Raw genomic sequence first — 57,671 nt, 5'->3', positions numbered from 1 at the left:
TTAACATCTTGCAGATTACCAGTAGTTATTGCTTTAGCTATTTCTACAAAATCACCCTCTAGCAGGGTCAGCAAATTCATAGCTTCTGGATCACCAAAACGAGCATTATACTCTATGACTTTAGTGTCATTAATTGTTGCCATAAAGCCACCATAAATAATCCCTTGATAAAGAGATCCAAACTTATCAGCTAATGCGTGAATAACTTTTTCGTTGATTTCCTTAGCTCTTTGTATATCAATATCAGACAAAAATGGTAAACTATGATTTACGTCTGAATACGTACCCATGCCGCCTGTATTCGGCCCTCTATCGCCTTCATAGGCGCGTTTATGATCTTGGACAACTGGCATGTGTATAAAGTTTTTACCATCAGTAAAAGATATTAAAGAAAATTCCTCACCATGAAGCTTTTCTTCAATAACAAACTCTTTACCTGCATCTACTAATAATTGACAATGCTTAATAGCTCCTTTCATTGTATGAAGGTGATCTCCCCATACAAGTACACCTTTACCACCACATAAACCATCTGCTTTTATTACAAATTGCTTTTGATATTTTTTAAGTGTTTCTTCAACGCCATCCATAGAGTTAAACTTTTTAAAAAATGGATTAGCTCCAATTTTATACTCCTCTATAAGCTCACGAGTAAAGCCTTTAGATGTTTCTAACTGGGCATGCTCCTTAGTAGGTCCAACAACGTTGATCCCATTTGCTTTGAGCTGATCTGCCAGCCCAACCTCTAAGGGAGCCTCAGGACCAATAATTGCAAGATTTATATTTTGTGATTTTGCATAGTCTACAACAGCTTTACAATCACATATATCTGCTAATTTATAACCAACAGATAGCTTAGCAATACCTGGATTGGTAGTATTACTTATACAAAATAGTTCATTTTCTACCGAACTTCTTTTAACAGCTTTTGCAATAGCATGTTCTCTACTACCAGAGCCTATTAGAAGAATATTCATATTTTTCTCCATATTTAGATAATTTTTAATGTTTTTTTCTATACGGTTATTGATATCCTCTTTATGTGACGATGGAACAAATGTTTGTCCTGTAATCATCTCAAAAAGGGTAATATACTTTTGCGATAGCTCTACAACTAGCTCTTGTGGAGCTTGTGGTAAAACTTTATCATTATATGGATCACAATTTTTTGCAAACCATAATCTAAAAAATTCTTTATCGATATTTTCAGGTTCTAAGCCTTTTTCAAATTTCTCTTGGTAACTTTCTTTTAACCAAAATCTAGAGCTATCTGGAGTATGAATTTCATCAATTAGAATAATCTCACCTGTAAGCTGGTCTATACCAAACTCATACTTAGTATCTGCAAGTATCAAACCATGTTCTTGAGCTATTTTTTGACCAAACTCAAAAAGTTCTAAAGCCTTTTGTGATGCAAAATCCCATTGTTGTTGTGTAAGCCAACCTTCTTTAACAATATCTTGAACTGATATGGGTCTATCATGATCTTGCTCTTTAGTTGTAGGAGTTAGGATATTATGAGGAAGCTTTTGGTTTTTACTTAAGCCTTCAGGGAGAATATTCCCACAATAGTCTCTACTACCGTTTTTATAATGTGTCCACAATGATGTTGATGTTGAGCCCGTGATATAGCCTCTTACCACAAATTCAATAGGTAAAACTTTAGCTTTTCTTGCTATAATCACATTTGGATCAGGAGATGTGATAAAATGATTTTTTACTATATGAGCAGTTTTTTTAAACCACCATACTGAAGATTGTGCTAGGATTTGCCCTTTAAAAGGAATAAAACCTAACGATCTGTCAAAAGCAGACTGTCTATCAGTTGATATCAGAATACTTTTATCATCAATAAAATACATATCTCTGACTTTACCAGTGTATTTATCCTTGATATCCAGATTAGTTAATTTAAGTACATTTTTAATATTATTTATAATGATTTGTTTATCAATCATTAGACTAATTCCACCTTAGCTGAGTTTGTAATAGTACCAATTTGATACAGTTTAGTATTAGTATGCTTAGAAGCTAGCTTACACATTTTTTGATACTGATCTTGGCTTGTGATTATAGTCATACCAATACCCATATTAAATGAACGATACATTTCAAAATCACTGATATTACCAATTTTTTGCATAACTTTGAAAACTGCTGGAACTTCAAAACTATCTTTACTAATTTTAGCACCCAAACCTTTTGGCAACACACGCGGAATATTTTCAATAAATCCCCCACCAGTAATATGAGCCATACCTTTAATATCCACACCATTATCTAAGAAGTCACGGATAATATTTGTATAATTAATATGTGGCTCTAGCAAGATATCACCTATAGTTTTACCAGCAAACTCAGGATAAGTATCTGTATGCTTGTTATTAGCAACATCAAAGAAAAGCTTACGTGCAAATGAGTAGCCGTTTGTATGCAATCCAGAGGAGCTAAGACCAAATATAACATCACCTTGTTGGATATTTTCACCATTGATAATTTTGTCTTTTTCAACAATGCCAGTAATTACTCCAACCATATCTATTTCACCAGCTTGGTAAACCCCTGGCATCTCAGCCGTTTCACCCCCTACTAAAGATACACCAGATTCAGCACATGCTTTTGACATCCCTTTAACAAGCTCTTCCATAATAGCTGGATCTAACTTATCATGAGCGACATAATCTAAAAACGTAATAGGTTTAGCGCCCATTACTACAATATCATTGGTTGCAGCTGAAAAAAGATCGTAACCAAGATTTTCAAATTTATTACACATTACAGCAACTTTTGTTTTAGTGCCAACACCGTCTATAGACTGTACTAATACTGGGTCTTTGTAATTATTGACAATATCTTTCAGTGAAAACAAAGAACCAAAACTACCTAAATCTGTGAGCACATTTTTTGTAAAAGTTTTTTTGACATGCTTTTTCATTCTATCTACAGCTTGGTTGCCTGCCTCAATACTTACACCAGCGTCTTTATATTTTAAGCCAGCCATTAGTTTATTTCCTTATTATTGTTTTATAAAAGTAGCCATCATTACCGCTTATACCGTCATTCCCACGCAGGTGGGAATCTCTCAAATAGTCGTCATTCCCTTGCAGACGGGAATCTTTCGGCTTTTATCCGATATTTAAGAGATCTCCGTGTCAAGCACGAAGATGACGGTTTTTATTGACCATAGATACCCGCCTTCGCGGGTATGACCAATATTATTTTTATGTTAAAAGACCTTCATATAGATCTGTCCAGCTAGGATTTTCACTATTAATAATCCTTTCTTTCCAAATTCTATTCCATTTCTTTAATTGCTTTTCTCTAACTATAGCATCCTCTATATCTTCATAAGTTTCAAAGTAAACAAGCTTATCAAGGTTATATTTCTTACTAAAGCCGTCTACAAACTTTTGTTTATGTTCATAAACTCTTTTTATAAGATCTGAAGTTACTCCTATATACAAAACTGCGTTGTTCTTATTTGTAAGTATATACGTATAACCTTTTTTCATTTCTTACTATTCAGTTTAACTTTTACTGTTTCTGTTGCTATTCCATTTTATGCCGTCATTCCCGTGTAGACGGGAATCTCCTACATATTACCCATATTTCAAAGATACCCACCTCCGTGGGTATGACCATTTATTTAGCTTCTTACTTCACACTGTCATTCCCACGCAGGTGGGTAATCTCCTAAGAAGCCGTATATCCCACTCTGCTCTTTACAACATTGGAACGTATTAAATAAAAGCTCTGTAATTGTCATGGGACCAACACCTCCTGGTACTGGAGTTATAGCAGAAACTTTATCTTTCACACCTTCAAAATCAACATCCCCATATAGTTTACCATCTACACGATTGATACCAACATCAATCACAACTGCACCTGGTTTGAGCATATCTGCAGTTATAAACCTATCTTTCCCAATCGCTACCACTAAAATATCAGCTTTTTGAGTATGCGATCTAAGATCTTTTGTTTTACTATTACATATTGTCACTGTTGCTTTAGCATTTAGTAGCATTTGTGCTATAGGTTTACCAACGATATTGCTAGCACCAACTACTACAGCATTAGCTCCAATAAGATCAACATTATACTGTTTAAGCATTGTCATAATACCCTTTGGGGTACATGGTTGTAAGCAAGTTTTATCACCTATTTGTAGTTTGCCTATATTTGTTGGGTGAAAACCATCAACATCTTTTTCTACTGCTATAGAATTAATAACTTTTTGGCTATCAATATGCTTTGGTAATGGTAACTGTACCAGTATAGCATGTACTTGTTTATCATTATTAAGCTGTTTAACCAATTGCAAAAGCTCCTCTTCTGAGGTTTTTTCTGGTAGTTTTATAACATCTGAATCCATACCCACTTGAGCACATGTTTTAGATTTAGAGCTAACATAAACTTGGCTAGCCGGATCATCTCCCACTATTACAGCTACAAGTTTTGGCGTGATATTGGTTTTGTTTTTGTATTCTTGAATTTGCTCTTTAAGTTGCATCTTTAGATTTTGCGATAGAGCTTTACCGTCGATTAAAGTCATGACTGATCAACTATACTTTCAATAAAGTAAAAGATAGACATATGATAACAAATTTAAGATAAGAATGGTTGAATTTATTAGATAAGATTACTTATTTCATTCAATAGACTCCTACAAAGTTTAGATCCTATAATAAGTCTATTGCAGAATTGGGTTATTTAATAAACAAGGCAAACTCTCATATATCCCTATTTAAGTTAACATAATACTACCCAACATGAACAATAGAATTATTAATTAAGATCTACAAAGCCCTAAACCTTTATTTCTCAAAATTTCCTGCTTTCTCAATCATTTTTTAATCAGTTCAAATAATAATTGGCATTTATTCGGAGAAAAATTATGACTATCCACACGCTTTGTGTATATTTTGATAAAAAAGTCCCATAAACCGCTTGAAGTACAAAAAATTCTCCTTATAATTGCTAGTACTTGATAGTTTTAACCTTGACTTATACTCTCAAGAAAAATTAACAACATATAGCTAACAAAAAACTAAGGAAACAAATTATGAAAAAGACAACCCAAAAAGGTTTCTCACTTGTTGAGTTAATGGTGGTGATTGCTATTATCGCTATTCTAGCAGCAGTAGCTGTTCCTATGTATTCAAACTATACTACTCGTGCTAAGATAGGTTCTGAGCTCTCAAAACTAGGTGGCGCAAAAGCTCAAGTTGCTGAAGGTATCGCTAATAACAATGGATCTGTAACTGGTGTAACAGCATCAGACTTGCCAAGTGGAGCTTCTGTAACTGATGGTGTAATCTCATTAACATCAACAGAAGTATCTGGTGCTACAATAACACTTACACCTACTGCAGCATCTGGCGCAATTACTTGGGCTTGTAACGTAAATGGTGTGACTTCATCTCAAGTTCCTTCTAACTGTACAAATAACTAATCTCCTATATCAAAAGCTACACAAGTGGCTTTTCTCATACGAAAACTAAATGCTATATTTTAAGTCTGATGACTAAATTGCGTCACAACTTTCGTCTTCTTACTATAAATGAAATTATATTTTATCCTATAATATATAATTACAAGATTTTTGTGCCTTGTATTTTTGGCTTTAACTAAATTATGGATACAATATGAAAAAAACAACACAAAAAGGCTTTTCCCTCATTGAACTAATGATGGTGATTGCTATTATTGCCATCCTAGCATCAATAGCTATTCCAATATATGCCAACTATAAAGAACGAGCACAAATTACTAGTGCTATAAATAGCATAGGTGGAATAAAAGCAAAAATAGAGGATGATATAAATAACAATATAGATATCTCTACTCAAACTTATGAAACTCCCCAGGGTGTCTCAGTAATTAATGGTAGCTCATCTGGCGGCACAATTGAGGTTAACTTAAGCAGAACAAACCCCGACACATTTACAAATCCTAATGACACTATCAAACTTGCTGGGATTGTTAGCGGTAGCATGTTTAATTGGACGTGCTCACATAACTCTAATGCTTCAAGTCTAACGACTAGTAACGTACCGCCAGCTTGCTCTAGCACTTTTTAAACGTTAAATATTAATAGTCAACCTTCGATTTTAGTCACGCTTATAAATATCTTCTAAGCGGACTATATCATCTTCTCCTAAATAATCACCAACTTGAACCTCAATTATTTGAATATCACTATCTGTAAAATTTTCAAGCCTATGAATAGACTCTTTAGGTATAAAAATATGGTCACCAACTTTATATTCACATACACTTTCATCAACTGTAATAGTTGGATTACCAGTAACTACAACCCAGTGTTCTGCTCTCTTAAAATGCTTTTGCAAAGACAGTTGTCCTTTGGGTTTAACTGTTATTATTTTAGTTTGGCTTTTTTCTGTAAAATTAAGGGTTTGATACGTACCCCAAGGACGCTGATAAATTTTTCCAATCTGATTAATATTAGAAGCCATAAAATCCCAATTTCATAAACTTTTGTAGAATAAACATTAATTATTGACCAAAAACGTTATCTATTCAAGTTTAATCTGTAATAACGCCGCACCACATTCTAGCTTCGCCACCGCCTAAAGGCTTAGGATCATCAGAATAGTTATCTGAACCTTCGTGAATCATTAAACTATGTCCTTCTAACTCTTCTAGAGATTTCAACTTTGGTGCGATTATTGGTTTAGTTGCTGTACCATCAGCTTTGACAATTAATTTTGGTAAATCGCCTTTATGTCCTTTATCATTATACGGACCTAAGTGTTTACCTGTATTATCAGGGTCCCAATGCCCACCTGCTGCCATACCTTTGTTACTGCAGCTTGGATTGACATGTATATGAAACCCATGTGTACTTGAAGGTGGCAAATTATATAAATGTGGCGTAAAAATCATACCTTGGATTTCTTTATCGGCAATATATGGAGAAATAGTTACTGTACCAACATCTTTACCAGTTTGGGTATTTTTTAGATGAACAATTAGCTCACCGTCATGCTCCAAATCATAAGATTTATCATTGTTAAAAAAGCTACAACTTGACAACAATACTACAAAACTAACACCAAATAATTTATATCTTTTCTTCATATAGTTCCCTCATTTCCTAATTTTGCATATTAATAATACTTATTTAAATAGCTCTTTACTAGCTTAAGCAAGCTACTCCAAGAAAAAATGTATATGTAACACTTAAATACTAAACTTAGACTAACCTTACTCAACCCATTCATTTACAAAAAATAATTAAATCAACGAGATTACATTTATTATTTTATGTTATTATAACTAAATAATTCCTATACTTTTTTGATAATTTATAGCTATGTCAGGTAATACGTTCGGTAAAATTTTCACAGTAACAACTTGTGGTGAAAGCCATGGCGATTCTCTTTTAGCAATCATTGATGGTTGTCCTGCTAATATAGAACTCTCTGAAGCTGATATTCAACTAGACTTAGACAGACGCAAACCAGGCCAATCTAAATTTACTACACAACGTAAAGAGCCTGATGAAGTAAAAATAATCTCTGGTATTTTTGAAGGTAAAACAACAGGTACCCCTATTGGCTTGGTTATTAACAATCAAGATCAAAAATCAAAAGATTATGGAGAAATAAAAGATAAATTTCGACCTGGCCATGCTGATTATACTTATTTTAAAAAATATGGTATCCGTGACTATAGAGGTGGCGGTCGTTCTTCTGCACGAGAAACTGCTATGCGTGTCGCTGCTGGTGCAATAGCAAAGAAGATACTTAAACAGCATGGTATTGAAATTTATGGTTTTTGTTCACAAATAGGTGACTTAAAAATAAGCTTCAAAGATAAGAGTTTTATTAACCAGAATCCTTTTTTTATAGCAGACATAGATGCTCAAACAAAATGTGAAGAGCTAATACATCAAATACGCAAAGAAGGTGATTCAGTGGGTGCAGAGGTAACTGTTATAGCAACAGGCATGCAAGCTGGATTTGGTAGACCAGTATTTGATAGACTTGATGCTAATATTGCCCACGCTCTGATGAGTATAAATGCTGTAAAAGCTGTAAGTATTGGAGATGGTTTTGAATGCGTAACTCAAAAAGGAAGTCAACATCGTGACGAAATTTCCCAAGAGCAAGGCTTTTTATCTAATCATGCCGGCGGAATATTAGGAGGCATATCTACTGGGCAAGAGGTAATAGCTAAACTAGCTTTTAAACCAACCTCAAGTATATTAAAACCTGGCAAAAGTATTGACACACATGGACAAGATACTATAGTAATTACTAAAGGTAGACATGATCCATGTGTTGGTATCCGTGGTGTACCTATAGCTGAGGCAATGTTAGCTTTAGTTTTAGTTGATGAGTTACTATTTACAAATGCCTATAGAGAATAATCCTAATGAGTGAACACGATTTTTGGCAACTGTTAATTGATTGGGGCTATTTTGCTGTAGCTATAGCTGTTTTAATAGAGGGTGAAATATTTCTAGTCATGGTTGGTATTGCCACAGCAGCTTCTTTATTTAACTACCCTTTAGTAATAGTTGCAGCAACTGTGGGAGCTATAGTACATGACAATGGTATTTTTATTTTTTCAAAACTTACAGGCAAAAAATTTATTGAAAGAAAGCAATCATGGCAAGCACGAGCTAACCAATCTTTAAAACTTTTAGATAAATATGACCATTGGGCAATTCTTAGCATTAGATTTTTGTATGGATTAAGAACCATAACTATATTTATAGTTGGTCTTAGCAAAGTTAGTAAGTTAAAATTTGTAACCTTAGATGCTATAAGTAGCTTTGTTTGGTCATTTATATACATTACTTTAGGTTTTTTTTTCGGTCACGCAATCCTAAACTTTGTTGACCATGTACATATTGTAGAATGGGTATCAAGTAATAAATACTTATCGATATTTATACTTATTTTAGTTTCAAGTGTCATATATTTTACTTATAAAATAGTATGTTCCAGAGCAAAGAGGCGAATCAAATGAGTCGATTAGATCTTTTAAAAAAAGCTAGTACAGTACAAAAAGATAACTCTACTAAATCTGCTAGACGAGGTGGGATGCTAGATGACAAGGCTCGACAACAGCAGCAGAGAGAAAAAAATATCACCACTGATGAATTTTTAAGTGCTGATGATTTTAGAAATGAGCTTACTCCATCTGTACTAGAAGATAGCAATTCAAATTCTGATGATATTGATAAAGAAAGTGTTAATGTCATAGAAATAGATATCAATGACAACGAAGGTATCAAACTTGAAGGTTCTTTCATCGAAGATATTGATGATGATACAGACAAAGAGTTAGATTCAGATGATAAAAAAACTCCTGATGATATTGATGATGAAACCGTCGATATAGTAGAGGGCAAGCTCGGTATTGACTATAGCGATGACGATATTAAACAAGAGTTGGAGTATGTTTTCGATCACCGTGAAGATATATACTACTTATATATAAAAGTAATTAAAGGTGGGGGAATGGAAATCAACACATCAAAAATTTTACACCTTGATGACATTGTTAGGATTTCTGTAACGTTAACCGAGCTTAAAGAGCAAGTAGGATGTGAGGCTAGAATTATATCAGCATTTCCTCATAACATTCGTACTGCAGAAAAAAATGACAGTAATAAATATCGTTATATTGTACAATTTATAGGTCCTAACGCACCAGAAACAGATAGAGTAATTTCAAAATACTTATTAGGTTACAAAATAAAATAATCACATGGCAAAACATAAAACAGCTTTTATTTGTCAAGAATGCGGAGCAACCTCGCCACGCTGGCAAGGTCAATGTCATAGCTGCAATCAATGGAATACTTTTGTCGAAGAGATACAAACAGACACTAGAAAGCCAGCTAAATCGCGCATAGGGTTTGCTGGCAGTGTTTCTAGAGCAATCTCTTTAGCTGAGATAAAAGGCAAAGAGCATACCCGCACTTCCACGTATATCCAAGAGTTTGACCGAGTGCTTGGAGGAGGTATTGTAAAAGGATCTGTAACCCTAGTAGGTGGTGATCCTGGTATAGGTAAGTCATCGATATTACTACAAATAATGGCTTTTTTGTCTTTAAAAAAGAAAGTCTTGTATGTAAGTGGTGAGGAATCTCTAGAGCAAATAGCACTACGTGCTGAAAGGCTTGATTTGCCTAAAGATAATCTTTTAGTAATGTGTGAAACAAACATTGAAACAATCGCGGATTATATTATTAAAAATAAGCCTGAAGTTGTAGTTATAGACTCTATCCAGACAATCTATAATCCAGAGTTACAATCTATGGTTGGGGGAGTATCGCAAGTCCGTGAATCTACAGCATATATAACTCAAGTTGCTAAACAATATGATATTTCCGTATTTTTAGTCGGTCACGTTACCAAATCAGGAGATGTTGCTGGACCTAGAGTTTTAGAACATATAGTGGATGCTGTAGTATTTATTGAATCCCAAGACAATGGTAGATACCGCCTAATGCGTACTCTCAAAAACAGGTTTGGTGCTGTTAATGAGATTGGCGTATTTGCAATGACTGATAAAGGTATGAAAGAAGTTAAAAATCCATCAGCTATCTTTCTTAATAACGGTCGCACGAACTTGATTGGAAGTGTTATAGTTTCTGTGTGGGAAGGCACAAGACCACTACTAGTAGAACTACAATCACTCGTTGTCGATAAAAATATAAACCAACCGCCCAAAAGACTTTGTGTAGGAATTGACAATAATAGATTAGCTATGATTTTAGCTATTGTACAAAGATATATGCACCTTGATTTATATGATAAAGATGTATTTTTAAATGTAGTTGGTGGTATAAAAATTACAGAAACAAGTATAGACTTAGCTCTTATCTCAATAATCTACTCTAGCATAAAAGAACTAGAGATACCTCATGATATGTTAATCATGGGTGAAGTAGGTTTATCTGGTGAAATACGCCCCATACCATACGGCATTGAAAGGATAAATGAAGCTAAAAAACATGGTTTTAAAAAAATAATTGTTCCTAAAGCTAATATTTCCAAACTAGTAAAAAACGATAATGTAGAAATAACAGGTATAACTAACCTTAACCAGCTTAAAGATATAATTACGGGATAAATTACTATGAATCTTTTAGAGAGTCTTAACTTTTTAGATATTTTGATTATCATTTTGAGCTTGATATTAAGCTTATTTGCAGCTGTAAAGGGTCTATTTAAAAATATAGTACTACTTATTCTTATGATTTTTGCTGTAATACTAGCAGGTATTTTAGCTCAAAAAATACAGCAAAGTTATATCAATTCTATAGTAAGTGATCCTGGCACTGCTTATGTAGTATCTTTTATTTTAGTCCTTATTGGTGCGTATCTTATAATATTTGGTGTCATGAAAGTTTTCATGAAAAATAATAAGGAAAAAGAAACTTTATCAAACACGTTATTTGCTTTTTTTATTGCTGTTATTCGCTATAGTTTTATATTTGCCATAATTTGCTCTACCCTTAACTCTTTTGATGCAATAAAAGATAGTTCTCTTTGGGAAGATTCAGTTTTTGTACCAAAATTAGTAAAAGTTGGCGACTACGCTTTTAACACTAAAGTGAAAATGCAAGAAACGAATCTCAAAGACTATGTTCCTAAAGAAGTTGCTGGTGGTTGATTCTCATCTTTAAGCTCACGTTGCATAAGCTGTTTAACTATATTTTTTGGCTCAGCTGATTCATACAATACCCGATATGTAGCAAACACTAATGGCATGTCAACATTATGTTTTTTAGCTAAATTATAAACTGCTTGAGCGGTAAAATAGCCCTCTACGACGTTATTAACCATCTTTAAAGACTCATCAATAGAGTGTCCTTGACCAATATATAAACCAAATCTACGATTTCGTGACTGATTGTCTGAACAGGTTAATAACAAATCGCCTAAGCAACTAAGACCTATAAAGGTTTCTGAATCAGCCCCTAACTTAAGTCCAAGTTTTTTAATCTCAGCTAGTCCCCTTGTTATAAGTGCAGCATGGGCATTTACTCCAAAATTCATTCCCGCAGCTATCCCTGCAGCGATTGCTAAAACATTCTTAACTGCTCCACCAATTTGAGCACCTATAATGTCTGTTGTGGTATAGCATCTAAAATTTTCGTTACTAAAAAGCTTTTGAACTTCTTTGGCATATTCAATATCTTTTGATGCTACAACCACAGCTGTAGGAAGCTTTTGAGCAACTTCTTTGGCAAAACTTGGTCCTGTAATCAAGGCAAATTTTGTACCTGGTAGTATTTCATTAGCTATTTCATCAAGTAATGCATAACTGTTATGACAAAACCCCTTTGTAGCACTTATTATTCCTTGCTTAGGTAATATATATTCTTTTAATTCAACAAGTATGTTTTTAAATCCAGAACTAGGCGTAGCTATTAATATTTGATCAAAATCAACTATACTCTCCTGCCAATTAAAAATAGCTGTTAGATTGTTTGGGAATTTTTCAATATTCGGTAAATACTTAATGTTATTATGATTTTTTAGCATTTGTTGGTTATGCGACTCTCGCCATGAGTTAATCCTAACATTATGTCCTTTATACGCCAGTTGCAAAGCCAACGCTGTGCCCCATGCTCCTGCACCTAAGACAAGTATGCTCTTTTGCATAAAAATAAAAACCATATAATCACTTTATTCCTACTATATGCTATAGTTGATAAAGAGTAAACAACTTATAAGCAATAACTTTTAAGCAAAGCGCAGTTTACATGTAGTAAATGAGCATTTTGAGAATGTTTTTAACACAGTTAGAAACATATAATTTTAGTTTGCAACACTCCCTGAAATACATACAAAGGAGAACTTACTATGACGGATAGTAATCGATATTTAAAGTTCAAAGTATATGGCTTAGACTGTATTGAAGAAGTAAATATCATCAAAAAAACTCTAAATAAAAAAATATTAGAGGAAAATATGGAGTTTGATTTACTTAATGGTAAACTTTTAATAAACCAACAAGATATTTCTTCAAAAGAAATTATTTCTTTGATTAAAAAAGCTGGTTTAAACGCTATAGCTTGGGATAAATATATATCAAATGGTCAAAATCCTAATTTCTTAAGTAAGTATCTACGTTTGATCACAACATTAATTTGTGGAGCTTTGATTGCTTTTGCATATTTTTTTCATGCTATTGACCATGGATTTATACATGCATTTATAGGTAGTGAAAATGATTCTCCCGAGATATTTCTTTTTATACCACAGTTTAGCTACTTACTAGCTATAGTATTTGGTAGTTGGTTTGTTTTTCCAAAAGCAATATCTTCTATAAAACGTCTTGATGCTGATATGAATCTACTTATGATAATAGCTATAGTCTGTGCTATTATTATTGGTCAACTTTTTGAAGCTGCGGTTGTAAGTTTTTTATTTGCACTTTCACTTCTACTAGAATCATGGAGCGTTGGTAATGCTCGTTCAGCGATAACTAAGCTTATGAATTTAACACCTGATACTGCACTAGTTTATTGCTGTAATGACAAGCAATTTGAAGAAAAACCTATAGCAGAAATCAATATAGGCAAAAGAATACTTATAAAACCAGGTCAAAAAGTTGCGCTTGATGGAATTATTATTAAAGGTAGTAGCTTTATAAATCAAGCTCCAATAACTGGTGAATCGATCCCGGTAGAAAAACAAATTAAAGATGAAGTTTTTGCTGGGAGTATAAATGGAAATTCTGCTATTGAAATAAAAACAACAAGAACTGCTGATAATTCTTCCATAGCAAAAATTATTCAAGCAGTAGAACACGCGCAATCAAAACGTTCAAAAACAGAAAAATGGGTCGATAAATTTGCAAGAGTCTATACTCCCAGCATGATACTACTTGCCTTGATAATTGCTGTATTTCCGCCGTTAATTTTGAATCAGCCTTGGGTCAACTGGATATACCAGGCTTTAGTTATTCTTGTAATAGCTTGCCCTTGCGCACTAGTAATATCAACCCCAATATCTATAGTCTCTAGTCTAGCAAAAGCAGCACAAAATGGGGTTTTAATTAAAGGAGGTAATTTTATTGAGATCCCTGCAAAACTTAAAGCTATTGCTTTTGATAAGACAGGTACTCTAACTCAAGGGAAGCCTAGCGTAAAAGAAATTATAACTAATAATAACTTTTCAAAAAAGCAATTAATAACTATTGCTGCTAGTTTAGAAAAAACAGTGGATCACCCCATTTCTAAAGCAATCATTGATTATGCTAACCAAAACAATATAAAAACTGAAGAAGCCGTAAACACTAAAGTTATAGGAGGTAAGGGGATTACTGGAGAAATTGCAGATTCTTACTTCTGGCTTGGTAGCCATGCTTTTGCTCATGAAAAACAACTCTGTGAGGATACTTCACTCCATAATCAGGCAACAAAACTTGGAAATGATGGCTTTTCATTAATATTTGTAGGTAATAATCAAGAAGTAATTGGTACTATAGCCATACAAGATGGTATAAAGAATAATATCCAAAGTTCCTTAAAACAACTAAAAGCATTAGGGGTTGAGCAAACTGTAATGCTTACAGGTGATAATAAAGGTACAGCAAGAGCTATTGCAGAGCAGGCAGGGATTGATGATTTTTATGCTGAACTTTTACCTGAAGATAAAGTAACCAAAATTGAAGAACTTGTTAATAAATATAAAAATGTAGCAATGATTGGGGATGGTATAAATGATGCTCCAGCTCTTGCTAGATCTAATCTAGGTATTGCTATGGGAGCTATTGGTAATGATGTAGCGATAGAAACTGCTGATATTGCTCTAATGTCTGATGATATCAGTAAGCTACCGTGGTTAATTAAGCACTCACGGAAAACTCTAAATATAATAAAACAAAACATAACCTTTTCTATAGTTATAAAAGCCATTTTTATATCGTTAGCTATTGCCGATTTAGCCACCTTATGGATGGCGATTGCAGCAGACATGGGAGCAACTTTTATTGTTATAATAAATGCTTTAAGATTACTAAAATCTTAGTTTTCAACAGCTCCATTTTGTCATTTTCTTGAGGAAGAAAACATATAAAACTTGAATTTTGGTTAAAAATCACCATTATATTTATTGAGTAATTAATAATTAGGAGAATGCTAATATGTCATTAGGTGTAATACTACTTATAATCGTAGCAGCAGTTGCTATATATGTTGTTATAACTTACAACAAACTAATAGCTGAAATAGAAACTGTTAAAAATTCAGAAAAACAAATAGATGTACAACTTGACCGTAGAGCAAAAGTTTTTGATTCTTTAGTAAATGTTGTCAAGAAATATATGGACTATGAGCAAACTACTCTAAAAGATATAGTAGCTCTACGAAGCCAAGCCAACTCTGCAAAACAACATGGTGATGTTAAAACCAGAATAGCAGCTGAAAACCAAATATCTGAACTTGCAAAAGGTATAAATGTACAGTTTGAAAATTACCCGGAGTTAAAATCAAACCAGAATGTAATCCAACTTCAAGAAGAAATAACATCTACCGAAAATAAGCTAGCTTTTGCAAAGCAGGCTTTAAATGATTCTATAGAGAGGTATAATGCCCATAAAAAATCTTTCTTTGCTGGTATAGTTGTAAGTTTATTTAAAAAGCTAAATGAGAACTTCATCTATTGGAATATTTCTGAAGAGAAAAAACAACAACTAGAAGATTCTAGAGTGGAACTATAAATGTCATCTACAGATAATCTACATTATGGCTCTGTAAACTGGCGTGAAATTGTTTATAAAAATACTAGAAAAACATACCTAGTTATAGCTACCTTTTTACTTGTATTTTTTTTGCTTGGCATATTTGTAGACACAGTATACAGATACAATGAAATTGCAAATGCCTATTATAGAGCTTATGGCATCGAACTACCTATATCAAAAGTGTTTTGGGCTCTAGCAACTTTTCAGTTAGTTCCTTATGCTACTATCATTATTTCTGGTATAGCAGTTATTTGGATATTTATAACTTTTAGCATGTATGACAAGATCATGCTTTCAGGAACACAATACCAAGAAATCACAGCTGATGATCAAAGTCCTTTAGCACGTCGTGTTTATAATGTTGTCGAAGAAATGAAAGTCGCTGCTGGTATGAGGTACATGCCAAAAGTATTTCTTATAAATGCTGACTATATGAATGCTTTTGCCTCTGGATACTCTGAAAAATCAGCTATGGTTGCTATTACAACAAAACTTGCCAATGCACTAAACCGTGATGAGCTACAAGCTGTCATGGCGCATGAGCTAACCCATATCCGTAATCAAGATATAAAACTGAACCTATTTACTATGGTTTTAGCAAATATGATGCTGATAATTATGGATTTCTTATTCTATTCAGCACTATTTTCAGGAAATAATAACAACAGTAATAGTAATAACCGTAACAACAATGCTGCTGCATTTTTCATCATAATAATGATACTAAGATATGTCTTGCAAATATTCACCATATTTATGATGTTATTTTTAAGTCGTACAAGAGAGTATATGGCAGATGCTGGTGCGGTAGAGCTTATGAGAACTAACATGCCAATGGCTAATGCTTTGATTAAAATAGCTAATGATAATAAAAACCCAGAAACTCAATATAGTTACAAGCACACTAAAAATGAGAATCTACGTCGTGCTTCCTATATTTTTGATCCACTAAGTGCTGGGATCAATGGTGGTGATATGTCAGATTTATTTTCAACTCATCCTTCTATTGAGAAAAGGTTAGCATCGATAGGTGTAAATAAAACCATAGGCTAGCAATTATCAAACAAATATACTATAATCGATTAAAGTTAGAGTTATCACTCTAATTCTTGTAAAAATTTCGAAAGACTATTATTAAGCCTAAAAGAGAGATAAATGTCAGAACAACAGCCACGTAAAAAATTATCATTAGATCGAAAGACACTTACTACCAATAGAACGTCTAATATCAGTAGTAGCTTAAAAAGCAAACTCCAAAATAAAAAAGAGAATAATATCTCAAATTTCTTGATGAATTCTAATAAAGAATTGTCTAGCCTTTATCAAGAAAGACAAAAGCTAGATGAGCAAATAAAACAAATTGAGCAGAGGTTACTTTTTGCAAAAAGTGAACCCTTACAGGACTTTTTATTTGAACTAAAAACTAAAGATTTTGAGCTACTGACTAAAATTAACTCACATATAAATAGTTTATAACTACTTCTAAGAGCGATAATCAAATCTATTTATACTTAGTAACTCAAGGTTTGTGATATTTATATAATGGTTTTTTTTAAACTAAAACACTGTATCAAAAATCTCTTGGATACCTTTTTTAGCTAAACCAAGCATTTTAGCAAATTCCTCTTCAGAGAAGTGTTTGCCTTCAGCTGTGCCCTGTATTTCAATCATACCACCGTTAGAATTTAAAACGACATTCATATCTGTCTCAGCGTTTGAATCTTCATCATAATCAAGATCAAGTACTGGCTGATTATTATAGATGCCTACCGAGACTGCAGCAACTTGAGAGTTTAAAGGTTTGGCATCTTCAGCTATTAATCCTTTTTCTTTCATATGGTTAATAGCGTCTTTTATAGCTAATGATGCCCCTGTTATGGACGCTGTACGTGTGCCACCATCAGCCTGAATCACATCACAATCGACTTTGATTGTATACTCACCAATAGCTGCTAAATCAACACTTGCTCGTAAAGCTCTACCTATCAAACGCTGGATCTCTTGAGTCCTACCTGATTGTTTTCCTCTAGCTGCTTCTCGATCCATCCTTGTATGAGTAGAACGTGGTAACATACCATATTCAGCAGTTAACCACCCTTCTTTTGAGTCTTTTTTAAATCTTGGCACACCCTCTATTACTGATGCTGTACAAAGCACTTTTGTGTCACCAAACTCAATAAGTACTGACCCTTCAGCATGTTTTATAAAATTATGAGTAACTTTGATATTTCTCAACTGGTCATTATTTCTGCCACTTGGACGCATTTTAAATCCTTTTGATTAATTTCACACCTTTATAAGTGTATAATTATACAAATCAAAAATAAAATAAAAACCTTTAAAGATTTAAGGGATTTAGATATATGGACTTTCATGTGGATGTTGACAGATTAAGCAACTCTAAACTCTATTGGCTTAATGATGTCAACAATTTAGTAGCTGGTTTAACCCAATTTTATGGAAAAATACAACTAGATAAAAAGTCTCAACAAATTCTACAGGCAAATAAATTTGAAAAAGACCTTTTAAAAGTAGATAGTGCTTTAGTAAGACAAATAACACTATCTAATAATAACAAAATTATAGTTTTTGCAAGAACTATAATCCCTACACCAACATACAGTTTATTTACTGAAGAATTAAATAGTTTAGGCAACAAACCAATTGGTGACACTTTATTATATAAAAACGATTTTCAAAGAAGCAAATTTATTATTAGAGAGTTACCAACACAAGTATTTAAAAATGAGACAGGTTTAATCTCAAATCAAAACATATACTCTCGTAGCTCCATTTTTAGCTATATACCTTCAAAACATTTAAAAATCCTAATAACAGAATACTTTTTATTTCTACCGGAGCTTACAAATGTTAAATAACAACAAACTAAAAGCTTATGCTTTATTAATGCGTCTTCATAGACCTATCCCAATATTGTTAATCTTATGGCCAACACTTACCGCTTTAGTGTTAGCTAGTCATGGCTTACCAAGTTTAAAACTATTTATAATTTTTTCTTTAGGTGTATTAATTATGCGCACCGTTGGGTGTATCATAAATGATATAGCTGATATTGATTTTGATAAGCATGTTGCTCGTACTAGTACTAGACCATTAACTAGCGGTATTTTATCAGTTAAAAATGCTATTTATTTATGTATATCTCTTGCAGTCATTGCTTTTATTTGTGTGTTATTTTTGAATATTTTTACGATCTTATTATCTTTTGTAGCTTTATTTTTAGCTATTTTATACCCATTCTGTAAAAGATTTTTTGCTATACCTCAGCTAGTACTGGGACTGGCGTTTAATTTTGGTATATTAATGGCATTTTCAGCAATACAAAATAAACTACCTATTGAAGCTTGGATATTTTATCTCGCCACGATATTTTGGACTGTTGCCTACGATACTATCTATGCTTTAGCTGATAGAGAGTATGATTTAAAAATAGGTATTAACTCATCGGCTGTAGCCTTTGGGAAAAATGTTTTTAAGTATATATTTGCGTTTAACTTTTTAGCTTTAATTTTTTTATTAACATTAGGGGCTTACTGTAGTTTTAACATTTTATTCTACATAGGGACTATTGTTTGTGGTGTGTTTTTTATTAGAAATTATTTTATTTATAAAAAGTTAGGAATATCCAACTGCATCAAAGCTTTTTCAGATAACCATTGGATTGGCTTTATAATATTTATAGCTATAATCACTCAATACTAATTTAAGAGCTAGAGCCTTTACAATTAAATATGTGTCGCAACTTCGGTTTAGAGTCTGGGCACTCCGTTGCTATTTCTATTAATCACTCTTTAGCCTACCTTTATTATATAAAACTAATTTATTCTGAAAGTAATCACGAATTTCTTCTTTTGATATAGTTTCTTTAGGTTCAAGATAACCTATCAAATCATCCTCTATGTCATCAATATAAAGTAAAGCTGACGCAAATAGCTTGAAAGTTAAGCCAGGAATAATATTAGAACTTGCTTGGTATAAATCTTCTATAAGCATTTGATCTTTAAGGAGAAAATACAAATCATAATAATCTCTATATTTAGCCCTTAAAAATAGTGTATTTATTTTCATAGCACCAAGTGCTTCTATATTAGCTAAATTAAACTTTTCAATAACTTTAGGTTTTAAAAATGGCCATTTGGCGTTAAAAAAAGTTACTTTAATTCCATCAAGAAGTAAATCTACTTGTTCACTACTTTGGTTAATTATTACTTTGTTTTCAAATTTTGAGATATAATCTAATATCTGCTGTAAATCAAAAGTATCAGCATATGTGAAAAAATCAAGATCCTCACTTTTTCTATGGCAAATATGTAAAGCTAAAGCGCTTCCACCAACAAACACATAGTCATTTAGAAAATCACACGTATCGATTAATCTTAATAATAACTGCCTAGTCTTAGGTAGCAAGCAATCTAAGTTTTTCAGCTCTTTCATTTTTTAAGTTCCTAAAATAATCTGCCTCAATATCCATTCTGAAAAATACACGTGCCAACATCAAATTTGTCTTTATAAATCTGAGATCTGATTTAACAGTTTTTTCCCAAACAGCAAAAATAAAAGAACGTTCATATAAGTTAAACAAACTAATAATATCATCATAATCAGCATACTTTAGTGTATGCTCTATAATTAAAGCTTCTGGAAAATTTTTATAATCACTCTCTTTATCATAACTCCAGAATATACCCTGACTTTTTAGCTTATTAAATAAATCTTTTTTTAGTTGATGACAGTTTGTGTTCTCTTTAGCTATTTTTTGCATGAAAATATTATTTATCTAGCAAGTTCATACGATTATAACATAAACCGCTTCCTGAATGGGGCTGTTGAAAGCTGAAATTAGGCAAATAATAATAAGGCAAAAATATTTGAAAAAGCGCAGTTTACATGTAGTAAATGAGCATTTTAAGAATATTTTTAACACAATTAGCGTTGTATAATTTTAGTTTGCAACAGTTCCTGAATGTAAAGTTGTAAAGCCCTATAGAACTTTTAATAGTTAGAAAACCAGCCTAAAATTTAAAAATCATAGAGATAACTCTTATACCAATTCTAACACATATTATTACTTTCTAACTTTGTATTTCATACCTAATTTAATCCTTTAATATTTGCCAATAGCCGCTGCTATTGCCTGCACATCAAAAACTTAAATTAGTCATAAACTCCTTTGTGATAAATGCAACAATTTATGTTGGAATTGGTATTATTCATTGAAACTATCTCTATGAACCATACAATTTATATCATCTAAAGATGATAATTTATAATCTATTTTATAATCACTATATTGGTCAACTAGCTTTTTAGATTTATGTATCAACTTATTTAGATCTAGCTTTTTCTCATTAAGCTTCACCTCACATATTAACATTTTTTTATCGATATCATCGATAGCTACTATATCAATTTCATTTTTATTGCCTCTTTCCCAGTATAAGCCTATTTTTGTATAATCCTGCTTTTCTTTTAACATTTCAATAAATAATCTCTCTAAAGTTTTACCTTTAAATATTGATATATCTCTATAAATTATTTCTTTTAATCTTGTGAAGTTTTCAGCTTCAACTAAAGATTGATATTTGAATATAAACCTAAACCAAAAAGCTAAAAATATATCAACAATCTCATATTTTTGCACTTTTGAATTTGGTTTTGCATTAATCGGCTTTATAGACCTAATAATAGAATAGTCATGTTCTAAACGATATAAATGGCCAGAAATATTACTTTGTATAATAGATTCAATTTCAGAGCGAGAGGTTTTTGATTCTGCTATTAAACTAAGAATTGAAAAATATGTCCCATAATCCTTACCAAACTCTTCAATTAACCGATTTTTTCCTTCATTTAAAAATATTGAGTTTGGCTCCACAATGACATCTACCATCGATTGCAAATCAAAACTATCGTTTAATACAAAAAGCTCTATATATTTAGCAACACCGCCTGTTAAAGAATAAAAATCAAGCATATTATCGGTAGTGTAACTCTGGTTATCTTGCAATATTTCTTTTAAAACACTTGGCTTAAATGGTTTTAGTTCTATCTTAAAATCACACCGACCAAACAGGGGCTCACCGCTATCTTCATATATTTTTTTCATTAAATGATATATCGAGCCACATGTTATCAGATGTATTTTAGAAGTATGTTTATTTAAATCCCACAATTTTTGTATGCCTGAGTATATTGATGGATTAATTTTTAGGAATTCCTGAAATTCATCTATAATAATAGTAAAAGATTGTGTCTTACCTAGCTCAAGTAGGTATGCAAATATATCCTCAAATGCAGATAAGTTACCAAAAATTCTAATATCAAGTTTATTGGTTATTTCTTCACAAAAGTCTTGGCATAATAAAACCTCGGCCTTCTTTGATACAAATAAATATAAAACTTTATCTTTTGTATAGTTATGTAACGCTAGTGTAGTCTTGCCTATCCTACGCCTGCCAATAAGCATAGTCATTATCGATCGTTTAGATTTTAATTTATCTGCTTTTGATAACAGAGCTAGTTCATTTTCTCGATTGTAGAATTTCATAGCCTTATAATAACCATAATTATAATAACAACAATTATTATAACAAATAGAGCTATAATTTTAAAATTTAAGTTCTACACAAAATGGGGCTGTTTGCAAGCTGGAATTATATTTTAGCCATAATTTCAACTTATTTTATATCTCGTTTCTATTTAGTATTATAATATCAATATTTTGCTGGCTAATAGTCTAAAATAATCTCTTGACCAAAAGTCAAATACGGATTTATCTTTGATAAAAGGGCTAACTTCTTTTATAACACCTTGTATATCTAATGTATCAATTTTAGCGCATAGCAACTCTTTCAGCATTAAGCTATTAAGTTGTGTTCTTCTATCTAAATCCCCACTTTCATACATTCTTTCTTGTAAATGCTCCAGGTTTAATTTTACATTTTGCTTCACATACCATTCTAAATCATACCAATCACGGCCTTTAACTCTAGTCTTCCAATTTCTAAACAAAATTGCATGCATTTTACCTGCAAATAAATTTGGTAGAGTCATAGACATTATGTTAAATGTTTTCGGCATCAATAACGTTTTAGGTTCTATTTGAAACTTTAAAGACGGATTAATATCGATCTCTATTTTTATTTTCAGCCTTTTACCACTATGTATACCATCCAATAAATCTCCTAGATTATTACAATGAACATTAAGAGTATGTATTGAAGTATCATTTTTTAAAAATGCAGACTCAATATCACTACAAGTATTTTGTTTAGTTTTCTTTTTTAAATCTATCGTAACACCTAGTGCTTCAAATTCATCAACTATAAATGGAAAGTATTTTTCAATATCAAACGATCTATCTTTCTCGAGCAAAGTGAAATCTAAATCTTCGGAAAATCTATTAAGTCCATATAGTATACGTAATGCTGTACCACCATAAAAAGCAGCTTTATTAAAAAATCCTCCACTATAAAGACCTAGCAATGTTACCTCTTGAAAAACTTCTTTTAATGCGTTTATTAAGTCTATTTCAGTCTCGACGACATACCTTTTCAGCATTTGCTCAATTATATTCATCTAAAATTCCTTAATAACTTTCTGTAAAGAATTTATTTTTTTTGATTTACTAATCTCATAATATTTTGAAACGATATTTATATCAAAATTTTTTAACTCATCTAAGTCTATGCGCAAATCATTCTCTAAAAAATCAATCATACTACTTACAGATGCTACCTGAATATCTTTGGTGCAGTAAATTTTATCGCACAAGGCCTTTTCTTTTGTTGCAATCATAAAATTACCATTTTGACAAGCTTCAATAACAATACCAATAGAAAAAAGTTCTTTTTTCAGCTTTGTAAAACTAAATACACCATAGCCTGTATTAAATGATTTTGATCGCTTAGTTGTCACAGATGTAATATCACAAACACTTTCAGGTATAATTCCATAAAAATACAAAGCATAATCAAGTGATACATATGATGGGCTAAGCATATTATTTGCAACAATCTCTTTAGAAATTATATTTTTAGCATATAGGGAATTATGAACATAAAGACCTTTTTTTAGAGTACTTATAATCCCTTTTTGCTTTAGATACTCTATTTTATCTTTAACGCTTGTATACTTATTATTTAAAATAATAGTAGATAATGTTGCATGATCTATTATATGTGACTTATATTGTCCTAAAGCTTTTTCAATTAGTACATCCATCATCAGCCTCACTACGTATAGATATTCGGGATATTAACTATTATATGCGTCAGTATAACATATTTGGCCTAAGGCTGTTTGATATTTGGATACACTATGACCAGAAGTTTTTTCTGATAATGGGGACGTAACTTTTATTGTATACATTTTAATAAAATTCGGGCTTATCAGCATTAGATTTCAACATGCCCTTTATAGCCAATTTCCAATTGGCCATTAATTCAGCTTCATGTGTAGCAATCCATGCTTCGACAAGTTTTTTCCTCATATAAGACTTATACTATCTTGTCCAAGCGTTATCATATACTTCCTTTTGATTTCTTAAATCACAGTAGTTATTTGTAGTTACTTCAATGTCAGTCAGTTTATCAGTTAAAAGTTTTTTTTCATCTATGTAGTGTTGAGCTAACGCTATACAGTACAAGTACTTTAATTGATCTTTTTTAAAACCCTCTATCAATTCATTGGTTGATGAATTCTTCATATCATCAATTCTAAAATCCATAACTATAATTGGGTTATTTACAGCTTTGATATTGAAATAATATGTACCATATTTCACAACATCACAATAGTGGCAATTACCACCTAAATCATAATGTCTTTTATATTCATACTTATAATTTAATAATTTAAATGGCTGATTATATTCTTTCTCAAGAAGTTCCATAACTTCTTGCTTAACTTGTTCTTGTTGCTGTTTTGTTGCTTTATCGCTGAGCTTACTACCTAGCCATAATGATTTAGCACATGATGTGAGCAACATAATACTTAACAACAAAGTTAAAATAAAAAACTTTTTTGAAATCTTAGTTATCATCCTCAAATGCCTCTCTAAAACTTTGTATATCTTTATAACTTGCTGAAAACTTAAATATTTTTACATTTTTCTTATCGATCCGATTAGGAATTAAGTCACCATTCTCAGCATATGCATTATACCTATACCAACTTATCTTATGTATAGTTAATCTTCTTAACAACTCAAATAAAAACTGTGGTACAGCTATTAATCCACTAGTTTGCTGCGGTATATAGTTATAGTAATTATTATTAATGTTTGTTGTTAATTTTATTGAATCACCTATTTGCGCTGACAACTCAGCTATTATATCGCCTTGCCTTATAAAATTCTTAATATTGTTTGCTATAAGTTTAGCATTTCTTTGATACTTTTGGATTAATCTATCACTTAGTTCTTGCCAACTATTACATTTCCAATCTATACCCACATTACATACTTGAGAACGAAAACCCTTCCAAAAGTTAATATCAGAATAATAATATTTATTTTTAAACCTAAAACCAAAACTTGGATCAACCTCTGACTTAGTTCCAAAAGGCTCAAAACACTTAGTAGGTGCTAAGCTTAAGCCTTTTTTATAATCAAAAAATCTTATGCTTTGTATTTGTGCTATTGAACCACCTAAACTATGACCACTAAAACCGATACTTCTTACTTGGTATTTAGCTAATACTTCTTGTGTAAAATTTATACCTGCTATCATATGCGGGATGATTTCAGCACTTGGTATTAATTTACCGCGACCCATTTTCAAATCAGACCAATAATCCCAACCTTTATCAGTACCTCTATTAATAACATAAATACCTTTATTTTCCTTATCATTAACATTAGCTACAACAATTGCATAATAACTTGGTGCTGTGCCAAAAAAACTTGATTGGGTCTTTGATACAAAATCAAAACTTGTAGCTACTAATTTATATTTTGCTAATACCGGATAGTAATGATGAGGGTATTGTTCTAAGGCATCTTTTACATCTGAAGATAAAAGAGTTATAGAAATTTTATTTAAAGTTTTTTTATCTAGGTTATAAATAAGATTCGCAATAGTTTTTCCTTTCCCTGCTCTATTATTAGCAATATTCTCCAGCATCATACTCTCATACACCAACTCACAAAGCATGCTCGCATCTTTATCTGGCAAGCTTGTTAATATTTTATTTTCATAATGCTCTATAGTTATATCATTATCATTCTCATGTGGGTGAAAACTCATTAAACACCACCAACACATTCATTAGTTTTAAATTATTTATACATAAAATTAAATAAAAATACAATAAATAAAATTATTTTTAATGTATTCTCAGAAATATTTTGGCCTGTAAAGTTTCACAACGTTATGACTATTAGTGAAGCTATTTAGGTATAAAACACAATAAGAAATAAAAGAGAGGCTAATACCACTTCCAACACATATTAGTACTTTCTAACTTTGTATTTCATACCTAATTTAATCCTTCAATATTTGCCAATAGCCACTGCTATTGCCTGCACATCAAAAACTTAAATTAGTCATAAACTCCTTTGGGATAAATGCACCAATTTATGTTGAAATTGGTATTATATCCAATTTAATAACATTAAATCCTCAATTCTTTCAAACTCTTTAGTGTTATTAGTTGCTAATGGTATGTTCAAAGATTTAACATGAGCCGCAATAAATAAATCATTTGCCCCAATCATTCTACCTGATTTCTCTAAGTCAGATCTTATTTTACCATACTCAATGGCTGCAGTCTTATCAAAGTCTCTAATCTGTAATGCAGTTGTGAAATTATGTAATGCAGTAAGGTTTTGGTTTATTCTTTGACTTTTAAATGCACCATGCAATAACTCGGCATACACTATTGATGAAATACCAATCTCACCTATTTCATATTTACGAAAGTGATCAAATACTGATTTTGGTTTCTCATTTATAATGTATATACATATATTAGTATCTAGCATAACCTTCATTTGAAAACTTCTCTAGTTTCTAATTCCGGTTGCTCTCTGCCACTTTTAAAAAAATCCTCACTAAATTCGTCTAATGATTGAAACACTTTATCCCAGCTTTCTGGTAATTCAGTAATTATTACAGAGTTACCTATTCTATTAATTTCTACTTCTTTGACTTTAAACTGCATTTCTTTTGGAATTCTGACTGCTTGACTATTTCCGTTCATAAAAAGCTTAGTAATCATACCCCCTCCATGCACGCGCGCATTAAATATATTGTACACACTTTAATAATACATATGAAAATTAAAATGTCAACAACGGTATTAGACCCTATTTTTTTCAATTAACCCAAAAATGGTGATGCATAGCGATGTTTCATATTGTTCAATTCTTTTTTTAATTTATTTATAGTTTCTGTTTTAGAGATTTGTTTATTGTAGTCCTCAGAAAGGTTATTTATATGGTTAATAGAGATATTAAAGTTTTCTGATCTTTTTTTCTTACTAGGGGCAGAGAAAGCTTTCCAAACAGCAGATTTAATACCCTGACCATTAAATATTTCTCTGTGGTCATTATTAAGTTTGTAGATCTTCATCTGCAAAAGTTGTTCAACATGCTTAATAGCAGAATCATCTAAGAAAAACTCACCACCTGGCACATGTTCTTGATACATTTTTATAAGAGTAAAAACATCTTTATTTCTCTTTGCTTCTGTTAGCTTTTGCATAAGCTCCTTTTTGATCTCTAACTTTGTAGAGTCAGATTCTTTATCAGGATGTATTACATTAGCAATCTGTTTGTATATTTTATTTAGCTGGCTACCTTTAAATATCTCAGTAACCTTAGAAGCTTCATCATTTTCATCCTTTTGGTAGTTGAATCTATAGTCATCCCATTCTTCTGATTTATTGTTCATCTTGCTCATAATATCTTCTTGAGCATTCTTTAAAATTTCCTCTAATTTACTCACCTTACGCATTTTAGTTATGAATTTCTAATTTCATATAACTCCTTAAGAGCAATAGCGTTAGATCTAACTATTAGCTTATATTTCAGAGCGAAGTGGTTTAGTGAAGTTTTTATCTTAAGCATTTCTAGTTTACAAAAAGCTACTAATGAGCAAAAAATATGATTTCTTTGAGTTTTCTCAACTTTAGTTGGTGAGGCTGATAAAGAAGTATTTTGCTTAATTGATTTATGATAAACCTCTATTTGCCATCTTTTTTGATAGTCATGGTATAACTGATTAGAATCTATTTCTAAATCATTTGTTACAAGATATAAAATTCCTTTTGTACCGTTCTCGTTTATGAAAATCTTTTTTGTTAAAAGCACAGGGAAATTCATATCTTTAAGCCATATCTTTAAAGATTCTCCATCAGCAATATCAAGTTCAGAGAGCTTAATAAAATCCTTACTCTTTCTAGCATAATCACTCAAGGCAACAACTCTATTTGACTTCATACCAAGTATAAATTTCTTCGATAATCTATGATGTATGAAATTCATATTATCTTTAGAGCAAAACCAGCTATCTGCCAAAATATATTTAAACTTAACATGATTAATAACTGCTCGATTTATCATGTTTTGAAACATTTGGTTTTTAGTAACTTTAGATCTTCTTTTATACCGCTTATCTTTTTCATCATAATATCGCTCATCCTTTTTCACTATCTCATAGTCTATAGGAATAGATAAGTTTGATGTACTAAGCATACATGAGACTATATTAATACCCTTTACATGAACACTTTTAGCATGAGAGTGATGCCAACAGACTATATCATTTTCATCTGTGCTTGGCTTTTCACTAATTGTATCATCCAAACAAAGAACATCGTATTCGCTGTTATGTTTTCTAACTAAAGGCTTTATATATTTCCAAAATTCTAAGCTTGTTAAATCTGACTTGTTTAAAAACCTTGTTATTTTGTCATGTGATACTTCTTGATCTAATATATCTGATAATTTTGTGGCTGTAGCATACTTAGTTTGGCTTATAAGATAGTCTGTGTATATATCTAGTAAATCCTTGTCCATTTCTTAAAAAACAGAATTTTTTCCTATGTCCAGTATTCTAAATATCTTTTTAAAACTTACAATCTTTTACGTAAGGTGAGTAATTTACTAGAATCTCCCTTAAATAGAACTTCTTTTAAATCATCTTCTGGTAAGTCTAAATCTCCGGCTCCCATCATATTTAAAAATAATTTTAGTTGATCGAACCCATCATCTATAGTCTCTCTCTTTTCTTCAGGATAATACTTTGTAGCATATTTATCTAAGGTGTCACGAATATCAGATATTCTTTTTGAATCATACAAATGCAGCTTACCATCAACTTGATACATATGCTCATCGATCTCATCAAATAATGTTTCTCGTTGCCTTTTAGTAAGATTTTCAGAGGGGATAAATGAAATCAGATGTGCAATTAGATCACAATGAGTACTAGACATCTGCTTCTCAAGAGGCATTACCACTGATTGATACTCATTGTATAACTCATCTACTTTTTCTTCTGCTTTTTGATTCCTTACTTCTGCTTTTTCTATTTTTTCCCATAATATTTGTAATTTACTCTTATCCGTCGTTTTAGATGCGTTTGGATCTGTAATATTTAATATATCAGTGCTCATTTTATTGTCCTGTTGAGATTATTAATAGCTTATTTTTTTTACCATTTCCTAGAGAATTCATCTACCACATGTTCATATGTGAAACTTAAATATATTGATGTAGTTGCAAACCAGCACGGTTCGAATGACTCTTCTACTACCTCTACAATTAACTCTATAAAATCAGTGTAATCATTCTGCACATGAGCTTTATCTCATGCAACTATGGATCATATGGCAGTACTTCAGGATATAGAGGCTACTTAGTTTAATTCTTTAGATTCTTCATATAGACTATCAGCCCTTCAATTGTGTGGCAAATCACGTCTCTGTTGATGCGATAGAAAGATTAATGTCTCCACTTCTTAGTACTTCTAATTTATAATCAGCAATAAATCTATTAATATGCGAAAAATATTTTTGCTTACGAATACGATAATGCTCTAGTATTTCTTCAAAAACTCCATCATCTGCTTCAGGGGATCGTTGCGCCTTCTTACAAGTAACCAAAAAACCATCAATAAGGTTTTGCTGTTTTGATCCATCCTGCTCTCGCTCTAACATCACACACAAATTCCAAGAGACTATTGCCATTTGAAAGGTCATTCTTATTTGATCATCTGTTTCAGCGTAATCAAGCATATCTGATGCAAATTCTTTTATTATATCAGACATTTTAAAGCCGTCGCTTTCCTTAACCTTTATATTCTTATTCTTTCGCACAAGCTCTTGCTGGTGCTTATTCATCAATTTTCTTGAACCATCAGTTGACGTGTTTGACTTAGAACTAAGCAAATCTTCCTTACCGTAACAACATTTCTTATATTTTTTGCCAGAGCCACAAATACATGGCTCATTCCTACCTATTTTCATCTAATCAGCTCTCTACTTTCTATTTTTCTTAATTACTCCTTTCTTTAACTTGTCTACTGCTTTGTCTTTCTTTAGCTGGTAATAGTTTGTATTTACTTTTGCTATTTTTTGCATAGAAGCACACTGCTGCTTTGACACTTAATTATAACATAAACCTCTACTTTGATAATAAGATTGGCTAGCACTGTCTTCCTGCTATTAGCTTTGATGAAACTATGAAGAGAGGAGAGCTTATAAAGGTTTTTGAAATTATAAAGGGTACTAAATCTAAGATACCTTGTGATTGTGTAATTCTAATAAAGAATCGTATTGACCATTTTTAATACGATAAAAGGTGCCATTACTGATTCGATGTTTCTTCATAATATTAGCAACGGTTAAACTAGATGTTATATCATCTTTAACCTCTTTTATGGTTTCAGGTGATATAGACATTTTTCTACCTAATCTTTTACCATCCTTTTTAGCTTTGAGAATGCCCTCTTTTTGTCTTTCCCTACGTATTTCATTTTCAAACTCTGCTATAGATGATAATATTTGGAATGTTAACCTACCATAACTAGTAGTTGTGTCTATTTGTTGATCTATAACTACAAAATTTACTTCCTTTTTTTGCAACTGTTCAACTATTTTACCCAAATGAAGAGAGCTACGAGCGATTCTGTCGAGTTTTGTTACTACAAGAGTATCATCACTATCTCTAACATAATCTAAGCACTTAAGGAGCTCAGGTCGCTTTTGATCCATAGCAGATTTTTTCTCTGTATAGATCTTTGTACATCCATAAGCTTTTAGCTTCTCAATTTGCAATTCTAGTGACTGTCCTACACTAGATACTCTAGCATATCCTACTATTGCCATTACGCTTCCCTATAAGTGGATTAATCATAAAATACAATACCCTTTATTCTTTATGTCATTATGTAGTCTATCTGGAGCTACATCAACACCGCAATCCCAAACAATGGTTTTTCCATTACCAATAAAAAACTTTCTAAACTCATCAGTCTTTTTAAGAGGCTCGAACACCCCTTTTAAATTTTCTTCATTAAAGCATAATTCACCTTTTAAACCATCAGCAAACTCAATCTCTAATTTTAAATGTTTTTTATAATTTACATTTTTTATATCCCAATACATAATAACTCCTATATCAAAGGTTCAATTTTATTACTCACCTTACGTAAAAGATTGTAAGTTTTAAAAAGATATTTAGAATACTGGACATAGGAAAAAATTCTGTTTTTTAAGAAATGGACAAGGATTTACTAGATATATACACAGACTATCTTATAAGCCAAACTAAGTATGCTACAGCCACAAAATTATCAGATATATTAGATCAAGAAGTATCACATGACAAAATAACAAGGTTTTTAAACAAGTCAGATTTAACAAGCTTAGAATTTTGGAAATATATAAAGCCTTTAGTTAGAAAACATAACAGCGAATACGATGTTCTTTGTTTGGATGATACAATTAGTGAAAAGCCAAGCACAGATGAAAATGATATAGTCTGTTGGCATCACTCTCATGCTAAAAGTGTTCATGTAAAGGGTATTAATATAGTCTCATGTATGCTTAGTACATCAAACTTATCTATTCCTATAGACTATGAGATAGTGAAAAAGGATGAGCGATATTATGATGAAAAAGATAAGCGGTATAAAAGAAGATCTAAAGTTACTAAAAACCAAATGTTTCAAAACATGATAAATCGAGCAGTTATTAATCATGTTAAGTTTAAATATATTTTGGCAGATAGCTGGTTTTGCTCTAAAGATAATATGAATTTCATACATCATAGATTATCGAAGAAATTTATACTTGGTATGAAGTCAAATAGAGTTGTTGCCTTGAGTGATTATGCTAGAAAGAGTAAGGATTTTATTAAGCTCTCTGAACTTGATATTGCTGATGGAGAATCTTTAAAGATATGGCTTAAAGATATGAATTTCCCTGTGCTTTTAACAAAAAAGATTTTCATAAACGAGAACGGTACAAAAGGAATTTTATATCTTGTAACAAATGATTTAGAAATAGATTCTAATCAGTTATACCATGACTATCAAAAAAGATGGCAAATAGAGGTTTATCATAAATCAATTAAGCAAAATACTTCTTTATCAGCCTCACCAACTAAAGTTGAGAAAACTCAAAGAAATCATATTTTTTGCTCATTAGTAGCTTTTTGTAAACTAGAAATGCTTAAGATAAAAACTTCACTAAACCACTTCGCTCTGAAATATAAGCTATTAGTTAGATCTAACGCTATTGCTCTTAAGGAGTTATATGAAATTAGAAATTCATAACTAAAATGCGTAAGGTGAGTTATTAGGGTGTTCCATATTTTCACATAAATTCCAATTCTTAAGAAGTTCTTCTTGATGTATCTCTGCCCAATCTAAAACAAGGTTTAATCCTCTTCGTGGTAAAATCCCTTCCATGATTTCTAATGTTTTTATATTAACTACTACTTCTTTATCTTGATAAATGGCATGGAAATGTGGTGGATTATGTTCAATCCAATACATATGTATGATAATTTATATGATAATTTCATAAAATTCACTAATACTAGGCATATCCACAAAAATATCTTAAGCTTTATTTTAAATATATTATGGAGTATATTTTGGAGTGTGTCAATAGATTATTACAATAAAGTACTTTTTGTAAATACAAAATCTTAAAAGTCTTGAAGTTCTTCCATTACCACCAATAGACCTCTTTCGAAACTCATTTATGTAACTTGAAATTATAAATGCCGGCTATTAATTGAATCTTAGTCCAAATCTTTTTCGTCTATTTCTATATTTATCAGATACGGATATATTTTTACAAATTCACTATGCAATTTAGCAGCCTGCTCTACTAGATGTAATACCAATTCCAACATAAATTGATGCATTTATCACAAGCAAGTCCATGTATGTTGAAAGCTGAAATTAGGAAAATAATAATAAGGCAAAAATATTTGAAAAAATGGCTCTATCTATCTTTTAATTTACACTCTCAAACATTTGATTATCTATAGAATAGATACTATAATATACCTTATATAGGTAAAATTAGTTTTTAGGCTACTATTGTGTTTGTACTACTTAAGTCACCCTATGAAATGGCAAAAGATATCGCAAAACGAGCACAAGCTAAACGTTTGAGCCTCAATCTTAGTCAGCAAACCTTATCTAAAGTATCTGGAGTAAGCTATGGTACATTGAAAAAATTTGAACGAACTGGACAAATATCACTCGAATCACTTTTAAAAATTGCTATTGTTTTAGATGAATTTGAAAAATTTGAGCAGCTCTTTGTAAAGAAGGCTGAAGAGCTCCCTGCCTCTTTAGATGAATTACTGGTAGAAGAAAGCACCAGAAAAAGAGGTAGAAAATGAAATTTACGCCTACAAAAATTGTTTACGTTTATTATAAACCTCAGGATGAAAAAATCCTTGTTGGACGTTTAGCAGTTAAATCCCACAAATTATTCTTTGAATATGACGTTAATTTCCTCAAAACAGGACTTAATTTATCACCTTTTAAGTTACCACTTAAAGCAGGAATAATACCATCAGAAGACTTTACTTTTGATGGTATGTTTGGTGTTTTTAATGATAGCCTACCAGATGGTTGGGGACGTTTATTGCTTGATCGTGCTCTTGTTAAACATGATATTAATCCAGGTTCTTTGTCTTTATTAGATAGGCTTTGTTTTGTAGGTTCACATGGTATGGGAGCTCTTACTTATGAACCTGAAACAGAAAATGCTCCTTTATTATCTCATGCTTCTTTAGATGAAATTGCACGAGAGATCTGTGAATTTCAGGAACATGATGATGATAGCTATGTAGAAGATTTGTTAAAGCTTGGCGGTTCATCTGCTGGTGCTAGACCTAAAATACTTATTGACATTAAGGGTGAACACTGGCTTATTAAATTCCCATCTAGTACTGATCCAAAAGATATTGGCGCTATAGAATATGCTTACCATCTCATGGCACAAGATGCTGGTCTTGAAGTACCAAATGCTAAGCTTTTTCCATCTACTAAAGGATTAGGATTCTTTGGTAGTAAACGCTTTGATAGAAATGATTGTGAAAGAATTTATATGCATACAATAAGTGGACTCTTACATGCTGATCATAGAATTCCAAGCCTAGACTATCAAATGATTATGAAAACAACCATGTATCTTACCCGTAATATGAATTGTTGCGAAAAACAGTATAGGCAATGTGTATTTAATATTCTGAGTCATAACCGTGATGATCATGCTAAGAATTTTTCATTTTTAATGGCTAAAGATGGCTCATGGCGTATGTCACCATCTTATGATCTTACATTTTCATCAGGTCCTAGTGGTGAACATTGCTCTATGATTATGGGGGAAGGAAAAAATCCTGGTATTTCTCATCTTCTAGAACTTGCAAAAATAAATAATATTAAAAAAAATGTTGCTTTATGTATAATTAGTGAGGTAAAAGCAGCTGTTGCTAAATGGCCGGAATTTGCACAAATGGTAGGTGTTAGTAACACAAACACAAAATTGATTAATTCAGCTATAAAGGAAATTATTAAAGAGAATTTTTAATATAGTTACCATAAACATAAAATTTTCAATTTAGATAAAACCCTATAGTTTGCTTAAACATCTTCTCAAAGTCTTGAGAAGGCTTCCATCCTAACTCATTCTGAATCTTGCTGTTATCAATAGCATAACGCCAATCATGGCCTTTTCTGTCCTCTACAAAAGTAATTAATTTAGAATGTGGAGCATTCTCCGGCTTGTATTCATCCATTAGTTTACAAATAGTCTTTACTAAGGTTAGATTATCAACCTCATTAATACCACCAATATTATAAACCTCTCCAACCACTCCTTTCTCTATAATTATCTGAATAGCATCACAATGATCTTCTACATATAGCCAATCACGGATATTCGAACCATCCCCGTAAACAGGAATAGGCTTGTAGTTTATACAACTATTTATCACCACAGGAATTAATTTCTCTGGGTGTTGGTACGGGCCATAGTTATTTGAACAATTTGAGATTGTTAGCGGAAGTTTATAGGTATGATGATATGCTCTATCAGCGATAACTTTTGTATTATATACATTTTGTAGTAAGGCTATAGCTACTTTACTATCATGAGTTTTGCCTTCTGATAGTAATATTTCAATCGGATTGCCTAAAGCATCAGTCATAGCATGAATCTTGGTGGTTAGTCCTCCAACTGATCTACCAATTGCTTGGTTATTATCCCTCTGATATCCTGTAGAACAGGCATATGTTCTTGCTATCGTTGAATCAATCATAACTTCTTGTAAGTCAGGGTTTTGTACTGACTTAAATAATCTAGAGAATATGCCTTTATCAAACCAATCTTTAAAACGTTTATGTATTGATCTATATTTACCATAATAAAATGGTAACATTCTCCATTGGCAGCCTGTACGTAACACATAAAATACAGCTTCAATAAACAATCTTAATCTGGCTTCATCATTGTTATGTATACCTTTTTGTGATTTTAAAAATGATAAAATACTTGACCAGAATACTTCTTTTATATGATAATGCATTTGCTAAACCCTTGGTATTTATTGTCTTTCAACTTTTAAATAACAACAGTTTAGCTATTTTCAATCCAATTTATATTTTTTTGTGCACAGAACCTAAATTGTTCAGTTTTACAAACTTATAATTTTGCAATAAGATCTTTCACTATATAGCTTGCTTTATACTCCATAAAACTTTTTTCAATCTCTTTATAAGAGATTATCACATTCTTATTTTTAAAACAAAAGTCACAAATGCGATCAATACTTTCTTCTATATTACAATTTAATCTAATGCTAATAGCATTACCATACTTCTTTAAAAGAATTAGTAAAACATCATTATAATCAGAATAAAAATAGATTATAGGCTTACCAAAAGAGATAGCTTCAATTATTTTACTTGGAACTTGGTCCGTATTCTTATTACCTTGGATTACTAAAAAATTCGATTTAGACATCTCTTCCAAGACTTTCTCATTAGATAATATTTCATTTCTTACAACTTTATCTTTCAAACAATATTTATCTACTATACTATTACAGTTTCCAGAAGAATATATATTAAAAATTCCATTCAATTTAATTACAACTTCTTTCATAATTTGCAGAACTTGCTCCGGGTTTCGTAACTTCTTATAAAAAGCGCCTGCATATATAAAGCTATATTCAACTGGATTAAGCTTTATTTTTTCACTTAATAGAGGAAACCCATACTTTAACGCTTTCTGTTCTTTGTTAAGGTTTATAGTTGATTCAGTAATGCTGATTAAATAAGATTCTTTGATAATATAATCCTCTATTTTCTTATTGTTAAAATACTTTAATTTCTTTAAAAAAACAAATCTATTCAAAGAATTATTATCTGCAAACTCATCATACAAAAAAGGGATAATTTTCACTTCTGCTGAATATTTTTTTTTATATTCAACAGCGGCATATGCTCCTTCATAAGGTAAACAAAATGGTATTATAACATCTGGCTTTAATAGATTCAGTTCATGAACTATCTTTTTTATAAGTATGGAACATAAACTAGTTTTACCAATTATTCTATCTAAAAAAATTAAGGCTCTATTAAGATTAGTTATATTAGAATATGAAAGATCTGCAGTGTAAATAAACTCTGCCTTATACGAGCCTACAACTTTAAATCCTTCAGCAATTATTCTTGCACAAATCCCGTTAGCACATGATGGCGATGCACAAATAAAAACAATATTCATACCTATTTCCTTAATAAAAATACAAATTGATAAAAGATAGCTAAGATTAACAGCTCCACTCCTAATATATCAAATTCTAACAACATAAAAGCTATATAACCAAAGAGAACTGCTATTGTTAGTAAGGCTTTAAAATTATTAATAGTCAAAATATTTAATTTCTTCATTATGAAAGCTTCTGACAAATATAACCTAAGTAACATATTGATAAAAGTTACAATAACAACTACTTGAATATTTTGAAAAAAATAATAACTCATTACTATTGACGAACAGGTCATAATAAGTGTAAATAAATTAACCTTTAATAACTCATTTTCACACCGCAATAAACTATAGAACGGATTAATTAGCAGCTGCATTTGTACTTGAACATAAAGTATTCCAAACACAAATGGCAAATAACTAAACATAGTTATATACCCTGGATATATATTTTCTATAATAAGCTTTATAGGTAAATAGGGCAGAAGCAAAAAATAAGAAAAAAGTTTTAATATAGCTCTTAATTTCACGAAACATTTTGAATACAAGTTTTTATCTATCCTACCCAACATTGGAGCAACTATTAGACTAACAGCTGCGGAAAAGATTAAAACAAAATTTATAATTGAAAGAGAGAAAGAATAAATTGCAAAATCATCTATACTCTCAAAAAAATGTATAAAAAACCTGCTAAATCCTAATATTAGAATAGCTATTATTCCAGCTAACATTAGCTTTATACCAATACGAACATAAACTTTAAAAAACTTGTAGCTCTTAGATAAGTTATATACACTACCAATAATCAATTCTTTACACTTTATTATCATAAGTAAGGTCGCTAAAAGCCTAGTTAAAATATCTAATACTATCAGTACAAACAGTAACAAATAGCTATCATCTATAAAAAACAATAATATAATGAGTACTATTAAAAATAGTAATTTATCTATGTTGGTATAAAAAGCATAGCTCTTAGTATCTCTAGTTGTTTGAAAAATAATCAAAAATACTCCATTAATTCCAAATAGAGGAATATTTAGAAAAACTAAAGCTAAAATAATACTATCAATTGTTCTTTCAGTTACCAAAGCCAATAAAATTAAAGCAATACAAAGAATTATCTGAAAAATGATAAAAATTCTAAACCCTGATCTAATTTCCTTTTTAGGTAAATCATCATAATCATATTTCAAATATTTAAGATAAATACCATCATTAAAACCTAAAGATAACGCAACAACATAAGATATATATAAAAGATAAAGCTGCCAATATCCATAATCATTTAAACTCATAAAAATAGGCAAAATAAGTACTCTTAATATTGATAATATTAAAAACACAAACTGACTAAAGATCATTATAAGAAAATCTTTTATAGTTTTCTTAAAAGAGTTATTCATAGTAAATATTAAACCTTAAAAATTATGAACCCTTATTTTATAATCACCCAATAATATAAATACTAAGAAGCCTACAATACCATAGACAATTTCTAAATCACCTAATACAAGATATGGAAAGATAAAAATTAAAATAGAAAACCACTCTTTTTTTATTCTCTTGCAAAAATATAAAAACACTTGTACATATAGAATTAAGCCTATAATACCAATTTTAGTAAGTAGCGTAAAAAATAGAGAATAAATAGGAGTTATTTCTCTTAAGCTCACAACACCAAATAACAGATTTAAAATATTTAAATCTAATATATTTTTTATAGATCCGAGTCGAATAGATATAGAGTCTCCACCATTTTGATTTGTATAGTAATTATTATACAAATCAAAAAAGTATAACAAATTTTGTATCCTATGATGAAATACAATGATCATACATAATGTCAATACAAAAAATAAAAGTTTCAACCTTTTTTTCATACTTATGCTGGCTACGTTAACATACAATATAATAAAACTACTTAAAATTAATATAATCGATGAGAAAGATCCTGATATGACTGATATGAACGAACACACATAAAAACAAATTTCTGATTTAATTGGCGAATTTTTATTAGATAATATATAGATTATATTAAAACAAGATAAGCCAATCACTAGAGTTGCTGGCTCAGAGCTTAACCCTTGTATAGCATAAATACTATTTCTTTCAAATAAAATATTAGAAACACTCTGGCGATATCCTAATAAGTCATCTAACAACTCATTAAAAATATTCGAATGAAATAGATTCTTTGATAGAAATTCGAAGAAAATAATAGGGATTAAAAAATATATAACTAATTTTGACAAAATATTAACTGTCTTATATAAATCTTCTTTCTCAAAATAACTAGTTATTAAAGTAAATAGTAAGAAAGAAACAACAAGACGAAAATAAAAATATAGTGTATAAGTATCATTAGTAAGATAATATTTTACCACACAGGAGGATAATAAGAAAAATAAATAATAAATCTCACACTTCCTTAAAGAAAAGCTCAAAATATATAGGAAAAGACAAGCTGTTAATACCTGAAAATAGAAAGAATATTCTATACCAAAAACAATACCACGATTGAAAAAAAGTTCAATGAATATATCAAATACAAAAATAACTATAAATACTTCTTTAAATTTGTTACTTATATTCATATATAAAATTACCTCTCAACTTACTTTATTATAGAACATTACTTATTTTGTATTTGATATTTCTTGATTAATTGCTTCGATGACTTCTTCATGATTATTAATATTAATAAATTTCACCTGATGATAATCACCAAGAGCTTCTCTAGAATACTCCTGATCTGAAACTATAATTTTCAAATTAATAAACTCTACTGCTTCAATTAATGGCATTCCAATGGTCTCAATTTCACTAGGAAATAAAACTAAATTAGAAGAGTTATAATATTCTAAAACCTCATCATAATTCAATTTTCCAACCAGCCTTATTTTACTCTCTAGTTTATTCATCACGATCAAATCATATAAGTAGGAATTATCATTTTTAGAAAAAGTAAAAATACATTCAAAATCTTTATCAATTCGAGACAACCACTTTATTACCAAATGATGATTTTTATACTTAAGAGGAAATGCTGGGTAAAAAATTCTAAATTTACTTTTATTTAAAGTCCTTACTTTTGATATATCAATACTTTTAAGCTTAGGCTTGACCACTTCTATACTCTCTAAGCTATACTCAAACTCTTTAGAAAATGCTTTTTTAACCCATTCAGCTTGCACTATAACTTTATCAACATTTGAAAGCCCTCTTTTTATAAAAAAAGGATATATATTTCTATAAAACCAAAAGATTCTTTCATCCTTTCTAAAAATATTCCATTTCTTATCAGAAATAGATAAAGCTTGATGAAAGTAAACTATTTGCTCAATATTTCCACTTACATTAAGAGGCGTATTTTGTAATGATATAATAGTATCTGGCTTGATATTTTTTCTTTTTAACTCTTTACGAAAAATATAACTATCCCAAAGTATCCTTTTTAGTCTACTTTGCTTACCTATATTAAATATTTTTACATTACTAGATTCATATTGAAATAGTGAACTTAATGAAACAAAAAAATAATAATTATTTTCTTTATCTTGTAAAGCTTGTTCTAAATAGCTTTTAAGAATTGTTAAAGCTCCACCACTTTTTGCGGCTGGATTATTTATAACTATATTCATTTTGCTTAAAAAGCATAATTAGAATAAGACAGTATTACCTTTAAAACCTTGTCAGAAACATTAGGTATAGAATAATCAGCCACCAATCTTCTTCTATCTTCGCTCTCTTCATTCAAAATGGTTAAACCTTGTAATATCCTATCCTTTTTAAGCCCTACCATCATTACAGAGCCTTCCTCCATAGCCTCATGTCTTTCATGAGAATATCTAATATTTAGAGCTTTAAAACCTAATATTGCACTTTCTTCACTGATAGTACCACTATCACTAAGTACCACTTTAGAATTCAGTTGAAGGTTCACATAATCACTAAAACCTAGTGGCTTCATAATTTGTATCAATGGATTAAGCTCTAGACTCTCTTTTTCTATGATTTTCTTTGTTCTTGGGTGCGTAGAAAATATAATTGGTAGCTTGTAAAGCTCTGCAACAGCATTTAATGACTCCATCAAATCAAGAAATGAATCTCTATCACTGACATTCTCTTCTCTATGTGCTGATACTACAAAGTATCTATCCTTCATTAAAGATAATCTTTCAACAACATCAGATTTTTGAATATCATCTTTCTTCATCTGCAACACTTCAAACATTGGGCTACCTGTTTTTATTATTCTTTGAGCTGGAAAACCCTCTCTTAATAAACACTCTCTAGCAATATCACTATATGGCATATTGATATCTGATATATGATCTACTATTTTTCTATTTAACTCTTCAGGCACTCTAGAATCATAACAACGATTCCCTGCTTCCATATGAAATACTGGCACTTTTCTTTTCTTAGCTGCAATAGCACATAAACAACTATTAGTATCACCTAAGACTAAAAATGCTTCTGGCTTTTCTTTGTCTAAAACTTCATCAATTTTGATTAAGATATTACCAATAGTCTCCATTGGTTTACCACTAGTAACTGAATTTAAAAAATAGTCAGGCTTTCTCAAATTAAAGTCTTCAAAGAATACCTGATTAAGTTCATAGTCATGATTTTGACCAGTATGTACTAATACATGCTCAACTGCCTTGCTTGAGTCTAGCTTCTGAATACTTGGTACAAGCCTTATTATTTCTGGTCTTGTACCCACAACAGTCATAACTTTTAATTTTTTCATTATAGAATCCTAATAATTATATATTTCTTGATTATTTACAATCCATTCTCTCATTTCTAAAATCATCTGTTTATAGCTAGGAACATTGAAAAAATGATTATTACTTTTAAGAGACTTGTCTGTTATATAGCATTCATTTTTCAATATATTTAAACTATCATCTGCAAAATATTTTTTAAACAAACTTAGTAAATCATATTTATTAATTTTTTGGTTATTAGTTAAATGGTGCAGACCAGACAATTCATTTCTCATAGCAATTTCTATTGACTTTGCTAACTCAATTGTCGTAACCCCACCCCATATAGCTTTAGAATAACCTGATAGTTCTTTTGAGAATCTAGATTTCATAAACCAATTAAACAATCCTATACCATTCTCATTAATGTCTGGTCCTATTATCGATGTTCTTATAGTTAGGTTTTTATCATCATTTAACTCACCAAGAGCTTTAGATTTACCATAGAAAGTATTAGTGTCTGTAATATCTAATTCTGTATATGAGCCTTTATCACCACTAAAAACACAATCTGTACTTATATGAATAATTTTAGTCTTCAAATTTTTCGTTACTCTCGCCAAGAAATTAGGTAAATATGAATTCATTAACACTGCTTTATCATGATTAGCTTCTGCATCAGCATTTAGTACACCTACAGCATTAATAACAAAATCATATCTCCCCTCAACAATAGTTTTTTCCAACAGCTCAAAGTCAGAAACATCAACAAGAATTGTATCTGCAAAAACCTTCTGACTTCTAGCTAGTTTATCAACAATATGCCCACGCGACTCAAGATAAATAGATATAACATGACCAGCCATACCATTACATCCCAATACTAAAACCCTATTACTCATTCCAGCTAAACCCTGTTATTCTTGATAATTCTCTCACCATATCATCAACATTTAATTGCTTTGTATTATGCGAGTGATAATCCTCAGCCTTAGCAATAGTGCTCTCACCATCTGAGAAATATTTATTATAGTTAAGGTCCCTATCATCTGCAGCTATCCTATAGTATTTCCCCATATCCTCGGCTCTAGCCATTTCTTCTTTAGTAACTAGCACCTCATACAACTTCTCACCATGCCTAAATCCGATAATATCTATACCTACTTTTTTATTCTTCTTCTGCATAATTGCTTCAGCTAGTGTTTGGATAGTAGCTGCCGGTGCTTTTTGGATAAACAAGTCACCTTGGTTTGCATTTCTAAATGCAAATAGTACCAAATCAACGGCATCCTCTAGAGTCATCATAAATCTAGTCATGTCAGGATCTGTGATAGTAAGATTTTTATCTTCGTCTATAAGCTGAGAGAATAAAGGAATTACAGAACCTCTACTAGCCATTACATTACCATATCTTGTAATGGATATCTTAGTTTCATTATTAGACAAATTTCTACTTTTTGCTACTGCTACTTTCTCCATCATTGCCTTAGAGATACCCATAGCATTTATAGGATAAGCAGCCTTATCTGTACTTAGGCAAACAACACTCTTCACATTATAAAATATCGCTGAATCTAATACATTCTCAGTACCAACAACATTAGTATTAACAGCTTCCATCGGAAAAAACTCACAAGATGGTACTTGCTTAAGTGCTGCAGCATGAAAGACATAGTCAACTCCTTTCATCGCTGTATCAACGCTCTTTCTATCTCTTACATCACCTATATAGAATTTCAACTTATCTGAGTTATACTTCTTACGCATATCATCTTGTTTTTTTTCATCACGTGAGAATATACGTATTTCTTTTATATCACTATCTAAAAATCTATTTGCTACAGTTTCACCAAATGATCCTGTACCACCTGTTATTAAAAGAATTTTATCTTTAAAATCATTTAAACAAGTCATCCAACTCTTCCATTAGTTTATTTTTGTTAAATTTTTCTACTGAATATTTTAAAGCATTTTCTGCCATTCTGCTTAATCGAATCTTATCGTAGTTACTTATTTCAACTATATTATTATACAGTCCTTGATTATCATTTGCATCACTACAAAGACCAGCATTCGCTTCTTTTACAACATTTTGAATCTCACCATCAGCTGATACTAATATAGGGATACCACAAGCTAAGCAAGACTGTGTTTTTGCAGGTATTGTCATAGAAAATATTTCTGACTTAGACAAACTTATTAATGCTACATCACTTTCAAACATAAAATACTTAATATCTTCAGCAGGTTGTCTTTCTATAAATTTAAAGCATCCCTCTACACTCTCTACTTTAATCTTTTTAACCAATTCTTCTTTGTATCTTCCATCACCGACAATATAGAACTTTATTGTATCTATTTTATTTGATTTTAATTTCTTTGCCACATCAACTAAAAGACCAAGATTTTGAGCTTCACCCACATTTCCTGCAAAAATTATTTTAAAACAATCATCTCCTTTAAAATATTTTTGATATATTTCTTGATTTCTGCTTTCTATCTTACTATAAAACTCTTCGGCATATTGTGGCCAAAATATCAATTTATCATTGTATGAATTATCTCTAGAAGCTATTTTTTTAATAAAACTATTTGAAGATGTTAGAACTTTATCACAATTTTTATAGATATAATCAACCATTTTATTGAGATATTTAAGGACTAACTTATTTTTCAAACCTAATACAACTTCTACACTTTCTGGCCAAAGATCTGTTACATATATATAACAAGGAATTTTTCTTTTTTTTGCAAAGCTGACAGCTGGTAAGGCTTGGGTCATTGGAGATACTTCATATATAAATACATAGTCAGGTTTAAGCCTTGTAAAAATCCTCCAAATATATCCTGTTACCACAAAAGATAAATAATTCAATGCTAACCTTAATTTACAACTCCCTCTAGAAACTATAGGAATTCTAACAATATTAACATTATGATAATTTTCTTTTCTCTTTTTAAAAATACCATATCCATCAAAAAAACTACCTTTAGGATAGTTTGGTATACCTGTTAATACTGTGACTTCATATCCCCTATTATATAACTCAACCGCTAAATCATTAACCCTAAAATTCTCAGGATAAAAATATTGACTAACTATTAATATATGCTTCTTCATAATTTATATGTCAAATTCCCAAAAACTTTATTGACAAAATCTACTTTTTTAGCAATCAATCTTATAATTGGATTAAATAATACTGTTAGATAAGTGTTCTTGGCCAAAATGTTTTTTCTGTAATCCTTGATAAATTTTGATGTACAAAAATACTCGGTATCTTGAGGTAGAAAAACCCCATGTTTAGTTTGTAAAATTATTTCTGCAATCTCTTTAGATAAATTATCTATCGAGATAACACTTCTTTGGTTATTAATATCAGGGAAAATAAAAGTATACTTTGCCAGTTTAACCAACTTTGGATAGTTACCTTTTGAGCCATCACCATATACCATTGGTGGTCTAATTATAGCAATATTAAAGTCATCACTAGCCAAGCTATTTAGCTTAATTTCAGCTTGGAGTTTACTATCTCCATAAAAATCATCTGGTTTAGGTTCGGTATCTTTAGTTATAACTTTTTGCTTACCGATAGGAGCACTATCGCCATAAACTATAATACTACTTAAAAACACAAACTGTCGAACACCTTGATCTTTAGCTTGTTTTGCCAGATCATAAGTTAGTTGGGCGTTTATTTTATAGTATTTTTCTTTTAGTTTAGGATCTTTTGAAGTATGAGCAATTCCTGCCACATGCAATATAGCATCATAACCACTCAAATCTATGTCCGACAAAGAAACATCGCGCAATGATATTTTATCAATACTAAAATCTGAGTTATATTTAGCCGCAAATGAGTTACCAATATAGCTATTTAAACCTGTAATCAGGATTCTTTTTTTCATACTATTTCTTCTCCAAACGATTTGTTTGAGATTTTGTTAGAATACTTAGCTGTTCGATAGCAACCTTATTTAACATCAATAACCTTTCTTGTGATGATATTCCTTGCTTTATAAATACTGCATTTAGATTTTCTAAATTAGCTAATACAACCAAACTGCTCACTTGATGAATAATCTCTAATATTGCCTTTTAAATCAGGATTCTGCTCACTCCATTGCTTCGCTGTAACACCAAAAAGTGCTAAATTTAAAAGATCTGCTTCATTCGCATATATAAATGAAACTTTATTCTTAGCTAGATCAATAGGAATTAAGTTGTTTTTTATTGCATCAGTATGGATATGATAGTTTATTTTAACAATAGTTCTCTTAATATCCCAATCAAGATTTTGATTTACTATTTCTTCATCTTTTAATCTCTGAAATTCTTTAATAAGGTAAAGTTTAAATTCAACAGATACCCATGACGCAAACTCAAATGCTATATCTTTATGGGCATAAGTGCCACCATATCTACCAGACTTGCTTATAATTCCTCTAGCATTAGTGTTTTCACACCATTTTTTAGTACTCATAGTAAAACTATTTAAACCAGCTTCTTTTCTAAACCTATCGAATTCGGTAGGTTTAAAATCATTATTATTTAGTTGTTCCCACAATCCTAAAAATTCTATAGTATTTCTATTTCTTAGCCAATTTCTTATTATTTCGTTAGCCTCTTTTTCATCTTTATGTTTTGCAATATCAGTAAGAGATATATAATCATTTTCGATAATATTAATTTGCTGATTTTGTACCATAAGACTCTTTTTCATCCTACTTCATATCTTCTTTTTTACCAAGAGAACCTGTACCACCTTCAACAACTCCTTTTTTAGCAAAAACGGAAAATGCTGTTAGAAAAATGCATTTTAAATCAAACCATGTACTTTTATTTTTGACATAATCTCCATCAAGCTTGGCTTTAGCAGGTATCGACAATTCATCACGACCATTTATTTGAGCCCAGCCAGTCAGTCCCACAGGCACAGCATTTGCCCCATATTTATCACGCTCAGCAATCAAATCATCTTGATTCCACAATGCAGGACGCGGTCCCACGATACTCATCTCACCTTTTAGAATATTTATAATTTGTGGCAACTCATCTAAAGATGTTTTCCTCAAAAACCCTCCAACCTTAGTTATACATTTCGATGGATCCTGTAATAAATGCGTAGGCATATCCTTTGGAGTATCAACATACATAGTTCTAAACTTATATATATAAAAAAACTGCTTATTTTTACCATAGCGTTTTTGTTTAAAAAAAATTGGTCCTTTTGAGTCTAGTTTTATAAATAAAATAATAAATAAAAAAATAGGGCTTAAAATTATTAGCCCAACCAAAGATAGAGAAAAATCCAAAAACTTTTTAATGGTTTTATACATTATTAATGAACCTCACACAAAATCTCGTAGCACCCAAGTATACCGGATTTTAAATTTTCTAATATTCTATTCAAATCAAAAAGTAAAATCCTTTTTACTTTATTCTGCTTGAGTTGATTATAAATGTGTTTTAATAAGAGGTAAAGCTATTGGGACTATAATAGAAGTGACACCAATACCAACAACCCAATATAAGAACACTTGCATTCTGTCTACTCTTTTATCAACTTGCTCAAAGCGTTGATTGATACTAGTTTTTAATTCACTAAACTTGGCATCTACATCATTTCTTAATCTATCTATATCAACTCTTGTTTCAGTAACAACATCATGAGTAATTTTATGAGCCATAAGATTAATATACTCTTGCTGACTTAGACTGATATTTTTATCATCGCTCATATTAAATTAACCCATATGTTTATTTTGTTATTTTATTTATTATATATTAGTATATAGCGTATAAGCAAATAAACTTCCTTAAACCATATCAATATATCCTAGCTTGACTGAGAATACTTATAATTAATACGCCTTAAGCTTGATCTTATAGTTAATACTAATACTTAGTTCACAGAATTAATATTCTGCGTAAGTAAATATAGTCACCTTTTATTACATTCACTAAATTTTTCAACCATAATTAAACACTAAAAATTCATCATTCAACATTCAATATTTCACCGTGCCACAGCTCATTCAAAAAATCTCGCCAAAATATAGTTTCGATATTTTTAAATTTCCGCCTAACAGGATCATGGCTAACTATAATATATCGCTGGCACAATCCTTCTTCAGCAAACACCAGTAAACCCTTGTAGTGTTTATCTTTTATCGCATCGGTTGCTTTAATTTCTAATGCAATTTCATCACCAATAATACAATCAACTTCTTGCCCATGCTTTGATCGCCAATAAGATAGAACTTTATTTAGCCTACGATAACTTAAATATGTACGTAGCTCTATAATGATAAAATGCTCAAATAATTGACCATAAATTTCTGACTGTTTTGGAATAGACTTAAGACCAATCAACGCATTTCTAACCCCAGTATCAAAAAAATAAAATTTCGCAGTACTAATAGCTTTACGCTTTATCGTTTTTGTATATGCAGGTAACAAAAATCCAACAAATGTATCTTCAAGAATATGATAATATTCTCTAACCGTTGATGGTGGCAACCCTACATCACTACCAATATTGGTAAAATTAAGCATCTGTCCAGACGTCAGTGCAGCTGTTTGCAAAAAACGACTAAAACCTGGTATATTTCGTACAGAAGCTTCTATCTGTATCTCCTCTTTTAGGTATGTACCTATATATGCGTCTAAGTCTTCCTCTGGCTCATCACTTAAATAAATCGCTGGAAGACCGCCATATCTTAAATATCGCTCTAAATTAAAATCTGTAATTTCAAAACTTGTAAGTGGAAACAATTCTGCTTGTCTTGCCCTTCCAGCTAATAAATTTTGATGTTTGCGTCTTAAAGTCCTAGCACTACTGCCAGTTAGTAAAAAGCGGATACCTTTTTCTTCTATTAAACGATGCGCCTCATTTAAGAGCATGGGAATTTTTTGAATTTCATCAATAACTACCACATCAGGATAGCTATATGCAGCTATCATGTGTTCTAGATGATGAGGTTTTGCACTTAGCTCTAAATATAATTCACTTCTTAGTAGATTGATGATCAAAGTTTCTTTCGGAAAAGTGTTTCTAATCAAAGATGACTTACCTGTTGCTCTTGGACCAAACAGAAAAAATGATTTTTTTGCTAATAACTCAACAAGATTAATAGCTCTACTATAATACATTACCTACACCATCATGCTTGGATAATAAACTATTATAATGCTGCTTATCCGGATAATCAACAACAGTATTGCATTATAATTAATTATTAAGTCTATGCTCAAACTCTGGCACAATTTTCTTCAATATTTCAACTTTATCAGAGCTCTCTTCCATTAATAAATTTATATCTGTATTCAAAATATTGATATCATAAAAAGTTTTTCTACCTATAAATATATCTTTATAGTCTGTTCTAATATCGTTCTCATCTATAAGTAATTCTTCATAGAGTTTTTCACCTGGTCTTAAACCTGTGATTTTAATTTCTATATCTTCTCTTCCAGCTAATTTTTTAAATTGCTTAGCAAGCTCTATTATTTTAACAGGTTTTCCCATGTCTAAAACAAAAACTTCAGAATTTTTTGCTATAGCTCCTGCTTGAAGCACAAGCTCACATGCTTCTGGTATTAACATAAAGTATCTTGTAATTTCAGGATGTGTAACTGTCAGAGGCCCACCATTTCTAATTTGTCGCTCAAACTTTGGTATCACACTACCACTACTACCTAAAACGTTTCCGAATCTAACTGCAGCAAGCTTAGTTTTTTTGAAGTCTACATTTTGTAAATACAACTCACAAATCCGCTTTGTAGCACCCATAACATTAGTAGGGCGAACAGCCTTATCAGTGGATATAAGAATAAAAGATTCTACTTTATATTCTATAGCTAAATCTATAGTATTTTTAGTGCCTAGAATATTATTGTGTATTGCCTTACTAATATTTTCCTCAACTATTGGTACATGTTTATACGCTGCAGCATGAAATACTATTTGCGGCGAATGCTTTTCAAAAACTTTTTCTAGGTCTTTTTTATCACATACTGAACAAAGCACACTTCTAATATTAGCTGGCTCACATTCTTCTGTGATTTTATATAAGTTAAACTCACTGTGATCTAATAAAATTAGTTGCTTTGCTTTATATTTTATACATTGTCTGACAATTTCAGAACCTATACTTCCACCGGCACCTGTAACCAAAATTGTTTTATTTTCTATAAAATTAGAAATACTCTGAGTATCTAAATTTTTAGAGTCTCGCGACAGCAGATCATAAACAGAAACTGGCTTTAATTGTGACATAAAGCTTTTATCTTGAAGTATATTTTCCAAAGATGGCATGATTTTAATTTGTTTAAAATCCTTATCTAAATCCTTGTAAATTTCTTTTATAACTTTATTTGCTGTACTTGGCAACGCAATAACTAGTAAATCAAACTTATGAGAAAGTAACTTCTGTTTTAACTGTGCTCTAGATAAAACCTTTCTTCCATCTATACTACGCTTTTGTAAAGACTCTTTATCATCAACAAAGCATTTAACTTTATATTCTGTACCTGCAAATTCCTGCGCTATTGTGGTACCAGCATTACCAGCACCATAAATAACAACATTTTTTGTTTTTGCTATAAAACTTCTATTTGTAAGATACCAATAAGAATACACGCTTATATTCATCAATAATAAATAGAATAAAAACTCTGAAAATATCATAGCAAATGGTATTTTTTGATAAAATAATACCGCTACAATTATAAAAACTGGTGTGTTGACAAAAATTTTTCGTAAAAATGTCTTTTGTGTAGATTTACGCCAACTAGCTATATAATCTCTAAATAACAATAAAGAAAACAAACACCTTAAACAGACCATGAGTATAAAAAAATAAAAAAAGCATAAACCTACAGGTTTTTTAAAAATGTAAAAAGTCCAACTTATTGTTATAAAACTTAAAAATATTACTACTAAAAAATTGAGTAATCTCTTATCTCGCAGAAATAACATAAGACTAAAATATACAAAAAGCGTAAAGTGGATTATAGCAACAAACTTAAGTTTTCTAAACTACAATCTGGAGATAAAATCTGCTATTTTCTTATAAGAAACTGACTCTATGGTTTTAACATCTTGTAGATACCAAGATATCCATAGCTCTTTTATCAAGAAAGTTGCTTTAATAACAACCTCAGAGCTTACACCATATGGTTTACTAGATATTTTTTTTGCTAATTTATTTTCTAACTCATCAACTTCTATTTGATAAGCTCTATCTCTTTGTAAATTTGCTTTGGCTTTTTCTAATCTATTACCTAAAGCTTGGATATAATACTTATATCTTTGTAAATAAATTAAAGGAGCAGATAAAAAATCATCCGTGAATAACTTATCTAACTCATTTTTTATATCTGCATATAGTTGAATAAAGTTTAGAGGTATTTTTTTAACATTAAGCTTCTTATCAAGCTGGTCCTTTGCTTTGACAATCTCTATAAATAATAACTCTACTTTATTTTTATTAGTTGTGAAGCTCTCTAGCCCCCTATTATAAAACGATTCAAATGCTTGTTTTGTATATGGTAAGCCAAATACATCCCCTCTCCTGTCATCCTGAACTTGATTCAGGATCTCATTACTATTTTTAGTATTATCATCAGAATCAAAAGATTCCGGATCGGAGTCCGGAATGACAACGTTATTAGCTTGCTTTTTAATATCAAAAAAACTTAAATCTATAACTTTAGTCATTACCTTATCATTTGAATCTTTAAGCTTCATTGACATAGATAGGCTAGCCAAATCATTGCTTTTAATACTTTTTGCTAATCGGTTTTGTAGTCTTAATTTGACTAATCTAATTAAAGCTTTTTTCATACATAAGTTTGCTTCTTGCTGTGTTGCCTTATAAGAAAGCCTAACACCATCTTTAAACTCTTCTAGGCAATTATAAACTCTAACATCTATGCCATATTCTTTAATTTTCTGCTGGTGGGCTATATCGCCAAAATCCCAATCATAGTAAACTTTATCATCAAACTGTTTATTAGATTTATACACAAAATCTTTAAACTTAAGTTTTAACTTATCAAGGTCTTTATCTATAGCTAAAACCTTACCTATTTCATCAACAATTTTTATATTTAAAATAAGATATTTATCCAACTCTTCATTTTCCCAAACACTCTCGTCAACAACAAAACCAACTATCCTAGTTATATGTTTTGCTATGACTACTTTTAGTGGTTTATATCTATCTTTTTCAAAATCTATAGACTCAAATATAGCCTGAGCGTAGGTTGGTACAGGAACACAATTCTTACGGATATTTTTGGGTAAAGCTCTTAATAAAGCAACGATTTTGTCATATAAAAAACCATATACTCCCCACTCCAACACTACTGGGTTGACTTCATTTAAAAAAATAAGTGGCAGAGTAACAGTTGCACCGTCTCTTTCATCCAAAGGGTTAAAATGATATTCCAATGGCAAATGCATATCGCCAATAGTTAGAACATCGGGATATTTGTGTTGTGTGATATCTTTAGCATCACGCTGCATCAAACTTTCCAAGTCAAAGACAAATTTTTGCTGCACTTCTTTAGATATATTCTTAAGCCATTTATCAAAACTTACACCATCACAAACATTTTCAGGAATTATATTATCATAATGCTGATACATTTGCGGTTCATCAACTAGAATATCTTTCCTACGTGACTTACTCTCAAGGTCTTCTATTTGGCTTATTAATTCAAGGTTCTTATTGTAAAAATATGCTTTACTTTCAAAATCACCATTAACCAAAGCTTCACGAATAAAAATTTCTCTAGCATGCTGTGGATTTATCCTTGAGTATTGTACTGATCTTTTAGAAATTATTTCTAGTCCATAAAGTGTTACCCTTTCATTAACAATTACAGATCTATGTTTTTTGCTCCAAACTGGTTCCTCATAATGTTTTTTAATCAAATGTTTAGCTAAACCCTCTAGCCACTCCGGTTCAATGCTTGCAACATTTCTTGCATATGTTTTTGTAGTTTCAACGATTTCTGAACTTAAAATCCATTTTGGTTTTTTCTTAAATTGTGATGAGCCTGGGAATATAAAAAACTTTAGACCTCTGGCTCCTAAATACTCTGCTCCTTCATGGATTTTACCAATATTACTTAAAAAACCACTAGCTATAGCTTTGTGTAGGTTTTCATGCTTAACCACAACAGCACTATTATCATCCTGAACTTGTTTCAGGATCTCACTATCCTGGCTTTGATCTCTATGCTCAAAAGATTCTGGATCAAGTCCGGAATGACGAATATTTTGTTTTAGAATAACGGCATTATTGAGCTTCCACTTAAAACCATGTATAACTTCAACAATTTGCCTATAAATATCACTCCATTCGTTAAACCTAACTGGAGATATAAAATTTCTTCTGAAATACTCTTTTTTCTCTTTATTAGATAACTCTTTAAGCTCTAAATTAAGCCTATTTGCTAAATTTAAAATAGCTATAAAATCTGAAGATTTATCTTTATCAACGCCATGTGCTTCATCTGCTTTTTGCTGAAAATTTAGAGGTCTTTCTCTAGGATCTTGAACACTTAAAAAACTCGCTATTGATATAACTTCTTTTAAACAATTTTGCCTATGACCTTCTATTACTATCTTAGCCAATTTAGGGTCTAAAGGCATAATAGCCATTTTTAGGCCATCGGCTGTGATTTTAGAGTTTGAAAATTTAGGTTCAGAAATAGCTTGTAGTTCAAATAATAGTTTAAATCCATCTTTTACAAATCTAGAATCTGGAGGATCAATAAATGGGAAATCTTGAATATTACCTAATTTCAAAAATAACATCTGTAAAATAACAGAAGCTAAATTTGTGCGTAAAATCTCAGGGTCTGTAAACTCTTTTCTAGATAAAAAATCATCCTCACTATAAAGCCTAATACATATACCCGCCGACAATCTACCACAACGACCAGCTCTTTGGTTTGCACTAGCTTGGGAGATTTTTTCTATTGGTAAACGTTGCACCTTGGTACGATAGCTATACCTACTAACTCTAGCTAAACCAGAGTCTATTACGTATTTTATTCCTGGTACCGTTAGAGATGTTTCAGCTACGTTTGTGGCTAAAATAATTCTGCGTGTAGAACCATCAGGATTGAAAATTTTATTTTGATCTTTATTCGATAATCTAGAAAATAAAGGTAACACCTCTGTGAATCTAAGATTTTGTTTATTTAAGTATGTTAAAGTTTCATGAATATCTCTTTCTGTTGGTAAAAATACTAAAATATCACCTTGGCCTAGCTCCTCAACTGCATAAAGAATTTTTTCTTGTAAAGAAAAATCCTCAAAAGCCTCATCATTTTGATAGCGTATTTCTACAGGATAAGTTCTACCACCAATAATAATATCTTTAGCTTTTGGAAAATAATTAATAAACTTTTGGTGATCTATAGTTGCTGAAGTAATAATAACTTTTAAATCAGGTCTAAAAGGTAGAACCTTCTTTATACACCCTAGTAAAAAATCAATATTTAAACTTCTTTCATGTGCTTCATCAATAATTATTACTTCATATTGAGAAAAATATTTATCATTCTTAATTTCAGCTAAAAGCACCCCATCAGTCATTACTTTTATTAAGGTGTTTTCATCAGTGTGATCTGAAAAACGAATCTTATAAGAGACTTTTGATTGATCTCCTATCTCTGTGGCGACCCTAGCAGCAATTGATCTGGCGGCTAACCTGCGTGGTTGAGTATGACCAATCAGCCCTCTTTTACCTAAGCCTAAGTCCAAACATATTTTGGGCAACTGTGTTGATTTACCTGAACCTGTCTCCCCAGCTACTACTATTACCTGGTTTTCTTGGATCATTTTTTTTATATCAGCAACTTTTTCAGCTACAGGAAGATGTGGATAAGTAATTTCAGGGAGTTTTTTTTGCTCTATTTCTTGAGCTAATGCTTCTAACTCTTTAGCTAAGTTATTATGACCAATCTTTTTATTTTTAAGGATTGAAATATACTTACTACGTAGTTTCGTTGGGATTTTGTTTAAAAGACTAAAACAATTCATTCGTTTATTTTTTTCTAAAGAATTTTTCTCTAATATAATCAACTCCTAAAGTGCTAAACACTGACAAGATAAGGCTTAAGACTAAGGCAATAAGGATATATTTGTTTTTACTCTGTATACTATAGTCTAAGTAAGTTTCATTTACTACAAAGTCAGCTTTCTTTAAATTAAGCTCAGCTTGTTGTTTCAAGAAATCATATTCTATTAGCTTATCTTGCAATGTTACTAATCCTACTGACTCTGTGCTATCTTTAGCCTTTAAGGTTTTTAGCTTATCAGTTAAAAATGCTATATGCTGGTCAGCACTGTCTAATGAAAGGACGTATTGCATTTTAGCTCTAAGCAATACATCAGAATTATTTAAAAATTTAGCAAAATCGTTGACTTTCATATCTAAAACTTTTCTTTCAACGAGATTACTAGATGTATAACTTACATCAAATATATATTTGTTACTCGTATTAACAACAAAGCCTAATAAATCACCCACACCAGCATTATAATCGCTAAATATTTGCTGAATATCTTTACTATCTACCAAAACCATGCCACCACTATTTATTGGTAAGCTTATAGTAGCTGTATAAGTATACTTATTATAGTTCTTATTAGCTATAAATAGGCTACTTGCAATTAAACCTATCACTAAAACTGCAACAAATATAAGCTTATTACGCCATAACTTAATCAATAAATCAGTTATAGATATTTCTATATATTCGTCTTTTTGGTTTTCTGACATTATATATTTCCTTTATACCTTAGCCAAAATAGAGTTTAAAGTTTCACTAGGCCTCATAACACTACCAAGCTTACTAGCTTCTGGTAAATAATACCCGCCTATATCAGCTTGTTTGCCTTGAACACTAGCCAATTCCTTAACGATTTTTTCTTCATTATCTTTTAACTCTTGATAAATCGGTTCAAATTTAGCTTTTAACTCTTGATCATCATTCTGCTTAGCTAGCGCTTTTGTCCAATAAAAGGCTAAATAAAAATGACTACCCCGAGTATCAAGCTCACCAACATTACGACGAGGCGACTTATCATTATCTAAGAAATCTTTATTTGCCTGGTCTAAACCCTCAGCAAGAACTTTAATTTTAGAATCTCTAGTCTTAATTGCTAGATCTTCTAAAGAAGCTCCTAATGCTAAAAACTCCCCTAAAGAATCCCATCGTAAATGGTTTTCATTAATTAACTGCTCAACGTGTTTAGGAGCTGAGCCGCCAGCACCAGTTTCAAATAATCCACCACCAGCAAGAAGTGGTACAATAGAAAGCATCTTAGCACTTGTACCAAGCTCTAAAATAGGGAAAAGATCCGTCAAATAATCTCTTAAAACATTACCTGTGACAGAAATAGTATCTTTCCCCTCTTTCATTCTTTTTAAAGAGTATTTTGTAGCTTCAACTGGAGAAAGTATCTCAATATTAAGACCAGTTATATCATGTAGAGTTAGGTACTCATGCACTTTAGCGATAAGATTTCTATCATGAGCTCTCTTAGAGTCCAACCAGAAAATAGCAGGATTTCGGGTAATTTTAGCTCTATTAACAGCTAGCTTAACCCAATCTTTAACTGCTATATCTTTAGTTTGGCAAGCCCTCCAAATATCACCTTTTTCAACGTTGTGCTCAAAAATAATATTATCTTCAGTATCTATCACTAACACTTTACCATCAGCTTGTATTTCAAATGTTTTATCATGAGAGCCATACTCTTCTGCTTTTTTAGCCATTAAACCAACATTTGAAACATCACCCATAGTTGCAACATCAAAAGCTCCATTTTCTTTACAAAAATCTATAGTTGCAGCGTATACACCAGCATAACATCTATCTGGAATCATCGCTTTCATATCTTGAAGCTTGCCTTTTTTATTCCACATCTTTCCAGATGAGCGAATAGCAGCAGGCATTGAAGCATCAATAATCACATCACTTGGAACATTTAAGTTTGTAATACCTTTGTCCGAATTAACCATAGCAATTTCAGGCTGCTTAGCAAAAACTTTATCTATATCAGCATTTATTTTATCTTGAAGTTCTTGAGGAAGTTGTTTTACTTTCTCGATCACATCCCCCCAACCGTTACGTGAATTTACACCCAACTCTTTAAATTCTTTTGCATATTTTTTAAACACATCTTCAAAGAAAATCTCTACTGCATGACCAAACAAGATCGGGTCAGAAACCTTCATCATAGTTGCTTTTAAATGTAAAGAAAGTAAGGCACCTTCTTTTTTAGCATTTTGTATTTCTTGTTTATAAAATTCTCTTAAAGCTTTTACAGAAATTTTAGTTGCATCAATTATTTCTTTTTCTTCTAATTTTAAGCCTGCTTTTAGTACAGTTTCTTTATCTTTGTTGTCAACGTGAACTATTTTTACAGCTGTAGCTTTTGGCACTATGTGAGATTTTTCATTAGCATAAAAATCATTTTCAGACATACTTGCAACATGAGACTTAGAATCTTTTGTCCACTGGCCCATAGAGTGTGGATGCTTTTGAGCATAAGCTTTGACAGCTGCAGCTACACGACGATCAGAATTGCCTTCTCTTAGAACTGGATTTACAGCACTTCCTAACACTTTTGAGTAGCGACTCTTGATCTCTTGCTCTTTTTCATCTTTAGGCTCAAACGGATAATCAGGAATATCATACCCTTTTGTTTGTAGCTCTTTTATAGCTGCTGTTAGCTGTGGTACAGAAGCACTTATGTTAGGTAATTTTATAATATTTGCATCTGGTGTTTTTGCTAGCTCACCTAATATAGCAAGATCATCAGAACATTTTTGCTCGTCTGTCAGATAATCATTAAAATTAGCAAGTATACGTGATGCTAATGATATATCTTTTGTTTCTAA

Annotated in this window: 59 protein-coding genes and 1 pseudogene (2 of these 60 running past the window's edge); 16 read left to right on the top strand and 44 right to left on the bottom strand. The window is 31.0% G+C overall.

Translation table 11 applies throughout. The features are described from left to right. The 4 genes from E4K63_RS02425 to folD all read right to left on the bottom strand — a co-directional run. Positions 1–1,958, bottom strand: partial view of a phosphoribosylaminoimidazolesuccinocarboxamide synthase gene (locus E4K63_RS02425; protein WP_133942416.1) — the 5' portion only. The gene continues 355 nt to the left of window position 1, outside the view; 1,958 of the gene's 2,313 nt are visible here — the first part of the coding sequence; its start codon is at positions 1,956–1,958; its stop codon lies beyond the left edge, outside the window. Beyond that, on the bottom strand, positions 1,958–3,001 hold the full coding sequence (gene purM, locus E4K63_RS02420; protein ID WP_133942415.1) for a phosphoribosylformylglycinamidine cyclo-ligase: 1,044 nt from the start codon (positions 2,999–3,001) through the stop codon (positions 1,958–1,960). The genes E4K63_RS02425 and purM overlap by 1 nt, the downstream gene beginning before the upstream one ends. Before the next feature lie 220 nt (positions 3,002–3,221). After that, positions 3,222–3,512 carry a GIY-YIG nuclease family protein gene (locus tag E4K63_RS02415; RefSeq protein WP_133942414.1) on the bottom strand — a complete coding sequence of 97 codons (291 nt, stop codon included), beginning with the start codon at positions 3,510–3,512 and terminating at the stop codon, positions 3,222–3,224. A 155-nt stretch (positions 3,513–3,667) separates the two neighbouring features. Beyond that, positions 3,668–4,555 (bottom strand): bifunctional methylenetetrahydrofolate dehydrogenase/methenyltetrahydrofolate cyclohydrolase FolD, encoded by an 888-nt coding sequence (gene folD / locus E4K63_RS02410; protein ID WP_133942413.1) that lies wholly within the window; start codon positions 4,553–4,555, stop codon positions 3,668–3,670. Between the two features lie 510 nt (positions 4,556–5,065). Between folD and E4K63_RS02405 the strand changes: the two genes are divergently transcribed. Both E4K63_RS02405 and E4K63_RS02400 read left to right on the top strand, forming a co-directional pair. Continuing rightward, complete coding sequence (locus E4K63_RS02405; protein WP_133942412.1) at positions 5,066–5,455, top strand: pilin; 390 nt, start codon at positions 5,066–5,068, stop codon at positions 5,453–5,455. 193 nt (positions 5,456–5,648) lie between these two features. Then, a complete protein-coding gene (locus E4K63_RS02400; protein ID WP_133942411.1) occupies positions 5,649–6,083 on the top strand; it encodes a prepilin-type N-terminal cleavage/methylation domain-containing protein in 435 nt (144 codons plus the stop codon). A 30-nt stretch (positions 6,084–6,113) separates the two neighbouring features. Here the strand turns inward: E4K63_RS02400 and E4K63_RS02395 are convergent, their stop codons facing one another. After that, positions 6,114–6,479, bottom strand: coding sequence for a phosphomannose isomerase type II C-terminal cupin domain (locus E4K63_RS02395; protein WP_133942410.1), 366 nt, complete (start codon positions 6,477–6,479; stop codon positions 6,114–6,116). Positions 6,480–6,549: 70 nt separating this feature from the next. Continuing rightward, entirely contained in the window at positions 6,550–7,104 is a 555-nt protein-coding gene (locus E4K63_RS02390) for a superoxide dismutase family protein (RefSeq protein WP_133942409.1), read from the bottom strand. A gap of 235 nt (positions 7,105–7,339) precedes the next feature. Between E4K63_RS02390 and aroC the strand changes: the two genes are divergently transcribed. Genes aroC through E4K63_RS02365 form a run of 5 tightly spaced genes read left to right on the top strand, consistent with a single transcriptional unit; the run spans position 7,340 to position 11,661 of the window. After that, a complete protein-coding gene (aroC, locus tag E4K63_RS02385; RefSeq protein ID WP_133942408.1) occupies positions 7,340–8,398 on the top strand; it encodes a chorismate synthase in 1,059 nt (352 codons plus the stop codon). A gap of 5 nt (positions 8,399–8,403) precedes the next feature. After that, positions 8,404–9,003, top strand: a complete 600-nt coding sequence (locus E4K63_RS02380) for a DedA family protein (protein ID WP_133942407.1) — start codon at positions 8,404–8,406, stop codon at positions 9,001–9,003. Then, positions 9,000–9,743, top strand: coding sequence for a PilZ domain-containing protein (locus tag E4K63_RS02375; protein WP_133942406.1), 744 nt, complete (start codon positions 9,000–9,002; stop codon positions 9,741–9,743). Before E4K63_RS02380 ends, E4K63_RS02375 begins: the two co-directional genes overlap by 4 nt. A 4-nt stretch (positions 9,744–9,747) precedes the next feature. Continuing rightward, on the top strand, positions 9,748–11,118 hold the full coding sequence (radA, locus tag E4K63_RS02370) for a DNA repair protein RadA (protein WP_133942405.1): 1,371 nt from the start codon (positions 9,748–9,750) through the stop codon (positions 11,116–11,118). A gap of 6 nt (positions 11,119–11,124) precedes the next feature. After that, positions 11,125–11,661 carry a CvpA family protein gene (locus E4K63_RS02365; protein ID WP_133942404.1) on the top strand — a complete coding sequence of 179 codons (537 nt, stop codon included), beginning with the start codon at positions 11,125–11,127 and terminating at the stop codon, positions 11,659–11,661. Here E4K63_RS02365 and E4K63_RS02360 read toward each other — a convergent pair. Then, on the bottom strand, positions 11,631–12,656 hold the full coding sequence (locus E4K63_RS02360; protein ID WP_133942403.1) for an NAD(P)H-dependent glycerol-3-phosphate dehydrogenase: 1,026 nt from the start codon (positions 12,654–12,656) through the stop codon (positions 11,631–11,633). The genes E4K63_RS02365 and E4K63_RS02360 overlap by 31 nt on opposite strands. A gap of 201 nt (positions 12,657–12,857) precedes the next feature. On the opposite strand from E4K63_RS02360, the gene E4K63_RS02355 reads away from it, so the two are divergent. From E4K63_RS02355 to E4K63_RS02340, 4 genes are all read left to right on the top strand, one after another. Continuing rightward, a complete protein-coding gene (locus tag E4K63_RS02355; RefSeq protein ID WP_133942402.1) occupies positions 12,858–15,029 on the top strand; it encodes a heavy metal translocating P-type ATPase in 2,172 nt (723 codons plus the stop codon). Positions 15,030–15,144: 115 nt separating this feature from the next. Further along, positions 15,145–15,720: a LemA family protein gene (locus tag E4K63_RS02350; protein WP_133942401.1), complete on the top strand. Its 576-nt coding sequence runs from the start codon at positions 15,145–15,147 to the stop codon at positions 15,718–15,720. Further along, entirely contained in the window at positions 15,721–16,797 is a 1,077-nt protein-coding gene (htpX, locus tag E4K63_RS02345) for a zinc metalloprotease HtpX (protein WP_133942400.1), read from the top strand. Positions 16,798–16,899: 102 nt separating this feature from the next. Continuing rightward, positions 16,900–17,220 carry a hypothetical protein gene (locus tag E4K63_RS02340; RefSeq protein WP_133942399.1) on the top strand — a complete coding sequence of 107 codons (321 nt, stop codon included), beginning with the start codon at positions 16,900–16,902 and terminating at the stop codon, positions 17,218–17,220. An 81-nt stretch (positions 17,221–17,301) separates the two neighbouring features. Here the strand turns inward: E4K63_RS02340 and rph are convergent, their stop codons facing one another. Further along, positions 17,302–18,009 (bottom strand): ribonuclease PH, encoded by a 708-nt coding sequence (gene rph, locus E4K63_RS02335; protein WP_133942398.1) that lies wholly within the window; start codon positions 18,007–18,009, stop codon positions 17,302–17,304. A 98-nt stretch (positions 18,010–18,107) separates the two neighbouring features. Here rph and E4K63_RS02330 point away from each other — a divergent pair, with 98 nt between their 5' ends. Next, complete coding sequence (locus E4K63_RS02330) at positions 18,108–18,623, top strand: chorismate--pyruvate lyase family protein (RefSeq protein ID WP_133942397.1); 516 nt, start codon at positions 18,108–18,110, stop codon at positions 18,621–18,623. Then, entirely contained in the window at positions 18,613–19,467 is an 855-nt protein-coding gene (ubiA, locus tag E4K63_RS02325; protein ID WP_133942396.1) for a 4-hydroxybenzoate octaprenyltransferase, read from the top strand. Before E4K63_RS02330 ends, ubiA begins: the two co-directional genes overlap by 11 nt. 78 nt (positions 19,468–19,545) lie before the next feature. On the opposite strand, the gene E4K63_RS02320 is transcribed toward ubiA, so the two are convergent. From E4K63_RS02320 to E4K63_RS02250, 16 genes are all read right to left on the bottom strand, one after another. Further along, positions 19,546–20,199, bottom strand: coding sequence for a nucleotidyl transferase AbiEii/AbiGii toxin family protein (locus tag E4K63_RS02320; protein WP_133942395.1), 654 nt, complete (start codon positions 20,197–20,199; stop codon positions 19,546–19,548). Continuing rightward, positions 20,162–20,527 (bottom strand): hypothetical protein, encoded by a 366-nt coding sequence (locus E4K63_RS02315; RefSeq protein WP_133942394.1) that lies wholly within the window; start codon positions 20,525–20,527, stop codon positions 20,162–20,164. Before E4K63_RS02315 ends, E4K63_RS02320 begins: the two co-directional genes overlap by 38 nt. Before the next feature lie 444 nt (positions 20,528–20,971). Beyond that, complete coding sequence (locus E4K63_RS02310) at positions 20,972–22,312, bottom strand: ATP-binding protein (RefSeq protein WP_133942393.1); 1,341 nt, start codon at positions 22,310–22,312, stop codon at positions 20,972–20,974. Between the two features lie 158 nt (positions 22,313–22,470). Further along, positions 22,471–23,343: a nucleotidyl transferase AbiEii/AbiGii toxin family protein gene (locus tag E4K63_RS02305; RefSeq protein ID WP_208318267.1), complete on the bottom strand. Its 873-nt coding sequence runs from the start codon at positions 23,341–23,343 to the stop codon at positions 22,471–22,473. Further along, on the bottom strand, positions 23,344–23,991 hold the full coding sequence (locus tag E4K63_RS02300) for a type IV toxin-antitoxin system AbiEi family antitoxin domain-containing protein (protein WP_133942392.1): 648 nt from the start codon (positions 23,989–23,991) through the stop codon (positions 23,344–23,346). It abuts the gene before it with no gap. Positions 23,992–24,268: 277 nt separating this feature from the next. Beyond that, positions 24,269–24,808, bottom strand: a complete 540-nt coding sequence (locus E4K63_RS02295) for a hypothetical protein (RefSeq protein ID WP_133942391.1) — start codon at positions 24,806–24,808, stop codon at positions 24,269–24,271. Continuing rightward, complete coding sequence (locus E4K63_RS02290) at positions 24,798–26,012, bottom strand: lipase family protein (RefSeq protein ID WP_179965683.1); 1,215 nt, start codon at positions 26,010–26,012, stop codon at positions 24,798–24,800. The genes E4K63_RS02295 and E4K63_RS02290 overlap by 11 nt, the downstream gene beginning before the upstream one ends. Before the next feature lie 347 nt (positions 26,013–26,359). Beyond that, entirely contained in the window at positions 26,360–26,749 is a 390-nt protein-coding gene (gene vapC, locus E4K63_RS02285) for a type II toxin-antitoxin system tRNA(fMet)-specific endonuclease VapC (protein ID WP_244947453.1), read from the bottom strand. Between the two features lie 5 nt (positions 26,750–26,754). Then, complete coding sequence (locus E4K63_RS02280) at positions 26,755–26,985, bottom strand: antitoxin (protein WP_133942558.1); 231 nt, start codon at positions 26,983–26,985, stop codon at positions 26,755–26,757. A gap of 101 nt (positions 26,986–27,086) precedes the next feature. Beyond that, positions 27,087–27,722 (bottom strand): hypothetical protein, encoded by a 636-nt coding sequence (locus E4K63_RS02275; protein ID WP_179965682.1) that lies wholly within the window; start codon positions 27,720–27,722, stop codon positions 27,087–27,089. A 5-nt stretch (positions 27,723–27,727) separates the two neighbouring features. Continuing rightward, positions 27,728–28,786, bottom strand: coding sequence for an IS701 family transposase (locus E4K63_RS02270; RefSeq protein ID WP_179965681.1), 1,059 nt, complete (start codon positions 28,784–28,786; stop codon positions 27,728–27,730). 56 nt (positions 28,787–28,842) lie between these two features. After that, positions 28,843–29,385: a hypothetical protein gene (locus tag E4K63_RS02265; RefSeq protein ID WP_133942555.1), complete on the bottom strand. Its 543-nt coding sequence runs from the start codon at positions 29,383–29,385 to the stop codon at positions 28,843–28,845. Positions 29,386–29,685: 300 nt separating this feature from the next. Continuing rightward, a complete protein-coding gene (locus E4K63_RS08125; RefSeq protein WP_208318271.1) occupies positions 29,686–30,237 on the bottom strand; it encodes an SEC-C metal-binding domain-containing protein in 552 nt (183 codons plus the stop codon). Between the two features lie 12 nt (positions 30,238–30,249). After that, positions 30,250–30,375 (bottom strand): hypothetical protein, encoded by a 126-nt coding sequence (locus E4K63_RS08290; protein WP_280525939.1) that lies wholly within the window; start codon positions 30,373–30,375, stop codon positions 30,250–30,252. A 129-nt stretch (positions 30,376–30,504) separates the two neighbouring features. Further along, complete coding sequence (locus E4K63_RS02255) at positions 30,505–31,098, bottom strand: recombinase family protein (protein WP_179965680.1); 594 nt, start codon at positions 31,096–31,098, stop codon at positions 30,505–30,507. A 24-nt stretch (positions 31,099–31,122) separates the two neighbouring features. Beyond that, positions 31,123–31,377, bottom strand: coding sequence for a DUF2442 domain-containing protein (locus E4K63_RS02250; RefSeq protein WP_035719788.1), 255 nt, complete (start codon positions 31,375–31,377; stop codon positions 31,123–31,125). 113 nt (positions 31,378–31,490) lie between these two features. Here E4K63_RS02250 and E4K63_RS02245 point away from each other — a divergent pair, with 113 nt between their 5' ends. Next, positions 31,491–32,549 carry an IS701 family transposase gene (locus tag E4K63_RS02245; RefSeq protein ID WP_179965674.1) on the top strand — a complete coding sequence of 353 codons (1,059 nt, stop codon included), beginning with the start codon at positions 31,491–31,493 and terminating at the stop codon, positions 32,547–32,549. On the opposite strand, the gene E4K63_RS02240 is transcribed toward E4K63_RS02245, so the two are convergent. Both E4K63_RS02240 and E4K63_RS08370 read right to left on the bottom strand, forming a co-directional pair. Further along, positions 32,550–32,771 (bottom strand): DUF4160 domain-containing protein, encoded by a 222-nt coding sequence (locus tag E4K63_RS02240; protein ID WP_208318260.1) that lies wholly within the window; start codon positions 32,769–32,771, stop codon positions 32,550–32,552. It lies immediately after the preceding gene. Between the two features lie 205 nt (positions 32,772–32,976). After that, a pseudogene (locus E4K63_RS08370) lies at positions 32,977–33,065 on the bottom strand (IS5/IS1182 family transposase); the annotation flags it as partial. 293 nt (positions 33,066–33,358) lie between these two features. Here E4K63_RS08370 and E4K63_RS02235 point away from each other — a divergent pair. Next, the gene (locus E4K63_RS02235; protein ID WP_133941626.1) at positions 33,359–33,634 is read left to right on the top strand and encodes a helix-turn-helix domain-containing protein; all 276 of its coding nucleotides are present in this window, start codon (positions 33,359–33,361) and stop codon (positions 33,632–33,634) included. Further along, on the top strand, positions 33,631–34,830 hold the full coding sequence (locus E4K63_RS02230; protein WP_133941624.1) for a type II toxin-antitoxin system HipA family toxin: 1,200 nt from the start codon (positions 33,631–33,633) through the stop codon (positions 34,828–34,830). The genes E4K63_RS02235 and E4K63_RS02230 overlap by 4 nt, the downstream gene beginning before the upstream one ends. Before the next feature lie 25 nt (positions 34,831–34,855). Here the strand turns inward: E4K63_RS02230 and E4K63_RS08185 are convergent, their stop codons facing one another. The 18 genes from E4K63_RS08185 to E4K63_RS02140 form a co-directional block, all read right to left on the bottom strand. Continuing rightward, entirely contained in the window at positions 34,856–35,827 is a 972-nt protein-coding gene (locus tag E4K63_RS08185; protein ID WP_133941622.1) for an IS5 family transposase, read from the bottom strand. 116 nt (positions 35,828–35,943) lie between these two features. Further along, positions 35,944–37,029 (bottom strand): glycosyltransferase family protein, encoded by a 1,086-nt coding sequence (locus E4K63_RS02220; protein ID WP_133941620.1) that lies wholly within the window; start codon positions 37,027–37,029, stop codon positions 35,944–35,946. 2 nt (positions 37,030–37,031) lie between these two features. After that, positions 37,032–38,420: an MATE family efflux transporter gene (locus E4K63_RS02215; RefSeq protein ID WP_133941619.1), complete on the bottom strand. Its 1,389-nt coding sequence runs from the start codon at positions 38,418–38,420 to the stop codon at positions 37,032–37,034. Between the two features lie 15 nt (positions 38,421–38,435). Further along, complete coding sequence (locus E4K63_RS02210) at positions 38,436–39,614, bottom strand: hypothetical protein (RefSeq protein ID WP_133941617.1); 1,179 nt, start codon at positions 39,612–39,614, stop codon at positions 38,436–38,438. 42 nt (positions 39,615–39,656) lie between these two features. Beyond that, on the bottom strand, positions 39,657–40,661 hold the full coding sequence (locus E4K63_RS02205; RefSeq protein WP_133941615.1) for a glycosyltransferase: 1,005 nt from the start codon (positions 40,659–40,661) through the stop codon (positions 39,657–39,659). A gap of 5 nt (positions 40,662–40,666) precedes the next feature. Next, positions 40,667–41,776, bottom strand: a complete 1,110-nt coding sequence (gene wecB / locus E4K63_RS02200; protein ID WP_133941613.1) for a non-hydrolyzing UDP-N-acetylglucosamine 2-epimerase — start codon at positions 41,774–41,776, stop codon at positions 40,667–40,669. Positions 41,777–41,785: 9 nt separating this feature from the next. Beyond that, positions 41,786–42,637, bottom strand: coding sequence for a dTDP-4-dehydrorhamnose reductase family protein (locus E4K63_RS02195; protein WP_133941611.1), 852 nt, complete (start codon positions 42,635–42,637; stop codon positions 41,786–41,788). After that, entirely contained in the window at positions 42,630–43,649 is a 1,020-nt protein-coding gene (locus E4K63_RS02190) for a polysaccharide biosynthesis protein (protein WP_133941609.1), read from the bottom strand. The genes E4K63_RS02195 and E4K63_RS02190 overlap by 8 nt, the downstream gene beginning before the upstream one ends. Further along, complete coding sequence (locus tag E4K63_RS02185) at positions 43,633–44,856, bottom strand: glycosyltransferase family 4 protein (protein ID WP_133941607.1); 1,224 nt, start codon at positions 44,854–44,856, stop codon at positions 43,633–43,635. Before E4K63_RS02185 ends, E4K63_RS02190 begins: the two co-directional genes overlap by 17 nt. Beyond that, positions 44,853–45,644, bottom strand: coding sequence for an NAD-dependent epimerase/dehydratase family protein (locus E4K63_RS02180; RefSeq protein WP_133941605.1), 792 nt, complete (start codon positions 45,642–45,644; stop codon positions 44,853–44,855). Before E4K63_RS02180 ends, E4K63_RS02185 begins: the two co-directional genes overlap by 4 nt. Before the next feature lie 137 nt (positions 45,645–45,781). Beyond that, the gene (locus tag E4K63_RS02175) at positions 45,782–46,459 is read right to left on the bottom strand and encodes a KilA-N domain-containing protein (protein ID WP_243830479.1); all 678 of its coding nucleotides are present in this window, start codon (positions 46,457–46,459) and stop codon (positions 45,782–45,784) included. Between the two features lies 1 nt (position 46,460). Beyond that, entirely contained in the window at positions 46,461–47,075 is a 615-nt protein-coding gene (locus tag E4K63_RS02170) for a sugar transferase (protein WP_208318259.1), read from the bottom strand. Positions 47,076–47,192: 117 nt separating this feature from the next. Further along, positions 47,193–47,477, bottom strand: coding sequence for a hypothetical protein (locus tag E4K63_RS02165; protein WP_133941602.1), 285 nt, complete (start codon positions 47,475–47,477; stop codon positions 47,193–47,195). 259 nt (positions 47,478–47,736) lie between these two features. Then, positions 47,737–48,891 carry an ATP-binding protein gene (locus tag E4K63_RS02160; protein ID WP_133941600.1) on the bottom strand — a complete coding sequence of 385 codons (1,155 nt, stop codon included), beginning with the start codon at positions 48,889–48,891 and terminating at the stop codon, positions 47,737–47,739. Between the two features lie 79 nt (positions 48,892–48,970). Further along, the gene (locus E4K63_RS02155; protein ID WP_133941598.1) at positions 48,971–50,719 is read right to left on the bottom strand and encodes a polysaccharide biosynthesis protein; all 1,749 of its coding nucleotides are present in this window, start codon (positions 50,717–50,719) and stop codon (positions 48,971–48,973) included. Positions 50,720–50,779: 60 nt separating this feature from the next. Then, the gene (gene hrpA, locus E4K63_RS02150) at positions 50,780–54,802 is read right to left on the bottom strand and encodes an ATP-dependent RNA helicase HrpA (RefSeq protein WP_133941596.1); all 4,023 of its coding nucleotides are present in this window, start codon (positions 54,800–54,802) and stop codon (positions 50,780–50,782) included. Positions 54,803–54,806: 4 nt separating this feature from the next. Further along, entirely contained in the window at positions 54,807–55,544 is a 738-nt protein-coding gene (locus E4K63_RS02145; RefSeq protein WP_133941594.1) for a hypothetical protein, read from the bottom strand. A gap of 12 nt (positions 55,545–55,556) precedes the next feature. Then, on the bottom strand, positions 55,557–57,671 hold the 3' portion of the coding sequence (locus tag E4K63_RS02140; RefSeq protein ID WP_133941592.1) for an NADP-dependent isocitrate dehydrogenase. It continues 102 nt past the right edge of the window; 2,115 of the gene's 2,217 nt are visible here — the last part of the coding sequence; its start codon lies beyond the right edge, outside the window; it ends in the stop codon at positions 55,557–55,559.

This window comes from Allofrancisella inopinata (assembly GCF_012222965.1).
GTDB lineage: Bacteria > Pseudomonadota > Gammaproteobacteria > Francisellales > Francisellaceae > Francisella > Francisella inopinata.
This window is presented reverse-complemented; position numbering and strand designations above follow the sequence as displayed.

Excerpts from the sequence above, each read along its gene's own strand:
- E4K63_RS02255 (WP_179965680.1), bottom strand. The coding sequence starts at position 31,098 with ATGGCAATAGTAGGATATGCTAGAGTATCTAGTGTAGGACAGTCACTA.
- folD (WP_133942413.1), bottom strand. The coding sequence starts at position 4,555 with ATGACTTTAATCGACGGTAAAGCTCTATCGCAAAATCTAAAGATGCAA.
- E4K63_RS02170 (WP_208318259.1), bottom strand. The coding sequence starts at position 47,075 with ATGTATAAAACCATTAAAAAGTTTTTGGATTTTTCTCTATCTTTGGTT.
- E4K63_RS02405 (WP_133942412.1), top strand. The coding sequence starts at position 5,066 with ATGAAAAAGACAACCCAAAAAGGTTTCTCACTTGTTGAGTTAATGGTG.
- rph (WP_133942398.1), bottom strand. The coding sequence starts at position 18,009 with ATGCGTCCAAGTGGCAGAAATAATGACCAGTTGAGAAATATCAAAGTT.
- vapC (WP_244947453.1), bottom strand. The coding sequence starts at position 26,749 with ATGCTAGATACTAATATATGTATATACATTATAAATGAGAAACCAAAA.
- radA (WP_133942405.1), top strand. The coding sequence starts at position 9,748 with ATGGCAAAACATAAAACAGCTTTTATTTGTCAAGAATGCGGAGCAACC.
- wecB (WP_133941613.1), bottom strand. The coding sequence starts at position 41,776 with ATGAAAAAATTAAAAGTTATGACTGTTGTGGGTACAAGACCAGAAATA.
- ubiA (WP_133942396.1), top strand. The coding sequence starts at position 18,613 with ATGTTAAATAACAACAAACTAAAAGCTTATGCTTTATTAATGCGTCTT.
- E4K63_RS02355 (WP_133942402.1), top strand. The coding sequence starts at position 12,858 with ATGACGGATAGTAATCGATATTTAAAGTTCAAAGTATATGGCTTAGAC.
- E4K63_RS02195 (WP_133941611.1), bottom strand. The coding sequence starts at position 42,637 with ATGAGTAATAGGGTTTTAGTATTGGGATGTAATGGTATGGCTGGTCAT.
- E4K63_RS02315 (WP_133942394.1), bottom strand. The coding sequence starts at position 20,527 with ATGCAAAAAATAGCTAAAGAGAACACAAACTGTCATCAACTAAAAAAA.
- E4K63_RS02145 (WP_133941594.1), bottom strand. The coding sequence starts at position 55,544 with ATGTCAGAAAACCAAAAAGACGAATATATAGAAATATCTATAACTGAT.
- E4K63_RS02205 (WP_133941615.1), bottom strand. The coding sequence starts at position 40,661 with ATGAATATAGTTATAAATAATCCAGCCGCAAAAAGTGGTGGAGCTTTA.
- E4K63_RS02340 (WP_133942399.1), top strand. The coding sequence starts at position 16,900 with ATGTCAGAACAACAGCCACGTAAAAAATTATCATTAGATCGAAAGACA.
- htpX (WP_133942400.1), top strand. The coding sequence starts at position 15,721 with ATGTCATCTACAGATAATCTACATTATGGCTCTGTAAACTGGCGTGAA.
- E4K63_RS02290 (WP_179965683.1), bottom strand. The coding sequence starts at position 26,012 with ATGAGTTTTCACCCACATGAGAATGATAATGATATAACTATAGAGCAT.
- E4K63_RS02250 (WP_035719788.1), bottom strand. The coding sequence starts at position 31,377 with ATGTATTGGGATATAAAAAATGTAAATTATAAAAAACATTTAAAATTA.
- E4K63_RS02240 (WP_208318260.1), bottom strand. The coding sequence starts at position 32,771 with ATGTATTGGATTGAACATAATCCACCACATTTCCATGCCATTTATCAA.
- aroC (WP_133942408.1), top strand. The coding sequence starts at position 7,340 with ATGTCAGGTAATACGTTCGGTAAAATTTTCACAGTAACAACTTGTGGT.
- E4K63_RS02245 (WP_179965674.1), top strand. The coding sequence starts at position 31,491 with ATGGACAAGGATTTACTAGATATATACACAGACTATCTTATAAGCCAA.
- E4K63_RS02270 (WP_179965681.1), bottom strand. The coding sequence starts at position 28,786 with ATGGACAAGGATTTACTAGATATATACACAGACTATCTTATAAGCCAA.
- E4K63_RS02375 (WP_133942406.1), top strand. The coding sequence starts at position 9,000 with ATGAGTCGATTAGATCTTTTAAAAAAAGCTAGTACAGTACAAAAAGAT.
- E4K63_RS02210 (WP_133941617.1), bottom strand. The coding sequence starts at position 39,614 with ATGAATATAAGTAACAAATTTAAAGAAGTATTTATAGTTATTTTTGTA.
- hrpA (WP_133941596.1), bottom strand. The coding sequence starts at position 54,802 with ATGAATTGTTTTAGTCTTTTAAACAAAATCCCAACGAAACTACGTAGT.
- E4K63_RS02215 (WP_133941619.1), bottom strand. The coding sequence starts at position 38,420 with ATGAATAACTCTTTTAAGAAAACTATAAAAGATTTTCTTATAATGATC.
- E4K63_RS02360 (WP_133942403.1), bottom strand. The coding sequence starts at position 12,656 with ATGCAAAAGAGCATACTTGTCTTAGGTGCAGGAGCATGGGGCACAGCG.
- E4K63_RS02395 (WP_133942410.1), bottom strand. The coding sequence starts at position 6,479 with ATGGCTTCTAATATTAATCAGATTGGAAAAATTTATCAGCGTCCTTGG.
- E4K63_RS02305 (WP_208318267.1), bottom strand. The coding sequence starts at position 23,343 with ATGAATATAATTGAGCAAATGCTGAAAAGGTATGTCGTCGAGACTGAA.
- E4K63_RS02320 (WP_133942395.1), bottom strand. The coding sequence starts at position 20,199 with ATGAAAGAGCTGAAAAACTTAGATTGCTTGCTACCTAAGACTAGGCAG.
- E4K63_RS02265 (WP_133942555.1), bottom strand. The coding sequence starts at position 29,385 with ATGAGCACTGATATATTAAATATTACAGATCCAAACGCATCTAAAACG.
- E4K63_RS02350 (WP_133942401.1), top strand. The coding sequence starts at position 15,145 with ATGTCATTAGGTGTAATACTACTTATAATCGTAGCAGCAGTTGCTATA.
- E4K63_RS02400 (WP_133942411.1), top strand. The coding sequence starts at position 5,649 with ATGAAAAAAACAACACAAAAAGGCTTTTCCCTCATTGAACTAATGATG.
- E4K63_RS02275 (WP_179965682.1), bottom strand. The coding sequence starts at position 27,722 with ATGCGTAAGGTGAGTAAATTAGAGGAAATTTTAAAGAATGCTCAAGAA.
- E4K63_RS02175 (WP_243830479.1), bottom strand. The coding sequence starts at position 46,459 with ATGAAAAAGAGTCTTATGGTACAAAATCAGCAAATTAATATTATCGAA.
- E4K63_RS08125 (WP_208318271.1), bottom strand. The coding sequence starts at position 30,237 with ATGAAAATAGGTAGGAATGAGCCATGTATTTGTGGCTCTGGCAAAAAA.
- E4K63_RS02365 (WP_133942404.1), top strand. The coding sequence starts at position 11,125 with ATGAATCTTTTAGAGAGTCTTAACTTTTTAGATATTTTGATTATCATT.
- E4K63_RS02415 (WP_133942414.1), bottom strand. The coding sequence starts at position 3,512 with ATGAAAAAAGGTTATACGTATATACTTACAAATAAGAACAACGCAGTT.
- E4K63_RS02330 (WP_133942397.1), top strand. The coding sequence starts at position 18,108 with ATGGACTTTCATGTGGATGTTGACAGATTAAGCAACTCTAAACTCTAT.
- E4K63_RS02235 (WP_133941626.1), top strand. The coding sequence starts at position 33,359 with ATGGCAAAAGATATCGCAAAACGAGCACAAGCTAAACGTTTGAGCCTC.
- E4K63_RS08185 (WP_133941622.1), bottom strand. The coding sequence starts at position 35,827 with ATGCATTATCATATAAAAGAAGTATTCTGGTCAAGTATTTTATCATTT.
- E4K63_RS02220 (WP_133941620.1), bottom strand. The coding sequence starts at position 37,029 with ATGAATATTGTTTTTATTTGTGCATCGCCATCATGTGCTAACGGGATT.
- E4K63_RS02300 (WP_133942392.1), bottom strand. The coding sequence starts at position 23,991 with ATGATGGATGTACTAATTGAAAAAGCTTTAGGACAATATAAGTCACAT.
- E4K63_RS02155 (WP_133941598.1), bottom strand. The coding sequence starts at position 50,719 with ATGTTATTTCTGCGAGATAAGAGATTACTCAATTTTTTAGTAGTAATA.
- E4K63_RS02280 (WP_133942558.1), bottom strand. The coding sequence starts at position 26,985 with ATGATTACTAAGCTTTTTATGAACGGAAATAGTCAAGCAGTCAGAATT.
- E4K63_RS02230 (WP_133941624.1), top strand. The coding sequence starts at position 33,631 with ATGAAATTTACGCCTACAAAAATTGTTTACGTTTATTATAAACCTCAG.
- E4K63_RS02190 (WP_133941609.1), bottom strand. The coding sequence starts at position 43,649 with ATGACTTGTTTAAATGATTTTAAAGATAAAATTCTTTTAATAACAGGT.
- E4K63_RS02165 (WP_133941602.1), bottom strand. The coding sequence starts at position 47,477 with ATGAGCGATGATAAAAATATCAGTCTAAGTCAGCAAGAGTATATTAAT.
- E4K63_RS02310 (WP_133942393.1), bottom strand. The coding sequence starts at position 22,312 with ATGAAATTCTACAATCGAGAAAATGAACTAGCTCTGTTATCAAAAGCA.
- E4K63_RS02380 (WP_133942407.1), top strand. The coding sequence starts at position 8,404 with ATGAGTGAACACGATTTTTGGCAACTGTTAATTGATTGGGGCTATTTT.
- E4K63_RS02390 (WP_133942409.1), bottom strand. The coding sequence starts at position 7,104 with ATGAAGAAAAGATATAAATTATTTGGTGTTAGTTTTGTAGTATTGTTG.
- E4K63_RS02185 (WP_133941607.1), bottom strand. The coding sequence starts at position 44,856 with ATGAAGAAGCATATATTAATAGTTAGTCAATATTTTTATCCTGAGAAT.
- E4K63_RS02295 (WP_133942391.1), bottom strand. The coding sequence starts at position 24,808 with ATGATAACTAAGATTTCAAAAAAGTTTTTTATTTTAACTTTGTTGTTA.
- E4K63_RS02160 (WP_133941600.1), bottom strand. The coding sequence starts at position 48,891 with ATGTATTATAGTAGAGCTATTAATCTTGTTGAGTTATTAGCAAAAAAA.
- purM (WP_133942415.1), bottom strand. The coding sequence starts at position 3,001 with ATGGCTGGCTTAAAATATAAAGACGCTGGTGTAAGTATTGAGGCAGGC.
- E4K63_RS02180 (WP_133941605.1), bottom strand. The coding sequence starts at position 45,644 with ATGAAAAAAAGAATCCTGATTACAGGTTTAAATAGCTATATTGGTAAC.